The sequence below is a fragment of the Afipia massiliensis genome, from assembly GCF_014203115.1.
Classification (GTDB): domain Bacteria; phylum Pseudomonadota; class Alphaproteobacteria; order Rhizobiales; family Xanthobacteraceae; genus Afipia; species Afipia massiliensis.
The window spans coordinates 501,446-558,232 of record NZ_JACHIJ010000003.1; the positions used below are offsets into that span (position 1 = coordinate 501,446).

51 protein-coding genes (2 of these 51 only partly in view) are annotated in these 56,787 nt (G+C 62.6%); 28 read left to right on the forward strand and 23 right to left on the reverse strand.

The window, feature by feature from the left end:
• The 3 genes in view from HNQ36_RS11990 to HNQ36_RS12000 are tightly spaced (at most 22 nt apart) and all read left to right on the forward strand, a layout consistent with a single transcriptional unit that may run on beyond the window.
• On the forward strand, positions 1–450 hold the 3' portion of the coding sequence (locus tag HNQ36_RS11990) for a LemA family protein (RefSeq protein WP_184085281.1). 186 nt of this gene lie to the left of the window's left edge; 450 of the gene's 636 nt are visible here — the last part of the coding sequence; its start codon lies off the left edge, out of view; its stop codon occupies positions 448–450.
• A gap of 22 nt (positions 451–472) precedes the next feature.
• A complete protein-coding gene (locus HNQ36_RS11995; protein ID WP_184085284.1) occupies positions 473–1,348 on the forward strand; it encodes a TPM domain-containing protein in 876 nt (291 codons plus the stop codon).
• A gap of 14 nt (positions 1,349–1,362) precedes the next feature.
• Positions 1,363–1,860 (forward strand): TPM domain-containing protein, encoded by a 498-nt coding sequence (locus HNQ36_RS12000; RefSeq protein WP_184085287.1) that lies wholly within the window; start codon positions 1,363–1,365, stop codon positions 1,858–1,860.
• A 9-nt stretch (positions 1,861–1,869) separates the two neighbouring features.
• Here HNQ36_RS12000 and putA read toward each other — a convergent pair whose 3' ends face one another.
• Positions 1,870–4,881, reverse strand: a complete 3,012-nt coding sequence (gene putA, locus HNQ36_RS12005; RefSeq protein ID WP_184085290.1) for a bifunctional proline dehydrogenase/L-glutamate gamma-semialdehyde dehydrogenase PutA — start codon at positions 4,879–4,881, stop codon at positions 1,870–1,872.
• A gap of 111 nt (positions 4,882–4,992) precedes the next feature.
• Here putA and HNQ36_RS12010 point away from each other — a divergent pair, with 111 nt between their 5' ends.
• Both HNQ36_RS12010 and HNQ36_RS12015 read left to right on the forward strand, forming a co-directional pair.
• Entirely contained in the window at positions 4,993–5,454 is a 462-nt protein-coding gene (locus HNQ36_RS12010) for an Lrp/AsnC ligand binding domain-containing protein (RefSeq protein ID WP_046828597.1), read from the forward strand.
• A 187-nt stretch (positions 5,455–5,641) separates the two neighbouring features.
• Positions 5,642–6,193 (forward strand): hypothetical protein, encoded by a 552-nt coding sequence (locus HNQ36_RS12015; RefSeq protein WP_246395377.1) that lies wholly within the window; start codon positions 5,642–5,644, stop codon positions 6,191–6,193.
• Positions 6,194–6,342: 149 nt separating this feature from the next.
• On the opposite strand, the gene HNQ36_RS12020 is transcribed toward HNQ36_RS12015, so the two are convergent.
• Positions 6,343–7,896 (reverse strand): acyl-CoA synthetase, encoded by a 1,554-nt coding sequence (locus HNQ36_RS12020; protein ID WP_184085296.1) that lies wholly within the window; start codon positions 7,894–7,896, stop codon positions 6,343–6,345.
• 148 nt (positions 7,897–8,044) lie between these two features.
• Entirely contained in the window at positions 8,045–9,217 is a 1,173-nt protein-coding gene (locus tag HNQ36_RS12025) for an acetyl-CoA C-acetyltransferase (RefSeq protein ID WP_184085298.1), read from the reverse strand.
• A gap of 139 nt (positions 9,218–9,356) precedes the next feature.
• Between HNQ36_RS12025 and HNQ36_RS12030 the strand changes: the two genes are divergently transcribed.
• The 11 genes from HNQ36_RS12030 to HNQ36_RS12080 all read left to right on the forward strand — a co-directional run bounded on the left by HNQ36_RS12030 (position 9,357) and on the right by HNQ36_RS12080 (position 19,925).
• The gene (locus tag HNQ36_RS12030) at positions 9,357–10,079 is read left to right on the forward strand and encodes a TetR family transcriptional regulator (RefSeq protein WP_184085301.1); all 723 of its coding nucleotides are present in this window, start codon (positions 9,357–9,359) and stop codon (positions 10,077–10,079) included.
• 96 nt (positions 10,080–10,175) lie between these two features.
• A complete protein-coding gene (locus HNQ36_RS12035) occupies positions 10,176–11,300 on the forward strand; it encodes a CaiB/BaiF CoA transferase family protein (protein ID WP_184085304.1) in 1,125 nt (374 codons plus the stop codon).
• Between the two features lie 43 nt (positions 11,301–11,343).
• Positions 11,344–12,102: an SDR family NAD(P)-dependent oxidoreductase gene (locus HNQ36_RS12040; RefSeq protein WP_137325113.1), complete on the forward strand. Its 759-nt coding sequence runs from the start codon at positions 11,344–11,346 to the stop codon at positions 12,100–12,102.
• A 4-nt stretch (positions 12,103–12,106) separates the two neighbouring features.
• Positions 12,107–12,916, forward strand: coding sequence for an enoyl-CoA hydratase/isomerase family protein (locus HNQ36_RS12045; RefSeq protein WP_184085307.1), 810 nt, complete (start codon positions 12,107–12,109; stop codon positions 12,914–12,916).
• A 56-nt stretch (positions 12,917–12,972) separates the two neighbouring features.
• A complete protein-coding gene (locus HNQ36_RS12050; RefSeq protein ID WP_184085310.1) occupies positions 12,973–14,847 on the forward strand; it encodes an AMP-binding protein in 1,875 nt (624 codons plus the stop codon).
• A gap of 31 nt (positions 14,848–14,878) precedes the next feature.
• A complete protein-coding gene (locus HNQ36_RS12055; RefSeq protein WP_184085313.1) occupies positions 14,879–16,006 on the forward strand; it encodes an acyl-CoA dehydrogenase family protein in 1,128 nt (375 codons plus the stop codon).
• Between the two features lie 14 nt (positions 16,007–16,020).
• The gene (locus tag HNQ36_RS12060) at positions 16,021–17,265 is read left to right on the forward strand and encodes an acyl-CoA dehydrogenase (RefSeq protein WP_184085316.1); all 1,245 of its coding nucleotides are present in this window, start codon (positions 16,021–16,023) and stop codon (positions 17,263–17,265) included.
• Between the two features lie 5 nt (positions 17,266–17,270).
• Positions 17,271–17,966 carry a nitroreductase gene (locus HNQ36_RS12065; RefSeq protein WP_184085319.1) on the forward strand — a complete coding sequence of 232 codons (696 nt, stop codon included), beginning with the start codon at positions 17,271–17,273 and terminating at the stop codon, positions 17,964–17,966.
• Between the two features lie 21 nt (positions 17,967–17,987).
• Positions 17,988–18,419 (forward strand): nuclear transport factor 2 family protein, encoded by a 432-nt coding sequence (locus tag HNQ36_RS12070; protein WP_184085322.1) that lies wholly within the window; start codon positions 17,988–17,990, stop codon positions 18,417–18,419.
• A complete protein-coding gene (locus HNQ36_RS12075; RefSeq protein WP_184085325.1) occupies positions 18,416–19,297 on the forward strand; it encodes a haloalkane dehalogenase in 882 nt (293 codons plus the stop codon). The genes HNQ36_RS12070 and HNQ36_RS12075 overlap by 4 nt, the downstream gene beginning before the upstream one ends.
• A 223-nt stretch (positions 19,298–19,520) precedes the next feature.
• On the forward strand, positions 19,521–19,925 hold the full coding sequence (locus HNQ36_RS12080; RefSeq protein ID WP_184085328.1) for a hypothetical protein: 405 nt from the start codon (positions 19,521–19,523) through the stop codon (positions 19,923–19,925).
• A 64-nt stretch (positions 19,926–19,989) separates the two neighbouring features.
• Here HNQ36_RS12080 and HNQ36_RS12085 read toward each other — a convergent pair whose 3' ends face one another.
• The 3 genes from HNQ36_RS12085 to HNQ36_RS12095 all read right to left on the reverse strand — a co-directional run bounded on the left by HNQ36_RS12085 (position 19,990) and on the right by HNQ36_RS12095 (position 21,280).
• Positions 19,990–20,172 carry a hypothetical protein gene (locus HNQ36_RS12085; protein ID WP_184085331.1) on the reverse strand — a complete coding sequence of 61 codons (183 nt, stop codon included), beginning with the start codon at positions 20,170–20,172 and terminating at the stop codon, positions 19,990–19,992.
• A 66-nt stretch (positions 20,173–20,238) separates the two neighbouring features.
• A complete protein-coding gene (locus HNQ36_RS12090; RefSeq protein ID WP_184085334.1) occupies positions 20,239–20,577 on the reverse strand; it encodes a YkgJ family cysteine cluster protein in 339 nt (112 codons plus the stop codon).
• Positions 20,578–20,581: 4 nt separating this feature from the next.
• Entirely contained in the window at positions 20,582–21,280 is a 699-nt protein-coding gene (locus HNQ36_RS12095; protein ID WP_184085337.1) for a helix-turn-helix transcriptional regulator, read from the reverse strand.
• Between the two features lie 103 nt (positions 21,281–21,383).
• On the opposite strand from HNQ36_RS12095, the gene HNQ36_RS12100 reads away from it, so the two are divergent.
• Entirely contained in the window at positions 21,384–22,115 is a 732-nt protein-coding gene (locus tag HNQ36_RS12100; RefSeq protein WP_184085339.1) for a glutathione S-transferase family protein, read from the forward strand.
• Between the two features lie 109 nt (positions 22,116–22,224).
• Here the strand turns inward: HNQ36_RS12100 and HNQ36_RS12105 are convergent, their stop codons facing one another.
• Complete coding sequence (locus HNQ36_RS12105; RefSeq protein ID WP_184085342.1) at positions 22,225–22,848, reverse strand: pyridoxamine 5'-phosphate oxidase family protein; 624 nt, start codon at positions 22,846–22,848, stop codon at positions 22,225–22,227.
• A gap of 103 nt (positions 22,849–22,951) precedes the next feature.
• Between HNQ36_RS12105 and HNQ36_RS12110 the strand changes: the two genes are divergently transcribed.
• Complete coding sequence (locus tag HNQ36_RS12110; protein WP_184085345.1) at positions 22,952–23,851, forward strand: LysR family transcriptional regulator; 900 nt, start codon at positions 22,952–22,954, stop codon at positions 23,849–23,851.
• A gap of 12 nt (positions 23,852–23,863) precedes the next feature.
• On the opposite strand, the gene HNQ36_RS12115 is transcribed toward HNQ36_RS12110, so the two are convergent.
• A complete protein-coding gene (locus HNQ36_RS12115; RefSeq protein WP_184085348.1) occupies positions 23,864–24,292 on the reverse strand; it encodes a PaaI family thioesterase in 429 nt (142 codons plus the stop codon).
• Positions 24,293–24,418: 126 nt separating this feature from the next.
• Complete coding sequence (gene pobA / locus HNQ36_RS12120; RefSeq protein WP_184085351.1) at positions 24,419–25,588, reverse strand: 4-hydroxybenzoate 3-monooxygenase; 1,170 nt, start codon at positions 25,586–25,588, stop codon at positions 24,419–24,421.
• 314 nt (positions 25,589–25,902) lie between these two features.
• Between pobA and HNQ36_RS12125 the strand changes: the two genes are divergently transcribed.
• Positions 25,903–27,057 carry an ABC transporter substrate-binding protein gene (locus HNQ36_RS12125; RefSeq protein WP_184085353.1) on the forward strand — a complete coding sequence of 385 codons (1,155 nt, stop codon included), beginning with the start codon at positions 25,903–25,905 and terminating at the stop codon, positions 27,055–27,057.
• Positions 27,058–27,287: 230 nt separating this feature from the next.
• On the opposite strand, the gene HNQ36_RS12130 is transcribed toward HNQ36_RS12125, so the two are convergent.
• The 3 genes from HNQ36_RS12130 to HNQ36_RS12140 are packed head-to-tail and all read right to left on the reverse strand — an operon-like array spanning position 27,288 to position 30,832.
• Positions 27,288–28,019 (reverse strand): ABC transporter ATP-binding protein, encoded by a 732-nt coding sequence (locus HNQ36_RS12130; protein ID WP_184085355.1) that lies wholly within the window; start codon positions 28,017–28,019, stop codon positions 27,288–27,290.
• Positions 28,016–29,788 (reverse strand): branched-chain amino acid ABC transporter ATP-binding protein/permease, encoded by a 1,773-nt coding sequence (locus HNQ36_RS12135; protein WP_184085955.1) that lies wholly within the window; start codon positions 29,786–29,788, stop codon positions 28,016–28,018. Before HNQ36_RS12135 ends, HNQ36_RS12130 begins: the two co-directional genes overlap by 4 nt.
• 3 nt (positions 29,789–29,791) lie before the next feature.
• On the reverse strand, positions 29,792–30,832 hold the full coding sequence (locus tag HNQ36_RS12140; RefSeq protein WP_184085357.1) for a branched-chain amino acid ABC transporter permease: 1,041 nt from the start codon (positions 30,830–30,832) through the stop codon (positions 29,792–29,794).
• A gap of 181 nt (positions 30,833–31,013) precedes the next feature.
• Between HNQ36_RS12140 and HNQ36_RS12145 the strand changes: the two genes are divergently transcribed.
• Positions 31,014–31,535 carry a MarR family winged helix-turn-helix transcriptional regulator gene (locus HNQ36_RS12145; RefSeq protein ID WP_184085359.1) on the forward strand — a complete coding sequence of 174 codons (522 nt, stop codon included), beginning with the start codon at positions 31,014–31,016 and terminating at the stop codon, positions 31,533–31,535.
• Positions 31,536–31,722: 187 nt separating this feature from the next.
• Here the strand turns inward: HNQ36_RS12145 and HNQ36_RS12150 are convergent, their stop codons facing one another.
• The 9 genes from HNQ36_RS12150 to HNQ36_RS12190 all read right to left on the reverse strand — a co-directional run bounded on the left by HNQ36_RS12150 (position 31,723) and on the right by HNQ36_RS12190 (position 42,240).
• Entirely contained in the window at positions 31,723–33,006 is a 1,284-nt protein-coding gene (locus HNQ36_RS12150) for a glycerate kinase type-2 family protein (protein WP_184085361.1), read from the reverse strand.
• A 171-nt stretch (positions 33,007–33,177) separates the two neighbouring features.
• Positions 33,178–34,407: an ABC transporter substrate-binding protein gene (locus HNQ36_RS12155; RefSeq protein WP_430641368.1), complete on the reverse strand. Its 1,230-nt coding sequence runs from the start codon at positions 34,405–34,407 to the stop codon at positions 33,178–33,180.
• 170 nt (positions 34,408–34,577) lie between these two features.
• Positions 34,578–35,807 carry an ABC transporter substrate-binding protein gene (locus HNQ36_RS12160; protein ID WP_184085363.1) on the reverse strand — a complete coding sequence of 410 codons (1,230 nt, stop codon included), beginning with the start codon at positions 35,805–35,807 and terminating at the stop codon, positions 34,578–34,580.
• Between the two features lie 395 nt (positions 35,808–36,202).
• Positions 36,203–37,432 carry an ABC transporter substrate-binding protein gene (locus HNQ36_RS12165; protein WP_184085365.1) on the reverse strand — a complete coding sequence of 410 codons (1,230 nt, stop codon included), beginning with the start codon at positions 37,430–37,432 and terminating at the stop codon, positions 36,203–36,205.
• Between the two features lie 217 nt (positions 37,433–37,649).
• Complete coding sequence (locus tag HNQ36_RS12170) at positions 37,650–38,666, reverse strand: branched-chain amino acid ABC transporter permease (protein WP_184085367.1); 1,017 nt, start codon at positions 38,664–38,666, stop codon at positions 37,650–37,652.
• Positions 38,667–38,668: 2 nt separating this feature from the next.
• Positions 38,669–39,547 (reverse strand): branched-chain amino acid ABC transporter permease, encoded by an 879-nt coding sequence (locus tag HNQ36_RS12175; RefSeq protein WP_184085369.1) that lies wholly within the window; start codon positions 39,545–39,547, stop codon positions 38,669–38,671.
• Between the two features lie 10 nt (positions 39,548–39,557).
• Positions 39,558–40,268, reverse strand: coding sequence for an ABC transporter ATP-binding protein (locus HNQ36_RS12180; RefSeq protein ID WP_184085371.1), 711 nt, complete (start codon positions 40,266–40,268; stop codon positions 39,558–39,560).
• The gene (locus tag HNQ36_RS12185) at positions 40,265–41,059 is read right to left on the reverse strand and encodes an ABC transporter ATP-binding protein (RefSeq protein ID WP_184085373.1); all 795 of its coding nucleotides are present in this window, start codon (positions 41,057–41,059) and stop codon (positions 40,265–40,267) included. Before HNQ36_RS12185 ends, HNQ36_RS12180 begins: the two co-directional genes overlap by 4 nt.
• 302 nt (positions 41,060–41,361) lie before the next feature.
• Entirely contained in the window at positions 41,362–42,240 is an 879-nt protein-coding gene (locus HNQ36_RS12190) for an IclR family transcriptional regulator (protein WP_184085375.1), read from the reverse strand.
• Between the two features lie 130 nt (positions 42,241–42,370).
• Here HNQ36_RS12190 and HNQ36_RS12195 point away from each other — a divergent pair, with 130 nt between their 5' ends.
• The 8 genes from HNQ36_RS12195 (at position 42,371) to HNQ36_RS12230 (ending at position 53,288) form a co-directional block, all read left to right on the forward strand.
• Complete coding sequence (locus HNQ36_RS12195) at positions 42,371–44,458, forward strand: 3-hydroxyacyl-CoA dehydrogenase NAD-binding domain-containing protein (RefSeq protein ID WP_184085377.1); 2,088 nt, start codon at positions 42,371–42,373, stop codon at positions 44,456–44,458.
• A gap of 4 nt (positions 44,459–44,462) precedes the next feature.
• Entirely contained in the window at positions 44,463–46,145 is a 1,683-nt protein-coding gene (gene pimA / locus HNQ36_RS12200; RefSeq protein WP_184085379.1) for a dicarboxylate--CoA ligase PimA, read from the forward strand.
• Positions 46,142–47,326: an acetyl-CoA C-acyltransferase gene (locus HNQ36_RS12205; RefSeq protein ID WP_184085382.1), complete on the forward strand. Its 1,185-nt coding sequence runs from the start codon at positions 46,142–46,144 to the stop codon at positions 47,324–47,326. Before pimA ends, HNQ36_RS12205 begins: the two co-directional genes overlap by 4 nt.
• A gap of 179 nt (positions 47,327–47,505) precedes the next feature.
• A complete protein-coding gene (pimC, locus tag HNQ36_RS12210; protein WP_184085384.1) occupies positions 47,506–48,693 on the forward strand; it encodes a pimeloyl-CoA dehydrogenase large subunit in 1,188 nt (395 codons plus the stop codon).
• Positions 48,694–48,842: 149 nt separating this feature from the next.
• Complete coding sequence (gene pimD / locus HNQ36_RS12215; RefSeq protein WP_184085386.1) at positions 48,843–49,985, forward strand: pimeloyl-CoA dehydrogenase small subunit; 1,143 nt, start codon at positions 48,843–48,845, stop codon at positions 49,983–49,985.
• A gap of 121 nt (positions 49,986–50,106) precedes the next feature.
• The gene (locus HNQ36_RS12220) at positions 50,107–50,880 is read left to right on the forward strand and encodes an SDR family NAD(P)-dependent oxidoreductase (RefSeq protein WP_184085388.1); all 774 of its coding nucleotides are present in this window, start codon (positions 50,107–50,109) and stop codon (positions 50,878–50,880) included.
• Positions 50,881–51,081: 201 nt separating this feature from the next.
• Entirely contained in the window at positions 51,082–52,590 is a 1,509-nt protein-coding gene (glpK, locus tag HNQ36_RS12225) for a glycerol kinase GlpK (RefSeq protein WP_184085390.1), read from the forward strand.
• Between the two features lie 71 nt (positions 52,591–52,661).
• A complete protein-coding gene (locus HNQ36_RS12230; RefSeq protein ID WP_184085392.1) occupies positions 52,662–53,288 on the forward strand; it encodes a glutathione S-transferase family protein in 627 nt (208 codons plus the stop codon).
• A 67-nt stretch (positions 53,289–53,355) separates the two neighbouring features.
• Here the strand turns inward: HNQ36_RS12230 and HNQ36_RS12235 are convergent, their stop codons facing one another.
• Together HNQ36_RS12235 and metH are read right to left on the reverse strand one after the other, a co-directional pair.
• Positions 53,356–53,895, reverse strand: coding sequence for a hypothetical protein (locus HNQ36_RS12235; protein WP_184085394.1), 540 nt, complete (start codon positions 53,893–53,895; stop codon positions 53,356–53,358).
• A 305-nt stretch (positions 53,896–54,200) separates the two neighbouring features.
• Positions 54,201–56,787: the 3' portion of a methionine synthase gene (gene metH / locus HNQ36_RS12240; RefSeq protein WP_184085397.1), read on the reverse strand. 1,265 nt of this gene lie beyond the right edge of the window; 2,587 of the gene's 3,852 nt are visible here — the last part of the coding sequence; its start codon lies off the right edge, out of view; its stop codon occupies positions 54,201–54,203.

Here is a 56,787-nt window from a genome sequence, read left to right on the forward strand (position 1 = left end):
GAAAAGGACGTGCTGCTCGGCGTGACCAATGCACGCGCCAAGGTCGGCAGCGTGCAGGTGACGCCCGAAGTGCTGAACGATCCGGCGGCGCTGCAGAAATTCCAGGCGGCGCAAAGCGAACTGACCAGCGCGCTGTCGCGCTTGCTGGTGGTGACGGAAAATTATCCGACGCTGAAATCCGATCAGCTGTTCCGTGATCTGGTGGCGCAGCTTGAGGGCACCGAAAACCGCATCGCGGTGGCGCGCAACCGCTACATCAAGGCGGTGCAGGACTATAACGTCGGCATCCGGACGTTCCCGAACAATCTGACCGCGATGGTGTTCGGCTACAAGGAAAAGGCCAACTTCACCGTGGAAAATGAAAAGTCGATTTCCACGGCGCCAAAGGTCGATTTCAACGCGCCGCCGCCGGCCGCGCCAGCGCCAACAACGCCTGCGCCTGCGAAGTAGAGGCGCGCAACGGGCGCGCGCGATGAAATCGGCAAAGGCGGTCATTCTCGCGTTCATGCTGTGCTGGACATTTGCCGGCACGACGATGATCGCCCTGGCCGATGTCGCGGTGCCGCCCCTGACTGGACGCGTCGTCGATCTGACAGCGACGCTGTCGGCGGATCAGGTAGCTGCACTCGAGCAGAAGTTGAAGGCGTTTGAGGATCGCAAGGGCAGCCAGCTTGCGGTGCTGATCGTGCCGACCACGCAGCCTGAAACCATCGAGCAGTACGCGCTGCGCGTGGTCGAGCAATGGAAGCTCGGACGCAGGAAGGTGGACGACGGCGCGTTGCTGCTGATCGCCAAGAACGACCGCAAGCTGCGGATCGAGGTCGGCTACGGCCTCGAGGGCGCACTGAACGACGCCACCTCGAAGCGGATCATTGACGAGATCATCACGCCGAAATTCAGGAGCGGCGATTTCGCTGGCGGCATTTCCGACGGCGCAGATCGCATCCTGAAGGTGATCGACGGCGAGCCGTTGCCCGCGCCAAAGCCCGAGGGCGAGCTGCCCGATCTCGGCTTCATCGGCGAGTACTTTCCATTTCTCCTGATCGTCGTGCTGGTCGGCGGCGGCATTTTCAGGGCGATCTTTGGGCGGTTGCTCGGTTCGCTTGTCGCCGGCGGCGGGGTCGCGTTCTTTATCTGGTTCTTCCTGGGTGCTTTGTCGATCGCCGCTATCGGCGGATTGATCGCCTTCGTCGTTACGATGATTGGTGACAGTATCGTATCATCCGGCGGCGGTGGCCGCGGCGGTTATGGCGGCGGATTCAGTTCCGGCGGGTCGAGCAGTTCGGGCGGCGGGTTCAGCGGAGGCGGCGGCAGCTTCGGCGGCGGCGGCGCATCGGGCAGTTGGTAGCCGAGAGCACAGCAATGGGTATCAAGCGCATCGGCAGACATCTTCTTCTTAACCGCTGGCGGGTCCGGCGCGCATTTCCGCGCCAGGCGCTCACCAACATCGAGAAGGCCATCAAGACCAGCGAGGCGCTTCATACCGGCCAGATCCGCTTCGCAGTGGAAGGCGCGCTTGATGGCGTTCCGCTGTTCAAGGACCAGTCGGCGCGTGCGCGCTCCATCGATGTGTTCGCGAATCTGCGGGTGTGGGACACCGAGAACAGCAACGGCGTTCTGATCTATCTGCTGCTCGCCGACCGCGATGTTGAAATCGTCGCCGACCGTGGCATCAACGAGAAAGTTCAGCAGGCGGAGTGGGAGGCGATCTGCCGCCTGATGGAAACGGAATTCCGTGCCGGAAATTTTGAGGGCGGAGTGCTGACGGGTGTTGCTGCCGTCACCAAACTGCTCGCGAAACATTTTCCGGCCAGCGGCGCGCCGCGCAACGAACTGCCGGACAAGCCGGTGGTGATGTAGTCCGCGCCGTTATTCTTCCGTCATCAGCCCGACATTGCCGCCTGCGGCGGCGGTGTTGATGGTCACCGTCTGTTCGGTGGCGAGGCGCGGCAGATAATGCGGGCCACCAGCCTTCGGTCCCGTTCCTGACAGTCCGTGCCCGCCGAACGGCTGCACGCCAACCACCGCGCCGATCATGTTGCGGTTGACGTAGATGTTGCCCACCGCCAGTCGCTCCACCACGGTCTCCACGGTGTCGTCAATGCGTGAATGAACGCCGAGCGTCAGACCGTAGCCGCTGGACGCGATGGCTTGCAGCACGCGCTCGAAATCCGCAGCCTTGTAGCGCACCACATGCAGGATCGGGCCGAACACTTCCTCGGCCAGTTGGTCTGCGCTCTTTAGTTCGAAGATATGCGGCGCGACGAAATGGCCGGATGCGGGTGCTTCTCCTGCAAAGTGAATGCGGGCGGTCTTCTTCATGCGGGCGATATGCGCGTCGAGGCGTTCCTTGGCCTCGGCGTCGATCACGGGGCCGACCTGCGTGGCCGGATCGCGCGGATCGCCGACGGTCAGTTCACGCGCCGCGCCTGCGATCATTTCGATCATGCGATCCGCGACATCGTCCTGCACGAACAGCAGCCGCAGCGCCGAACAGCGTTGACCGGCCGACCGAAAGGCCGACATCACCACATCGTCGGCGACCTGCTCGGGCAGCGCTGTCGCATCGACAATCATGGCATTGATGCCGCCGGTCTCGGCGATCAGCGGCACGATTAGGCCGTCTTTCGCGGCGAGGGTACGGTTGATAGATCGTGCGACGTCGGTGGAGCCGGTAAACACCACCCCGGCGATATGTGCGTCTGCGACCAAAGCTGCGCCGATCTTGCCGTCGCCCTGTACGAGATGGAGCACCGAGTCCGGAATGCCTGCTTCGTGCAACAGCGCCACGGCCTCTGCTGCGATGCGCGGGGTCTGTTCGGCCGGCTTGGCCACAACAGCGTTGCCCGCCATCAAGCAGGCCGCCACTTGCCCTATGAAAATCGCCAGCGGAAAGTTCCACGGCGAGATCGCCACCATGACGCCGCGCCCGCGTAATCGCAGCGTGTTGCTCTCGCCAGTCGGGCCGGGGAGAGAGAGGCCATCGCCGAACTGTTTGCGGCCTTCCATGGCGTAGTAGCGGCAGAAATCCACCGCCTCGCGGACTTCCGACACAGCATCGTCGATGGTCTTGCCGCCTTCGGTTTGTAGCAACGCGATGAAGCGCGGCATCCGGTGCTCCAGCAGTTCCGCTGCGCGTTCCAGCGCCGTGGCGCGAGTCTCTGCGGATGTTCGGCTCCAGAACGTAAAACCGGCGCGGACCAAGGCGACGGCAATCGCAGCGTCGTTTTCGGTCGCGTTGGTCACTGCGGCAGCTGGCAAGACTTCGCTGTCAACGGCTTGGAGCAGACTGTCCAGCGCCATGCGATCTCCGAATTCGATGCCGCGTGAATTGATGCGGGGCAGGTACAGCTCGCGGGGCAGCGGCAGGCGGGAATTGCGGGCCTGATCCGGTGCCCGGATCATTTGCTCCGGTCGTTCCAGCAACGCGGCGACTGGAATGCTGTCGTCCGCGGCCAAAGCAACAAAGGACGAGTTGGCACCGTTCTCCAGAAGCCGCCGGACCAGATAGGCCAGCAGATCGCGGTGGCTGCCGACCGGTGCGTAGGTGCGGCAGGCGAGTCCCGGTCTGTCCGTATGAAGCTGCGCGTAAAGCGCGTCGCCCATGCCGTGCAGGCGCTGAAATTCGAAGCCGTCATCGCCGCCTGCCAGTTCGGCAATCGTCGCCACCGACAGCGCATTGTGGGTGGCGAATTGCGGGAAAATGCGCGGGCGCAATGTGAGCAGCTTTCGCGCGCAGGCGATGTAGTTCAAGTCGGTCATCGCCTTGCGGGTGAAGACCGGATAGCCGTCGAGGCCGCGCTCCTGCGCGCGCTTGATCTCGGTGTCCCAATACGCGCCCTTCACAAGGCGCACGGTGATGCGGCGGTTGGTGTGCTCTGCGAGAGCATGAACGTGATCGATCATGGCTTCGGCTCGCTTCTGATAGGCCTGCACGGCGAGACCGAATCCGTCCCAGCCGTCGAGCGATGGGTCGGCAAACACCGCATCGATGACATCGAGCGACAGTTCGAGACGATCCGCTTCCTCGGCGTCGATGGTGAAGTTCATGTCATGTGCTTTGGCGCGACGGGCCAGATCGAGCGTCAGCGGCACCAGCTCAGTCATCACCCGCGAGCGGCTCAGTGCCTCATAGCGCGGATGCAGCGCGGAGAGTTTGACGGAAATTCCCGGGCGGTCCGGCAGCGCCTTGTCGCCCGCCGCAGCACCAATGGCCTCGATCGCGGAGGCATAGGACTCGAAGTAGCGCGCGGCATCGGCGGCGGTGCGTGCGCCTTCGCCGAGCATGTCGAACGAATAGCGATGGTGATGATGCGGGCTGTCGTCATTTGCCGCGCGCGCGAGTGCGGCTGCGATGGTTTCGCCGAGCACGAAATGATTGCCCATCAGGCGCATCGCCTGCCGGGTCGCGGCGCGCACGGCAGGAAGTCCGATCCGCTTGGCGATCAGGCCGATGGTGCCCTGCGGCGTTTCACCCGGCTGGATCACGCGCGCGGAAAGACCGAGCGCCCACGCCGATGCATTGACCAGCAGCGCATGGGATCGCGTCTTGTGATGCGCGAAATCGCCCTGGCCGAGTTTGTCTTCGATGAAGCGGTCGGCGGTGGCTGAGTCCGGCACGCGGAGCAGCGCTTCGGCCATCACCATCAGGGCGAGGCCTTCCTTGGTCGAAAGCGCGAACTCCCGCAGCATGTCCTCGACACCGCCGAAGCCGCCGTCATGTCCGCGCACCGCCCCGATCAGCCGCGTCGCCGTCGTGTCGATGCGGGCATTCTGTTCGGCGGACAGCAAAGGCATTGCCAGCAGGCGCGCGGCGATCTCGCTGTCGTCGGCTGCAAAGGGCGCTGAGAAGGGTTGGCCGGGGGCGGAGCGGTCGAGCATGGCGTCCTCTTGGGGTTTCCAAATTCTACATCCGATGCCTGCCGTGGATCGATAGACAAATTCGCCATTTTGCCTTACATAATTCGGTCTAAAGCGATGATTAATGGAAAAATGAGCGAGATTGACAAAATAGACCGGAAAATCCTCGATATCCTGCAGGCCGACGGGCGGATCGCCAATGTCGAACTGGCGGAGCGCATCGGGCTGTCGCCGACATCCATCGGCGAGCGCCTGAAACGGCTGCAGCGTGACGGGTTCATCGAGGGGTACGGCGCGCGGCTCAATCCGCACCGGCTGGGACTGGGCCTGCTAGTGTTCGTGGAGGTGCTGCTCGACAAGACCACGGCGGATGTCTTCGAGCGTTTCGCCGAAGCGGTGAGGCTCGCGCCGGAAGTGCTGGAGTGTCACATGGTGGCCGGCGGTTTCGACTATCTCGTCAAGGCGCGCGTCGCGGACATGACGGCGTATCGCCGGTTCCTCGGCGAGACGTTGCTGGCGCTGCCCGGTGTGCGCGAAACCCGGACCTATGCCGTCATGGAGGAAGTGAAACGCGACGCGCCGCTGCCGGTGTGATCGGCTGTTCACATGAATGTTGAACGGCCAGCTTAGCGGGCTGTTGATCGTGCGCGAAATCCGCCATAGTTCTGCGAAGCTGGCTTTTCAGGATCGCGCGTTGTTCCATCTCCCTTTCAGGTTCCGCAGCGTTGCAACAGCGGCGGTTGCGTTCGGAGTTGCGCTTGCGGCGCAGCCCGTGTCCGCCATGCAACTCACGCCGCAGCAAAGCGAACTCTACACATCGGTATCGACCAGTCCGCCGACGGCGGAGACCATGACAGTCTGCTACGGATTCGTGTGCCGCCGCCGCATCGAGCTTGATTTCACCGCTGCGGACCGCAAGGCGCTCGCCCAGATCATTGCGGCGGGCAAGGCCTCCGCGATCGCCGAGCGCGCCGCGATCCAGAAGGCGGTGATGTGGTTCGACCGCAAGGTAGGCCCGACGCTGGGCACCACCACGCGCATCGCCCGCGCCGATATCCGCAGCGGGGCGGATGCGAAGAATTTCGATTGCTGGGATTCGACCCGCAATGTGTCGAGCCTGCTGCTGGTGCTGCAGGAGTGGGGCCTGCTGAAGCACCACACCGTCGGCAATCCGCGCTATCGCGGCAACATCCTCGCGATGCAGTTGCCGCACAACACCGCGGTGATTGTTGAAAAGCAAAGCCGGATGGAATGGGCCGTCGATATGTGGACGACGCGCTACCTCCAGCCCCCCGACGTCATGCTCGTGGAGCAGTGGCTGAGGGAGGAGTGAGCCAACCGCAACCGCCTTTCAAAGCGATGTTTCCCGTCATGGCCGGGCTCGTCCCGGCCATCCACGTCTTCTGTGATGAAGAAGTAAGACGTGGATGCCCGGCACAAGGCCGGGGCATGATGGTGGAGACACGTGCAAATGGTTGCCACTCACGCCTGCGCGGGCGTCTTCTTCACCTTTGCCCAGTACCTGTCACGCAGATGACGCTTCACCAGCTTGCCGGTGGGCGTGCGCGGCAGTTCGGCTTCGAAATCCACGCTCTTCGGGCATTTGATCGGCGACAGGTGCTTGCGGCAGAACAAAATCAGTTCGGCCTCGAGTTCCTTGCCGGCGCGTGACATGTCGTGTGGCTGGACCACAGCCTTGACCTCTTCGCCCATTTCCTCGTTCGGAACGCCGAACACCGCGACATCCGCCACTGCCGGGTGCGAGATCAGCACGTCCTCTGTTTCCTGCGGGTAGATATTTACCCCGCCGGAAATGATCATGTAGGCCTTGCGGTCGGTGAGATAGAGGAAACCGTCGTTGTCCAGGTACCCGACATCGCCGAGCGTCGACCAGCCGCGGTCGTTGTAGGCGCTCCGCGTCTTGCTGGCGTCGTTGTGATAGGCGAATTGAGGGCCCCCGGCGAAATACACCGTGCCGGTTTCGCCGACTGGCAGTTCGTGTCCATCGTCGTCGAGAATCTTGAGTTCGCCGACGACGGCGCGGCCGACGGTGCCGCGATGTGCCAGCCAGTCTTTCGAGGTGGAGACGGTGACGCCGTTGCCCTCAGAACCTGCGTAATACTCGATCAGCACTGGCCCCCACCAGTCGATCATCTTCGCCTTGACGTCGGCGGGGCAGGGCGCGGCGGCGTGAACGGCGCCCTTGAGCGATGAGACGTCGTATTTCGCGCGTACGTCGTCCGGCAGCTTGAGCATGCGCACGAACATCGTCGGCACGAGTTGCGACTGCGTTGCCTGGTGTTTTTCAACCAGCGCTAAGAATTCCTCGGCGTCGAACGATTCCATGACGATCGAGGTGCCGCCGAGCGCGCCGCACATCATGTTGAAGCGCAGCGGAGCCGCGTGATAGAGGGGCGCGGGCGACAGATACACGCTGGTCTCGTTCATGCCGCACATGGTCGAGCAGAGCAGCTTGAGCAGCGGATTGGGCACCAGGATGGACGGCTCGGTGAGCGGGCGCTTGATGCCCTTGGGTCGCCCGGTGGTGCCGGATGAATACAGCATGTCGTAGCCGGCGGATTCGTCGGCGATCGGCGTCGCGGGCTGGGCCGCAAGCGCATCATCCCATGACTTGAACCCGCCCTGCGCCGCGCCGGTGATGAAGAAATGCGGCGTGCCCGGCGCGTTGCTGAGCAGCGGCGCGATCGAGCCAATGCATTTCGGCGAGGTGATGACGACCTTGGCGCCGCAATCCTTGACGATGTAGGCGATCTCGTCGGCGGTGAGATAGCGGCTGATGGCCGTGTAATAGAGTCCGCTGCGCTGCGCCGCCCAGCAGATCTCCATAAAGGCGATGGTGTTCTCCATCAGCAGCGCGATGTGATCGCCCTGCTTCAGGCCGAGCGAACGAAACAGATGCGCGCCCTGATTGGAGCGGCGGTCGAGATCGCGGTAGGTGATGGCGTCGCCGCTGCCGGCCATCTGATAGGCGATCTTGTCGGGTGTCGACTGGGCGTGAATCGATGGATGAGACATAGAGCTCCCTGGGCGTTTCCTCGGTGTTACGATGCTCCGGCGGCTTGTGCCGCTCGTTGGCTGAGCTTTGAAAAGTCCGGCGCGGCGGTTGATGAGTCGCCGGCACAAAAAAAGGCGGGTGATGAACCCGCCCTTTCAAAAGCCGTTGTTACAGCCTTTCGATGATGGTGACGTTGGCCATGCCGCCGCCTTCGCACATGGTCTGGAGACCGTAGCGCTTGTTGCGCTGCCTCAGTGCGTTGACCAGCGTCGTCATCAGCTTGGTGCCGGAGCCGCCGAGCGGATGGCCGAGCGCGATGGCGCCGCCATTGACGTTGAGCCGCGACGGGTCGGCGCCGGTGTCCTTGAGCCATGCGGTCGGGACCGAGGCGAAGGCTTCGTTGACCTCGAACAGATCGATGTCGTCGATCTTCATTCCGGCCTTCTTCAGCGCGCGGTGGGTCGCGGGCAGTGGCGCTTCCAGCATGATGATCGGATCGCCGCCGATCATGGTCATGTGATGAATGCGCGCCAGCGGCGCGATGCCGAGCGCCTTCAGGCCCTTCTCGTTGACGATCATGACGCCGGACGCGCCGTCGCAGATCTGGCTGGCGCTGGCGGCGGTGAGCTTGCCGTTCTCGGCAATCGTCTTGACGCCGCGGATACCGTCGATGGTCGCATCGAAGCGAATGCCTTCGTCGATGTTGTGGGTGTCGGTCGAGCCATCAGCGCGGGTGATCTCGAGCGGAACGATCTCGTCCTTGAACGCGCCGGCCTGCGTTGCGGCAATGGCCTTCTGATGGCTCTGGTAGGAATACTGATCGAGGTCTTCCTTCGCGAGGCCGTACTTCTCCGCCATCATTTCAGCGCCGGTGAACTGGCTGAACTGGATGTTCGGATATTTCGCCTGGATGTTTGGGCTGTAGTAGTTGCCGAAGCCGTTCTTCGCAGCCAGCGTGGCTGGAAGTCCCATCGGCACGCGGGTCATGCCTTCGACGCCGGCGGCGATCACGATGTGCATCGAACCGGCCATCACAGCCTGCGCCGCGAAGTGCAGCGCCTGCTGCGACGAGCCGCACTGGCGATCGACCGAGGTGCCGGGCACGCTTTCCGGAAGCTTCGAGGCCATCACGGCATTGCGGGCGACGTTGTTCGACTGTTCACCGGCCTGCATGACGCAACCCATAATAACGTCTTCGACCTGGGCGGGATCGACGCCGGTGCGATCGACCAGCGAATCCAGCACCGAGGCAGCGAGATCGACCGGATGCCAGCCGGCGAGGCGGCCTCCCTTGCGTCCCCCTGCGGTCCGGGCGGCGGCGACGATATAGGCTTCAGCCATGGCGGTGCTCCCTGTTGGCTTGTTTTCGGTTGGGCGCGATAAAAGCACGGCGCGAGATTTAGTCAATCGGTCAATTAACTCTTGAGCGCGACCCGATCATCAGGTTAGCTGGCGGCTCACAATGTCCTCGAGACCGCGCATGTCACCGACCTTGACCGCCAAAGCGCCGCGCCGGCCGCCATCGAAGCAGGTTCCTGACAAGGACACCGCGCCGATGAATGCGACCGCGGCGAAATTGCTGGTGGCCGCGGGCGATCTCATGATCGAGCGGAACTCGACCGAGGTGTCGCTGAGCGAAATCGCGCAGAAGTCAGGCGTGAACGCCGCGCTGGTGAAGTATCACTTTGGCAACAAGGATGGTCTGTTGCTGGCGTTGCTGGCGCGCGATGCCGCTTCGGAAATGGCCAATCTGGCCTTCGTGCTCGATCAGCCTATTTCGCCGACGGAAAAGATGCGGCGGCATATCGCCGGCATTATTAATGCCTATTACCGCGTGCCGTATCTGAGCCGGCTGATTCATCTGCTGTTGCATCAGGGCAGCGAGGAGACGTCGAAGGAAGTCCATCGCTTTTTCATCAACCCGCTGTTCGATTTCGTGCGCGGGCTGCTCGAACAGGGCGTTGAGGCGGGTGAATTCCGCAAGGTCGATCCGGCGCTGTTCTACATCAGCCTCAACGGCGCGTGCGACAACCTGTTCTACGGCCGCCAGATGAATGCGCGGTTCCTCGGATCGAAAGGCATTACCGACGAGGTGCGGCGTCAGTATATCGGCCACATGACGACGCTGTTTCTCGGCGGATTGCTGACCGACAAGGCTGGCATGCCGTCGGACATGGAGAGACCGTCCACCGCCAAGACATGATAAGACAAGGCCACATCAAATAAGCAGCGCGCCTGAATTTCTGCCAAGCCGGATCCGGCGCGCAACAAGAAGACTTGAGTTCGGGAGAGAAACACAATGAAGGATCGTTCGGCGGCAACAGGTCCGCTGCGTGGCGTGCGCGTGGTTGAATTCGCCGGCATCGGACCGGGGCCGTTCGCCTCGATGCTGCTATCCGACATGGGTGCGGACGTGGTGTCGATCGCGCGACCCGGACAAGGCAAACGCGATGTGCGGGATTTCGTCAATCGCGGCCGCCGCGTCATCGAGCTCGATCTGAAGAATCCGGCTCACATTGCTCAAGCGCTCGATCTGATTGCAGCAGCGGATGTGCTGATCGAAGGCTTCCGGCCGCAGGTGATGGAGCGGCTCGGCCTCGGGCCGGACGTTGTACTCAAGCGCAATCCAAAGCTGGTCTATGGCCGCATGACCGGCTGGGGCCAGGAAGGTCCGCTGGCGCAGGCGGCGGGTCACGACATCAATTACATCGCCATCACCGGCGCGCTCGATTCATTCCGCGCCGCCAACGGTGAAACCGTCTCCCCGCTCAATCTTGTCGGCGATTACGGCGGCGGCGCGCTGTATCTCGTCGTTGGCGTCCTCGCGGGCGTCATCGAGGCGCGCGCCTCCGGCAAGGGCCAGGTTGTGGATGCCGCGATGTGCGACGGCGTCTCGAGCATGCTGACCATGTTCCACAGCATGAAGGCGACCGGGCGCTGGACCGATGAGCCGCGCACCAATCTGCTCGACGGCGGCGCGCCGTTCTATCGCACCTACGAGTGCAAGGACGGCGGCTTCATGGCCATCGGCGCGTTGGAGCCGCAGTTCTATGCGGAGTTGCGCAAGCTCGCGGGGCTCGACGAGGAATGTTACGACGCGCAGATGGACCGCAAGGGCTGGCCAAATCTGCATGAGAAAATGACTGCGCTGTTCAAGAGCAAGACGCGCGATGAATGGGCGGCGATTCTGGAAGGATCGGATGCCTGCGCCGCCGCCGTGCGCGGCCTGTTCGATGCGCCGTCACATCCGCATCTCGCCGCGCGCCAGACCTTCCTCAATGTCGATGGTCATGTGCAGCCGGCGCCCGCGCCGCGCTTCTCGCGCACGCCATCAAACATTCAGGGATCGCCGGCCGTGCCGCCGGTCGATGCCGCCGAAATCCTTTCGCAGTGGTCGCAGGCGGCCACCGCGAAAGCGTCCTGAAGTCTTTACGACTTAACAATCCGTCATCTAAGGAAAACGACTTATGCAGCTCAAGGATGTTTCAGTACTCATCACCGGCGGCGGCTCAGGCTTGGGCGCGGCAACCGCACGCGCGATGGCCGCAAAGGGCGCGAAGGTTGCCGTCATCGACATGAACAAGGAAGGCGCCGAGAAGGTCGCCGCCGAGATCAAGGGGCTCGCGCTGGTCGGCGACGTGTCGGAAGAAGCGCCGGTCAAGGAAGCCATCGCGAAGGCAGAAGCCGCGCACGGCACCATCCGCGTGCTGGTGAACTGCGCCGGCATCGGCGGCGCGGTGAAGACCGTCGGCAAGAACGGCGCCTATCCGCTCGATCATTTCTCGCGCATCATCAAGGTCAACCTGATCGGTTCGTTCAATTGCATCCGGCTCGTCGCCGAGCGCATGCAGACCGCACCGCCTATCGGTGAAGAGCGCGGCGTGTGCATCAACACCGCCAGCGTTGCCGCTTTTGACGGCCAGATCGGCCAGGCGGCCTATTCGGCGTCGAAGGGCGGCATCGTCGGCCTGACGCTGCCGGTGGCGCGCGATCTCGCCTCGCTCAACATCCGTGTCATGACCATCGCGCCGGGCCTGTTCCTGACTCCGTTGCTGATGGGCCTGTCGGAAGAAGCGCAGAAGAGCCTCGGCGCGCAGGTGCCGCATCCGGCGCGTCTCGGCGATCCGAGCGAATACGCCCAACTCGCGGTCGCGATTGTCGAGAACCCGATGCTCAACGGCGAAACGATCCGCCTCGACGGCGCAATCCGCATGGCGCCCCGGTAGCGCCATGACTGCAGCGCCTCTGCTTGTCGAGCATGCCGACGGTGTGGACTGGGTGACCCTCAATCGCCCGGACAGCCTGAACGCGCTCGACGATCAGTTGGTTGATGCATTGAGTCAGTACTTCGGCGATCTGGCGCGCAACAAGCGTACCCGGATCGTCGTGCTGAAAGGCGCGGGCCGGGCGTTTTGCGCCGGCCTCGATCTCAAGGAGGCGATGAGCCGGCGTCCGCCTGGTGCGCCGCCGGCCAGCGTCGCCGATGCGCTCGATCACCAGCGCTCGATCGCGGACATCGTGATGCTGATGCGGCGCTGTCCGCAGCCGATCATCGCGCTGGTGCAGGGTGCGGCCTCCGGCGGCGGTTTCGCGCTGGCGCTCGCGGCCGACATCCGCATCGCCGCAAAGTCGGCGCGGATGAACTGCGCCTTCATTCGTCTGGGTCTCGGCGGCTGCGACATCGGCACCAGCTATTTCCTGCCGCGCCTCGTTGGCGTGTCGGTGGCGTCGGAATTGATTTTGACCGGACGCTTCATCCATGCGGATCGTGCGCATGCCGTTGGCCTTGTGTCCGAAGTCGTCGACGACAGCGAGCTTGATGCTGCGGCTGCGCCGTATATCGAATCCATGCTGGCGGCATCCCCGCTCGGCCTGCGGCTCTCCAAGGAGTGCCTCAACATGAGCGTGGATGCGTCGTCCATCGAGGCCGTGATCGCGATGGAAGACCGCAATCAGGTGCTGACGTCCCGATCCGAGGATTTTAAGGAAGGCGTGCGCGCCTTTCTGGAGAACAGGAAGCCGATCTACCGCAATATGTAATTGCGAACGAACAAACAGAAGGCCTCACAAGAGGCCACGTTCAAGGGAGAAGCGAAGTGAACGCGGAGACGGCAGCAGTGCTAACGAAGCCCGCATTCCGGAAGATCAACTGGTTGCCGCGTGACATCGCGGTGGACCGTCGGTCCGATGGCGTGATCGTTCTGAAGTCCCGTATTCCGCTCGATCCGTATGAGCTTCACATTCCGGCCTCGCTGGCGAAATGGGCGGCCGAGCGCCCCGATCATATCTGGCTGGCGCAGCGCCGTGGTCCCGAGCGGCAATGGCACAAGGTGTCTTACGGCGCGGCGAAGCGCACCGTCGATGCGCTGACGCAGGCGCTGCTCGATATGAAAATTCCGGATGGGCGTCCGGTGGCGATCCTGAGCGGCAATTCCATCGAGCACGCGCTGATGACGCAGGCGGCGATGCAGGCGCGGGTTCCGGTAGCGCCGGTGTCGCCTGCGTATTCGCTGATGAGCCAGGATCACGCCAAGCTGAAATTCCTGTTCGGCCTCGTGAAGCCCGCCGTGGTGATGGTGCAGGATGGCGCGGTCTTCGAAAAGGCGCTCGCCGCACTCGATCTTACCGGCATCACGGTGATCCACGTCGATCGCGCGGCCGCCAGCATCAAGAGCGCGGCCTATGCCGATCTCGCGGCGACGCCGGTGACGCCAGCGGTCGCGGCATCGATTGCGCAGATCACGCCGGACAGTGTCGGCAAGCTGCTGTTCACGTCGGGCTCCACGGGAATGCCAAAGGCCGTTATCAACACCCAGAAGATGATGTGCGCCAACGCCCGCATGATGATGCAGGTGCGGCCGCGCCCTGATGACGCGCCGGACGGAATCTATCTCGACTGGATGCCGTGGAATCACACCATGGGCGGCAATGCGCTGTTCAATGTGGCGCTGACCGAGGGCGGTACGCTTTATATCGACGACGGCCGTCCGGTGCCGGGTCAGTTCGAGGAAACACTGCGCAACCTGCGCGAGATTTCGCCGACCTATTACGCCAACGTTCCGGCGGGCTACGCGGCGCTGGCGGCGGTGATGGAAAAGGACGACGCGCTGTGCCGCTCGTTCTTCAAGAATCTCGGGCTGGTTGCTTACGGCGGCGCGCGTCTGCCGGACGATCTCTATGACCGGATTCAGGCGCTGGCGATCCGCACCACCGGCGAGCGCTTTGTGTTCTATACGGGCTGGGGTTCGACCGAGACCGCGCCGACCTCCACCGGCACTTATTGGGACACCGAGCGCGTCGGCCTGATCGGCCTGCCATTTCCCGGCGTCGAGCTGAAGCTGGTTCCGACAGGGCCGAAATACGAACTGCGCCTGCGCGGCGTCAATGTCACGCCCGGCTACTATGGGCGCCCCGATCTCACCGAAGCCGCATTCGATGACGAAGGTTTCTATTGCATCGGCGATGCCGGTGTATTCGTCGATCCGGAAGATCCGACGCAGGGCCTGATTTTCTCCGGCCGTGTGGTCGAAGACTTCAAGCTGACGACCGGCACCTTTGTACAGGTCGGCTCGCTACGCACCGATGCGATCGCTGCGGCGTCGCCGGTGGTGCAGGATGCACTGGTCGCAGGACAAGACCGTCCGTTTATCGGTCTCTTGGTGTGGCCCAATCTCGACGCCTGCCGCCGCTTGATCGGCGATATGGACGCCTCGATGGACACGGTGGTGAATCATCCCAAGGTGCGTGCGCATCTGCGCGACGGCCTGCTGGCGCACAACAAGGCCAGCGGCGGATCGAGCAGCATGAGAATCGCGCGCGCGATGCTGATGGCCGAGCCGCCCTCCATCGACGGTAATGAACTCACCGACAAGGGCTACATCAACCAGCGGGCGGGGCTTGAGCGCCGCGCCGCGCTTGTCGAACAGCTTTATGCAGACCAGCCGGGACCGGACGTCATCGTTCTCGGATAACTTTCACGTTCACAACACGAGTCAAAACCAGATGAACTTTGAATTCTCGGAAGACCAGAAGCAATTGCGCGATCAGGCGCGGCGCTACCTCACTGAGCAATCGCCGCCGAAAGCGGTGCGCGCCGTGCTGGAAGGCAACGCGCTCTACGACAAGGCGCTGTGGAAGGGCCTCGCCGAGATGGGTTTCCTCGGCGTCGCGATCCCGGAGGAATTCGGCGGCGCGGGCGCGGGGTATCTTGAGCTTTGCGTGATCGCCGAGGAAATCGGCCGCGCGCTGGCTCCGGTGCCGTTCTCGTCGACGATCTATCTCGCCGCGGAAGCGATCATGCTCGCCGGCAGCGATGCGCAGAAAGCGAAGTGGCTGCCGAAGATCGCGTCGGGCGAAGCCATCGGTACGCTGGCGCTGTTCGAGGGCGTCGGCAATCCGTCGCACAAGGCAATCAAGGTCAGCGCGTCGCAGGGCGCGGTGTCCGGCACCAAGACGCCGGTGGCGGACGGCGCGATTGCGGATTTCGCCATCGTCGCAGCGCGCACCGGCTCGACCGGACGCGAAGCCGACATCGGGTTGTTCATCGTCGAACTCAATGGCGACGGCGTGACACGCAAGCCTCTCGCCAATCTCGATCAGGCGCACGGCCAGGCCGAGATCACGTTCGATCGCGCCAAGGCGGAGCCGCTTGGCGCCGCCAGCGAAGGCTGGAGCATCCTGACGCGTGTGCTCGACCGCGCGGCGGTGCTGATGGCGTTCGAGCAGGTCGGCGGCGCAGACCGCGCGCTGGAGATGGGCCGGGACTACGCGCTCGACCGCGTCGCGTTCGGCCGCCCGATCGGATCGTTCCAGGCGGTGAAGCATATTCTCGCCGACATGTATGTCTCGGCGACGCTGGCGCGTTCCAATTGCTACTACGGCGCGTGGGCGCTTTCGACCGACGCCGGTGAACTGCCGGAAGCGGCGGCGACCGCCCGCATCAGCGCGACGCAGGCGTTCCAGCACTGCTCCAAGAACAACATCCAGGTGCATGGCGGCATGGGCTTCACCTGGGAGTTCGACTGCCATCTGTATTACCGGCGCGCCAATGTGCTCGCGCTGACGCTCGGAAGCCTGACCTACTGGGAAAACCAGTTGATCGACCGCATGCGCTTCCGCAACGCTTCTTAAGAAGGATCATTCACATGAATTTCGATGACACCCCGCAGGAAGCCGCGTTCCGCGCTGAAGCCCGTGCCTGGATTCAGGCCAACGCGCCGAAAGAATTCGAAGCCGAACTGTCGCAGCCGACCGTCGGCCGCATCAAGCTGAAAAACCGCGACATCCTGGAGGAATCCAAGAAGTGGCAGAAGAAGAAGGCCGCCGCCGGCTGGGCCTGCCTGCACTGGCCGAAGGAATTCGGCGGCCGTGGCGCGACGCCGATCGAACGCGTGATCTGGCAACAGGAAGAAGGTTTCTACGGCAAGCTGGAGGGCGTGTTCCTGATTGGGCAGGGCATGTGCGGGCCGACCATGATGGCGTTCGGCAGCGATGCCGACAAAAAGAAGTATCTGCCGCCGCTCGCTTCCGGCGAACACGTCTGGTGCCAGCTGTTCTCCGAGCCGTCCGCGGGCTCCGACGTCGCCGGCCTGCGCACCCGCGCGGAAAAGAAGGGCGACGACTGGATCATCAACGGCCAGAAGGTCTGGACCACCGGCGCGCATTTCTCCGATTACGGCATCGTCATCACGCGTACCGATCCGACCCAGCCCAAGCACAAGGGCCTGACGATGTTCTGGCTCGACATGAAATCGCCGGGCGTCGTGGTCAAGCCGATCAAGCAGGCCAACGGCCAGTCGGAGTTCAACGAGGTCTATTTCACCGATGTGAAGATTCCGGACTCGCAGCGCCTCGGCAAGGTCGGCGACGGCTGGAACGTGTCGCTGACTACGCTGATGAACGAGCGCATGTCGATCGGCGCGCGGCAGTCGACCGGCTTCCCGGAGTTGTTCGCCTTCTGCAACGACCTGATGCTGGAAGATGGTCCCGCCATCGACGACAAGAACGTGCGCTCGAAGCTCGCAGGCTGGGCGGTTAAGGCCAGCGGTCTCAAGTACACCAGCTATCGTTCGATCTCGGCGCTGTCGCGCGGCGAGCGGCCGGGTCCGGAAAATTCCATCGGCAAGCTCGTGGCCGGCACGATGCTGCAGGACATCGCGATGTTCGCGATGGATCTTCAGGGCGCGTCCGGCGCGCTGACCGATGCGGACAGTCCGTCCGTCGCCGGCCAGTTCCAGTCGATCCTGCTGCGCTCGCCGTCGGATCGCATAGCAGGTGGTACCGACGAAATCCTCCGCAACATCATCGCGGAGCGCGTGCTAGGCTTGCCGGGTGACATCCGCGTCGACAAGGATGTCCCCTTCAACGCGATTCCGACCAAAGGGCGCTGAGAGCCATGCTTGCCCAACCCGACAGCCGCGACATCGACGTCGTGGAGAAGCTCCTGGCCGCGCGGTATTCCTGCCGCGCGTTCAAACCGGAGGCTGTGCCGCGCGCGACCATCGAACGCGTGCTGAGCGCTGCGCAGAAAACCGCGTCGTGGTGCAACAGCCAGCCGTGGCAAGTTACGATCTTCTCCGGCGATGCGGTGAAGACATTCGGCGAGGCGATGTACAGGGCGGCGAGCGAACGCGCGCCGCCTGTCACCGATTTCGAGTTCCCGCGCGAGTACAAAGGCGTCTATCTCGATCGCCGCCGCGAAAGCGGCTTCCAGCTCTACAATGCGCTCGGCATCCAGCGCGGCGACAAGGCGGCGTACAACAAGCAGATGCTGGAGAACTTCCGCTTCTTCGGCGCGCCGCATGTGGCGATCATCACCAGTGATGAGGCGCTTGGCATCTACGGCGCGATCGATTGCGGCGGCTATGTCGGCAACTTCATGCTCGCGGCGCAGGCTGCGGGTCTTGCGACCATTCCGCAGGCGGCGCTGGCCGGACACGCCGACGTGGTGCGCAAGCATCTCGGCGTCGGCGAGGACCGCCGCGTGGTTTGTGGCATTTCGTTCGGCTATGCCGATGCAGCACATCTCGCCAACAGCTATCGCACCAACCGCGCGAGCATTCCGGAGGCGGTGACCTTTATCGGCGAATAAGTTCGCTAGAAGGAAGTTGCGATGGCCGACATGAAGGCGACCGATGACGCGGCGGCGACCGAGCAGATTCGCCGCGTCATCACGCGTTACGCCACGGCCTGGGCCGCCGGCGACTTTCCGACGATCCGCGACTGCTATCACGAGCAGTTCACGCTCTACTATGTCGGCAACAATCCGCTGTCCGGCGTGCACAAGGGCAAAGCCGCGGCCCTGACGGTGCTGGAAGAATTCCGCAAGCGCACGCGCCGCAAGCTGCTCAGTGTCGATCACATTATGGCCGGTCCGGAGCGCGGCGCGGTTTTGGCTAGCGAGCAATTCAGCCATGACGGCAAGACCACGGACGTGCAGCGGCTGCTTGTGTATACGATCCGCGAGAACCGGCTCCATGAGTGCTGGGTCTACGATCAGGATCAGGCCCTGATCGATCAATTGCTGTCGCAAGGAGCGCCATGACCGAACAGCCGCTCGCAAAGAAGTTCGTCGATGTGCTCGGCCACCGCATGGCCTATCACGAGCGCGGCGAGGGCGCGCCGATCCTGTTCCTGCACGGCAATCCGACCTCGTCCTATCTCTGGCGCGATGTCATTCCCGAACTTGAAGGTCAGGGCCGCCTGATCGCGCCTGACCTGATCGGCATGGGCGATTCCGGCAAGCTGCCGGATGTGAAGCCTGACACCTATCGCTTCATCACTCACCGCGATCATCTGTGGGCTTTCATTGATGCCGTGATCGGCCCGAGTGAGAAAGTCCTGCTGGTGATTCACGACTGGGGCTCGGCGCTCGGTTTCGACTGGGCCAACCAGCACCGCGACCGCGTGCGCGGCATCGTCTACATGGAAGGCATCGTACGGCCGGTCGCTGGGTGGGACGAGTGGAGCGAGGCTGCGACGCCGGTGTTCCAGGGCTTCCGCTCCGACAAGGGCGAGCAGATGATCCTCGACCGCAACCTGTTCATCGAGCGGGTGCTGCCGGGGTCGGTGCTGCGCAAGCTGTCGGACGCCGAGATGACGGAATACCGCAAGCCGTTTCTCAACCGCGAAGATCGCTGGCCGACGCTGACATGGCCGCGCCAGATTCCCATTGGCGGTGAACCCGCCAACGTGGTTGCGATCGTCGACGCCTACGCCAAGTGGATGGCGGAGAACGATGTCCCGAAGTTATTCGTCAATGCCGAGCCCGGCGCGATCCTGATCGGCAAGGTGCGTGAGTTCTGCCGCGGCTGGAAAAACCAGACCGAAGTGACCGTTCCCGGTAGCCATTTCATCCAGGAAGATTCCGGGCCGGCCATCGGCCGCGCCATCGCGGGCTGGATCGAGGACAAGCGGGTTTAGGCTTCGAACGCTGCCTCCCTGTCTGCCTTTGCCGAATCATCGGTTGATTCGCGCGTCGTCTGCCCGGTTCCATCTCTCTAACATTCAATGAACGCGCGGACGAACCGGGGCGCGTGGTTAACCCTGCGTTAGGAATTTGCATTGCATCTTCCAAAACGTAGTGGCGCATGATTTTTCCGCCAAGCCGCCCATACCGGCGGATCATGTGCTGGGGAGATTTCCAATGTTATCCAGCCGCGAAGCCTTTGAGAACGATGTCTGCCCGGTGGGCGACGAAATGCTCGGAAGCCTGTACCGAGCGAGCGAACATGGCCTTCCTCAGCTTGTGGAATCGGTATCGTCGGACGTCAGGGCCATGCTGGCGCTGTTCTGCTACAAGCGCGCGCATCTGCATGGCATGAGCCTTGCGATCGCCGCGACCTGCACGGAGCGTGATCTGGTGGAGCAGGGCGGCATCGTCGGGTCGACGCTGTTCGCGATGTCGCGGGAAGCGCCCTCGGCGACACCATCTGCATCCTCTTATGGCAGCCGCCGCAACATCACGCTGTCGACCAAGCCGCTCAGCACGTTCGCCCCGATCGCCGATGACCTCGACGACGACAGCGAACTCGCGGCGATGCCGGCATAAGCCATCCCTTGCCGCCGCTTCCTCACGCGGCGGAACTTGTCGTCCGGCCAGATGGAATTTCGCGTTAGCCCTGACGCGGCCCGCGCATCATTTTCAGCGCGTCCTCGACATGTCGCCAGTCCTTGGCCAGCTCAAGCTTGCCTTCCGCCTCGCACTCGGTTGCCCTCTGCGCGGCCTCCGCAATCGCCCGAGGACCATGCGCCTCCATCAGTTGCCGCGCATAGTCATGAATTTCCATTTCCCGCATGGCGTGGTGCTCCCTCGCTCAAGGCTGTTGAAGCATTGACGCCTGACGCGGCTGGTTGGTTCCAGATTATTGGTCGCTGACGATGGAACCGGGCGGAAGTTCCCCAACAAGTTCAGGAAGTCCGAACCGCCGCCGCGCCATCCCGCATTCCGGATCGCCCGGCATGCAGGTGCGGCAGACCTCGGGCCGCACGTCATAAATTCCACATGCGGTCGCGACGCCGACCTTGCCGGTGAGCGCGGTACAGCGGTCGCCGTCGCAGCGCATGCCGGACAGCCGGTCGTTGACAAATTTTTCGGGAATGAGATCGAGCGCGTCGTCGTCTTCCACCGTGAAGCGCGGCCAGTTGCTCGAATAAGAGCAGCAAGCGCCGCAGCTTTGGCAGGGATTGTCGGTTGCGGTCATGACATCAGCGCTCGCGCACGTTGTTGAGCGAAAAGCTCTGCATCCACTTCGCCCGTAACGCGGCCCGCCGCTCGGGATATTTTTCGTCGAGAAACTCGGCGTCGGTCATGCGATCGATCCGGAAGCTGCGAAAATCCTGTCGCAGCTCGCACCAGGCCGCCAGCAACCGGACGGTTTCGAGATAGCCGACCGCGATCGGCCAGACCGTGCGCTTGCTGTCGCGGCCCTGCTCGTCGCGGTAGTGCAGCAGGATTTTCTTGCTGGCATAGATATGCGCGCGCAATTGCGTCATATCGATGCTCTCCGGCGGCAGGTCCCATTTCGGCGGCGTCCCACTGGCGGGTTCGAGCGCCAGCGGCTGCAACCGTTCCGGGACGGTGTCGACGATCTTGGCGATCAGGTCCTGCGCCGCCTTCGCCAGCACCGGATCGGCCCGGCCTGCGACCCACTGCGCGCCCAGAACCGCCGCCTCGATCTCGTCCGGCGTCAGCATCAGCGGCGGCATGTCGAAGCCTTTTTCCAGCACATAGCCGGTGCCGGCCTCGCCCCGGATCGGGACGCGCTGGCCGATCAGGGTAGCGATGTCGCGGTAAATCGTGCGCTTGGAGGTTTCCAGTTCCCTGGCGATGGCCTCGGCGGTCAGCGGCTTGCGGGTGCGCCGGAGCACCTGGATGATCTGGAACAGCCGGTCGGCGCGCCTCATTCGCGGTCTCTTAGCCTTGGCCAGGGGCCGGTTTGCTGACAGTATGGTGGCAGCAGGGGGTATCTACAAACACGCATCTTTTCAACGCGCAAAGGATGCCCCCATGATCACCCTGTACGGCTTTGGCCCCGGCTTCGGCCTCCCTGAAATCAGCGCCTACGTCACCAAGACCGAGGTCCAGCTCAAGATGGCGGGCCTCGCTTATGTCAAGCAGCAGGCGATGCCGGACCATTCGCCGAAGGGGCAGTTGCCTTATATCGACGACGGCGACGCGCAGGTGGCCGATTCCACCTTCATCCGCCTGCATCTCGAAAAGACTTATGGCTTCGATTTCGACGCGGTGCTCGACGAGCGCCAGCGGGCGGAAGCCTGGGCGATCGAGCGGATGATCGAAAATCATTTCAACTGGGCGTCAGGTTATGCGCGCTGGTTGATCCCTGAGAATTTCGCGAAGGGACCGGCGCATTTCTTCGACGGAGCGCCCGAGAACATTCGCGATGCACTGCGCGAAGATGTGCGCGGCCGGGTCGCGGACACCATGCGGATCGCGGGGCTGGCTCGCCATACGCCGGAGGAAATCACCGAGCTTGGCGTGCGCTCGCTGTCCGCGTTGTCGATGCTGCTCGGCTGGAAGCCTTACCTGATGGGCGAACGTCCCAGCGGCGTGGACGCGACCGCTTTCGCCGCGCTGGCCGGCCTGCTGACACCGTTCTTCGATTCCCCGCTGCGTCAGCACGCGCTGGAGTTCTCCAATCTCGTCGCTTACGTCGATCGCATGATGGCGCGGTACTATCCGGAGCATGCGTGGCAGCGCGTGGAAGCAGTGGCGGCCTGACGGAGCACTCGCCGTCAGTGCGAGGAGCGGAGCGACGAAGTAATCCAGTTCTCTTTGACATCGCCGCTTAAAGGTCTGGATTGCGTCGCTTCGCTCGCAATGACGAGTTTCAGGTCGTCGTCCGCAATTTCAACAGCGCCACCTCCGCCTCAAGCTCGGCGATGCGCTCATCCCGGGCAGCGATGGCCGTCGCGACATCGGCGGCATCGAACTTCATAGGAATGTGCTGCGGGCAGTTGCTGTCCCATGCTGTGATCTTGAACAGGATCGCCTGTTCAGGCTTGGCCTTGTAATCCTTCGGCATCAGCGAGGTCGTCAACGCCGCATCGTCCTCGACCACGCGCGCCTCGCCCCAGATCTTGATCCGGCGGCGATTGACATAGTCGATCAGGAAAATATACGCCTTCGGGTTCTCGCTGAGATTGCCCTGCGTGATATATTGCCGGTTGCCGCGATAATCCGCGAAGGCCAGCGTGGTCTTGTCGAGAATTTTGATGAAGCCCGGCGGGCCGCCGCGATGCTGGATGTAGGGCTGACCGTCGGCGTTCGCCGTCGCCAGGAAGAAGCTGGTCTGCTCGCCGATAAAGGCGGCGAGGGACGGGTCGATCTCGGTGCGAAAACCGCCGCCGTCTTCCATATGCGCGTAGCCACCGCGCGAGCCCTTGCGGGCCTGAATGGCCTTCACGGCCGGTGTAAAAGCGACGTCGCTGGAAAAAGTGGCGGCGTTTGTCATGGCGGACCTCCGGGTCGGCAGGATAGTCCAAATCTAGTCAGTAGCGGTGCTTGTATAATCACCGGCGTTGACAGTTGATCATTGCAGGATATGAAATAATGCTATGGACCGTATCGACGCCATGCGCGCCTTTGTTTCCGTGGCTGATCTCGAGGGATTCGCGCCAGCCGCCCGCAAACTCGGCCTGTCGGCCTCGGCCGTCACGCGGCTGATCGCCAGTCTTGAAAATCATCTCGGCGCGCGGCTGCTTCAGCGCACCACGCGATCGGTGACACTGACCGATGTCGGTGCGCGCTATCTCGAACGGGCGCGGCGGATTCTCGGCGACGTCGAGGAAGCCGAAGCATCGGCACAGGCCGAACGCACCCAGCCATCGGGCAGGCTCATAGTCTCCGCACCGCTGATGTTCGGGCGGCTGCATGTCGGCCCGATCATGTCGGCCTATCTGAAGAAATATCCGGACGTCAGCGCCGAACTCCGCCTGTCGGACCGGATGGTCAATCTGGTGGACGAAGGCGTCGATCTTGCGGTGCGCATCGGGCATCTGGCGGATTCCAGCGTGGTCGCGCGCGCCGTGGGCGATATGCGGCGGATCGTGGTAGCTTCGCCGCGTTATCTTAAAGTTCACGGTGTGCCGTCAAAGCCGTCCGAACTGGCCCAACACGAGGTCATTCAATTCTCCGGCGCGACGTCCCTGTCCGAGTGGCGCTTCACCGAGAATGGCCGCGAGTTTCGCGTGCCGAACACGTCGCGCTTCGCCACCAACAGCACCGATGCGGCGGTGCTTCACGCCGAGCAGGGCGGTGGGTTGATCAGCGTGCTTGCCTATCAGGTGGCGGAGTCGCTCAAGGCCGGACGGCTGAAGATCGTGCTGGCGAAGTATGAACTGCCGCCGATGCCGATCCATCTGGTGTATCCGACCTCGCGCTTGTTATCGGCGAAGGTCAGGGCCTTCGCCGATCTCGTGATTGCGCAGGCGAACTGGCGGTTCGGGACGGCGTAGCCGCGACCGGCATCAGGATTTCCGGCTTGGGATCTTGAACGTCGCATTGGCCCGCGCGCAGGGTTCCCCATCGGCCGTGACGAAGCACTGCGCGAAGCAGATCGAGCCGCCGATTTTCACGAAGTCGGTTTCGAACGCGAGCCACTGGCCGATATTCGCGGAGCCGAGATAATCGACTGAAAGATTGATGGTGACAATGCCCGAGAGGCCGCCCTTGACGCCGCAACTCAATCCCATGGCGTTGTCGGCCAGCGCAGCGATCAGCCCGCCATGAATCAACCCGCGCGAATTGGTGTGTGCCTCGGCGAGCCGCAGTCCGAGAATGTAGGCATCCGGCGTCGCTTTGAAATAGATCGGCTCCCAGGGCTCGGTGAGCGGGCTGCGCCGCGGGTGGCGCGCGAAGCCTTCGGGGACGTCGGCGAAAGAATCGGTCATCGTCATTGTTGTCTTTCAAATGATACGTCGCGTGTTGTGTGCTCATAATAGAGCACGCAGTAACAGCGATCATTCGAAATCAAGTTTGAAACGTGATGTCGACGGACGTTTGAAACAACGGCCGTGCGTGGTTCAGTACGGCAAACCGACGTAATTTTCCGACAGCGAGGTTTTCGCGGCGTCGGACTCGACCAGATAGTTCAGCTCCGCGCGCTGGATGCGCGCGCTGAATTCGTCGGTGCCGGGAAAACGATGCAGCATCGAAGTCATCCACCACGAGAAGCGTTCGGCCTTCCAGACCCGGCTGAGTGCGCGGCGCGAATAGTCATCGATGCCGGCGGCGGATTTGTCCGCGTAGAATTCGCGCAATGCCGTGGAGAGATAATGCACATCGCTGGCGGCGAGGTTGAGACCCTTGGCGCCAGTCGGCGGGACGATATGCGCGGCGTCGCCGGCCAGAAACAGCCGGCCAAACCGCATCGGTTCGGCGACGAAGCTTCGCAACGGCGCGATGCTCTTTTCGATCGACGGTCCGGTGACGAGTTGATCGACGGCTTCCGGGTCCAGCCGCCGCTTCAACTCGTCCCAGAACTTGTCGTCGGGCCAGTTGTCGATGTGATCGTCGAGCGCGCATTGCAGGTAGTAGCGGCTACGGTGAGACGAGCGCATCGAGCAGAGCGCGAAGCCGCGCTCGTGATTGTTGTAGATCAGTTCCGGCGACACCGGTGGCGTCTCTGACAGCAGGCCGAGCCAGCCGAACGGATAGACCCGCTCGAATGTCTTGAGTGCGTTCTGGCTGACGCTCTGCCGGCTGACGCCGTGGAAGCCGTCGCAGCCGGCGATGAAATCGCAGGTGACGTCGTGGCTGACGCCGTCCTTGACGTAACGCACGCGCGGCTGGTCGCCGTCAAAGTCATGCAGGCTGACATTGTCGGCGTCGTAGACGGTGCTGAGCCCTGCCGCGAGCCGCGCGTCCATCAGGTCGCGGGTCACTTCGGTCTGCCCGTAGACAGTTACCGTTTTGCCGGTTGCCTGCGTCATGTCGATCCGGTGACGCGCCCCGCCGAACGCCAGTTCGATGCCGTGATGGATCAGGCCGTCCTGGTGCAGCCGCGCCGAGACGCCGACCTCGTCCAGCAGACCGACGGTGCCCTGTTCGAGCACGCCCGCCCGGATCCGCGCCAGGATGTAGTCGCGGTCCTTGCGCTCGAAAATGACATTGTCGATGCCGTAGCGGTGCAGCAATTGTCCGAGCAGCAATCCCGCCGGGCCTCCGCCGATGATGGCAACCTGTGTCCGCAACCTGTGTCACTCCCGGCCTTGCGAATAGGGTTTTGCCCGTCGCTGAAAATTGATTATACCAGATAACAATATACGAAAAGGCTGTCGATCATGGGCCGAAAGCTGCCCGCAACCGCGGTTCGCTGATGGTCCGGTTCAATGCCTGCGTGTCTTAACTGTCATACCAATGGCAGGGGCGGCAGGCATTGCAAATGGCCGGCAACTTCTATCTGAATGACGGCAATTCCGGCCGCGATGTTGCACCGCAAAGAATGCTGTGCCGCGTTTGCCGGTCACTGAATGAAACTTGAAAAGAGTATTTGAGGGAGGACTTGATGACAAAGCTAACCTGGACCGCCGTGGTATTGGCGGCTTCCGTGTCGCTGCCGGGTGCCGTGACCTTTGCCGCTGCGCAGGACATCACCATCGGCGTCAGCATCAGCACCACCGGCCCCGCGGCTGCGCTCGGCATTCCTGAGAAGAATGCGCTCGAGTTCGTGCCGACTGAGATCGGCGGCGCCAAGATCAAGACCATTGTTCTGGATGACGCCGGCGATCCGACCGCCGCCACCACCAATGCGCGCCGGTTCGTGACCGAATCCAACGCCGACATCATCATCGGCTCGTCGACCACACCGCCATCGATTGCGATCTCGACCGTCGCCAACGAAGTCGGCGTGGTGCAGTTCAGCCTCGCGCCGATTCCGATCACCCCGGCCCGCGAGAAGTGGACCGCGGTGTTGCCGCAGCCGGTTCCGATCATGGGCAAGGTGCTCTACGAGCACATGAAGAAGAACAACATCAAGACCGTCGGCTATATCGGCTTCTCAGATTCCTACGGCGATCTGTGGCTGAACGATCTGAAGACGCAGACCGGCGCCATGGGCGGCATCACGGTCGTGGCCGAAGAACGTTACGCGCGACCCGACACCTCGGTGGCGGGTCAGGTGCTGAAGCTGGTCGCGGCCAATCCCGACGCCATCCTGATCGGCGCATCGGGCACCGGCGCGGCGCTGCCGCAGTCGGCGCTGCGCGAGCGCGGCTACAAGGGCCTGATCTACCAGACCCACGGTGCGGCGGCGATGGACTTCATCCGCATCGCCGGTCCGTCGGCGGAAGGCGTCATCATGGCCGCTGGTCCGGTGATGGCTCCAGAAGGCCAGGACGACAGCGCGCTGACCAAGAAGCCGGGCATGGCGCTGAACACCGCCTATGAGAAGAAGTACGGCGCCAACACCCGCAGCCAGTTTGCGGGCCACATGTTCGATGCCTTCGAAGTCATGAAGCGCGTCGTGCCGGTCGCCCTCAAGAAAGCGAAACCCGGCACGCCGGAATTCCGCGAGGCGCTCCGTGAGGCCTTGCTGTCCGAGAAGGAAATCGCGGCCAGCCAGGGCGTCTATAACTTCACCGACAAGAACCGTTTCGGCACCGATGATCGCTCGCGCATTATCCTGACCGTGAAGAACGGCAAGTATGAAGTCGTGAAGTAACGGGACGAACGTTCGTTCTGACGAATGCCCGGCCTCGTGCCGGGCATTTTCGTGTGTGCATCAGTCTGTAACACATACGATGTCGTCCCCGCGAAAGCGGGGACCCATACTCCCTATCGTCAAATTTCATGCGTAACGTCTGACATCTGCTTTCAGACAGCGCGGTAGGTCTGGGTCCCCGCTTTCGCGGGGACGACGCACGTTGATAAGAGCAAACTTGGCGCTACTACTCAGTGCCTGCTCTGTTCGTCGTGCTGGAATCCGAGATAGCTTGCAACCACGCGCTGGTCGCCGCTGATCTCCTTCGCCGAGCCGCTCATGATGAACTCGCCAAGCTCCATGACATAGGCGCGGTCGGCGATTTCAAGCGCAGCGCGGGCGTTCTGCTCCACCAGCAGCACCGAGACACCGGCCTGACGCAACTCGCCGATGGTGCGGAAAATATCCGCCACGATCAGCGGCGCGAGGCCGAGCGACGGCTCGTCCAGCATCAACAGCCGCGGCTGGCTCATCAGGGCGCGGCCCATCGCCAGCATCTGCTGTTCGCCGCCGGAGAGCGTGCCGGCAAGCTGGGTACGACGCTCTTTCAGCCGAGGGAACAGCGTGTAGACGCGCTCCTGCTCACGGGCGGCAGTGGCGCGGGGCACGCGAAAACCGCCGAGCTGCAGGTTTTCCTCCACCGTCATGGTCCCGAACAGTTCGCGATGTTCGGGCACGATGCAGAGTCCGGCCGCGACGCGGTCCTCGATCTCGAAACGGGAAATCTGCTGGCCCGAGAAAACGACGCTGCCCCTGAGCGGCAGGATGCCCATGATGGCGTTGAGCAGGGTGGTCTTCCCCGCGCCGTTGGCGCCGACAATGGTGACGATCTCGTTGGCGTTGACGTCGAGGGTGGCGCCGCGCACAGCTTCGACCTTGCCGTAGGCGATGTGCGCGTTTTCGATCGCCAGCAGTTTCGTCATGACGCGGTCCCCAGATAGGCCTTGATCACGTCGGGGTTGGCGCGGATAGCTGCGGGCTTGCCTTCGGCGATCTTGGTGCCGAATTCCAGCACGACGATGCGGTCTGCGATGTCCATCACGAAGCCCATGTCGTGTTCGACCAGCAGGACCGACATGCCCTCAGCGCGCAACTGGCGCAGCAATGACGCCAATTTCTGCTTTTCCAAGTGGCGCAGTCCGGCTGCCGGCTCATCGAGCAGCAGCAGGATCGGATCGACGCAGAGCGCGCGGGCGATTTCCACGATGCGCTGCTGACCGAGCGACAAGCTTCCGGCGAGTTGATGCATCTGGTCGCCGAGACCGACGCGCTCGATCTGCTTTGCGGCCTCAGCGAGCAGGGCGGCTTCGTCCTTCCGGTCCAGCCGCAGCATGCTGGCTATCGCGCCGGCGTGGCCGCGCAGATGCGTGCCGATGGCGACATTCTCCAGCACACTCATGTCGGGCACGAGCTTGACGTGCTGGAAGGTGCGGGCGACGCCGAGTTTGGCGATGTCCTGCGGTGGAGCATTGTCGACGTTGTGGCCGAGGATGGAAATCGTTCCGCCGGATGAGCGCAGCACGCCGGTGATCAGATTGAACGTGGTGCTCTTGCCCGCGCCGTTCGGCCCGATCAGGGCGACGATCTCGCCCGCGTTGACATTGAAGGAGACATCGTTGACGGCGATGACACCGCCGAACTGTTTGCGCGCGGCCTGAACGTCGAGCAGTGTTTCCGATGTGGCGATGGCCTTGCTGCGCGGCGGCAGGGGCTCCGCCGTCTGCGGACGGGGCAGCTTTCCGGAATTGAACTTCAGCAGGGCGGCGAGGCGCGGCCACATGCCGCCGGGCGCGACTTGAAGCAGCACCACCAGCAGGATGCCGAAAATCACGGTCTCGAGTTGCGCCGATCCGTGAAACACCACCGGCAGGAAGCTCTGCAGGAATTCCTTGAGCACGACGACCACGCCGGCGCCGAGCACCGCACCCCAGACGTAACCCGCGCCGCCGACCACGGCGATGAACAGATATTCGATGCCGGCGTTCAGACCGAACGGTGTCGGGTTCACCGCGCGCTGGAAATGCGCGTAGAGCCAGCCGGACAGGCCGGCGAGCACGGCGGCATAGATGAAGACCAGCAGCTTGGCGCGCGCGGTCTGCACCCCGAACGCTTCTGCTGCGATATGACCACGGCGCAGCGCGCGGATCGCGCGCCCGGTGCGGGAATCAAGCAGGTTCATCGTCAGCAGGGCGCAGAGAATGACTGCGAACCAGATCGCGAAATAGATCTTGCCGGGATCGGTGAACTGCAGCGCGCCGATCGACAGCGGCGGAATGCCCGAAATACCGTCGTTGCGTCCGACCAGTTCAAGCTTGCTGAACAGGTAGAACAGGCTGATGCCCCAGGCGATGGTGCCGAGCGGCAAGTAGTGGCCGGACAGACGCACCGTGATCAGGCCGAGGATGACGGCCGCGGCGCCGCTGACGATCAGCGACAGCGGCAATGTCAGCCACGGCGACACGCCGTAGGAGGTGGTGAGGATCGCGGTGGTGTAGGCGCCGAAGCCGCAGAACGCGGCCTGGCCGAACGAGGTGAGGCCGCCGACGCCGGTCAGCAGCACGAGGCCCATCGCCACCAGAGCGGCCAGCCCGATATTGTCGAGCAGCACGATCCAGAACGGCGGCATGCCGGGAATGAACGGAAGACCCGCCATCACCAGCGCAAATACGATCATGCCCCATCGCTGTGCCATCACTTAGTCCTCTTCCTCTTCGACCTCTGGCGACGCCAGCGAGCGCAGGATCAGGACCGGCAGCAGCAGCGTGAAGACGATGACCTCCTTGAAATTGCTGGCATAGAACGATGAGAACGCCTCGACGATGCCGACCACCAGAGCGGCGGCGGCAGTGAGGGGATAGCTCACGAGGCCGCCGATGATGGCGGCGACGAAGCCTTTCAGGCCGATCAGGAACCCGGTGTCGTAGTAGATCGTGGTGATCGGGACGATCAGGATTCCGGAAATCGTGCCGATCACGGCGGCGAGCAGGAACGCGACCTGTCCGGACAGCGTGGTGCGAATGCCGACGATGCGCGCGCCGAGGCGGTTGACCGCGGTGGCGCGCAACGCCTTGCCGTACAGCGTATAGCCGAACAGCAGCCACAGCCCGACGATCAGCAGGATGGTAATGGCGTAAATGCCGATGCTCTGGCCGGTGAACCGCAGCGGGCCGATCGTGAAAGCCGCCGCCGAAATCGCCGGCGCGCGTAATCCTTCCGGGCCGAAAAACACCAGCCCCAGCCCCTGCAGGGCGAGATGCATGCCGACCGACGCGATCAGCAGCACCAGCACCGAGGCATGCGCGATCGGCTGATAGGCGATGCGATAGAGATAAAGGCCGATCGGCGCGACGATCACGATCGACAGCAGAAAATTGACGGCCACGCTGTTCTGTCGCCCCGCCATCGCCATGGCGATGCCCCAGATCGCCAGCGGCAGCAGGATGTTCAGCGCCAGCGACCGCAGCAATCGCTGTGCGCTCATGACGTTGCGGCCGGACACCATATCGAAGCAGAAGGCGACGACGCCCATGCCGAGCGCCAGCAGTGCTGTGCCCGGCACCTTGCCGGTGGCCAGCGTGGCGTAGGTCAGCGCGCCGAAGGTGATGAATTCGCCCTGCGGGATCAGAATGACGCGGGTCACCGCGAACACCAGCACGAGCGCAAGCCCGAGCAGCGCGTAGATCGCGCCGCTGGTTATTCCGTCCTGCAGCAGGAACAGAAGGATCGTGCTATCCAAGGCGTCCCCTCACGCAACGCGCACAAGCGGATGGAAAGGTCCGCCGGCACCAAAAGCGGCGGTTGAATTCCGCCATCGCTATTTGGTATGTTTCATAACAATTATCGAGTATAATCACAAGCCCGATCGGCCCCAAGCCGTTCGAGGCGCCCTTATAACAACCGACGACGGGAAGCGCACGATGGCTGTTTCCAGGACCGCGAGCGCCGGCGCGGCGAAGGCCAGGAAGCGGCCGGCGCGTCCGGCATCACGTCCCGCGCCGCCCGCGGACGCGGTCCAGGTCGGCGACCTGTCCGAGTTCCTGGGCTATTCGCTCAAGCGCGCGCAACTGCGGATTTTCGAGGATTTCATCCGCTGCGTCGCGCCGCTGCAACTGACCCCGGCGCAGTTTTCCGTCCTGATGCTGGTGGAGACCAATCCGGGGCGCAACCAGACCGAGATTGCCTCGACGCTCGGTATCCTGCGGCCGAATTTCGTGGCTTTGCTGGATGAACTGGAGAGCCGCGATCTGTGCGCGCGGAGCCGGTCCAGCAACGACCGCCGCTCGCATATCCTGCGCTTGACCGACAAGGGCCGCGCGGTTCTGTCGCGGGCGCGAAAGCTGATCGAGGCACGGCACGAAGCCCGGCTCAGGGAATTGCTCGGCGATCACAACCGCGACCTGCTGCTGACCATGCTGGGCAAGATCGCGCGGGAGTTTTAGGGGCTCCTTGTGTCCCACGTGATTTTCTTTTCGTCGTCCCCGCGAAAGCGGGGACCCTTACTCCCTGTCGTAAATTTATGCACCATCTTCAACGTCCGCTTTCGGTCGAGGATGCGGTGGTCATGGGTCCCCGCTTTCGCGGGGACGACATCGTAATTGAAGCGATATCGCGGACTCAAATGCAGAATTACGGGTCCACCAGAATGATACGGATGTCGTTGACGTTGGTCAGCGTCGGGCCGGTGTTGAGCAGATCGCCCGTCGCTATGAAGAACGCCGTGGCGTCGTTGTTGTCGAGATAAGCCTTCGGGTCGAGCTTGAACTCGCTGATCTTTGCGAAGGTGCGCTGATCGAGGATCGCGCCGGCCGGGTCGGTCGGATGACCTGCACCGCCGTCAGCACCGTCGGTGTCGCCCGCGAGCACGGAAATGCCTGATGTATCCGCAAACAGGCTCGCGAGCGCGAGCACGTATTCCTGATTGGGGCCGCCGCGTCCGTTGCCGCGCACAGTGACGGTGAGTTCACCGCCGGAGAGAATCGCCAGTCTTTTTCCCTCGGCATGCGCCTTCAGTGCGATCTGCGCATGGGCGGCGGCGACGTCGCGCGCTTCGCCCTCGAGGTCGGCACCGAGTGCGACGATCTCGTAACCGGCGTTGCGCGCAACGGCCACCGCAGCATCGAGGGATTCCTGCGGCCGCGCGATGATCCGAAAGTCCGAACGCCCGAAGGCTGCGTCGCCGGGCTTGCAACTCTCGTTGCGCGGATCGCTCAATGCTTCGATCACGGCATCGTCCGCCTTGATTCCATAACGGGCGACGATCTCGCGGGCGTCCGCCAGCGTCGTGGTGTCCGGCACGGTCGGCCCGGACGCGATGGTCGCCGGATCGTCGAATGGCACATCCGAAATCGCCAGTGTCAGAATCTGCGCGGGGGCGGCCGCGCGAGCCAGTCTGCCGCCCTTGATGCGGGACAGATGCTTGCGCACGGTGTTCATCTCGCCGATCGGCGCGCCGGATCGCAACAGGCTCTTGTTCATCGCCTGCTTTTGCGCGAACGAAATGCCGTCCGCCGGCGCGACCCAATTTGCCGAACCGCCGCCGGACAACAGCACCAGAACGAGATCGTCGGCATTCGCGCTCTGCGCCACTTCAAGCGTCCGGCTCGCAGCCTTCAGGCCGGCTTCATCGGGCACCGGATGACCCGCCTCGATGATTTCGATGCGCCGGGTCGGCATGCCGTAGCCATGACGCGTGGTGGCGAGTCCCGACAACCGCTCCGGATCGATGCGGCCTTCGTCGAGGTAATAGCGCTCCGCTGCATGGGCCAGCGCGCCCGCGGCCTTGCCCGCGGCGAGACAGATGATGCGACCGCCCGGCGGAGGGGGCAGATGGTCGGCAAGAATGCGATCCGGATGGGCCGCGGCGACGGCGGCGTCGAAGATCGCGCGCAGCAGAGGGCGTCTGTCGGTCATCATGTCATCGGGTGGCTCTGGACGGGCTCCAGACATGACATGATCGGCCGTTCAATAAAAGGCCCTCCGCAGGTTATTGCGGAGGGCGGAAATATTTTCAGATCTGCCCGTGCAGAGCGGGGAAACCGGATTTCAGATCTGGAAATCCGGCTCCCGTCTGCGAACAGGTCGTCAGCCGCCGATTTCGCCGCTGATGATCGGGCCGAACAGCTGCCAGCGCTCGCCCGTGAACTTCATCATCTGCAACTGCTCGATCGGAGCGAAGTCGGTCGCGCTGGTGTTCAGCGTGATGCCGGGCAAGCCCATCTCCTGCTGAACGCCCTTGATGCTGGCGGCCTGCTTCATGACGTTCTCGCGGGTGAGATTGTCACCGCATGCCTTCAGCACGTGCACCATCGTCTGCGCGGAGCTGTAACCGTACGCAACTGAACTGTCGGCACGGTTGGCTTCCGGGAAGTACTTCGCGAGGAACGCATCGAAGTTCTTCACGCCCGGATCGTCCTTCCACTGCGGATCGGTCGGGTCCTTGCCGTAGGTCGCGGAAATCACGCCCTGCGCATTGTCGAAACCGGCCGGCTTGATGACCGATCCAGTGGACGAGGCGACGTTGTTCAGGATGAACAGCGGCTTCCATCCGAGCTCGGCGACTTTCTTGATCGACTGCGCGCCGAACTTCGGCGTGGTGATGCTGACGAAGACATCAGCGCCCTTCGATTTCAGCGCCACGACCTGCGAGTCGATCGTCGGGACCGACGTCTCGTAAGGTTCTTCAGCGATGATCATCGAAGCGCCCTTGGCTCCGAGACCGTCCTTCAGACCCTTGAGCACGTCCTTACCGAAGTCGTCGTTCTGATAAAGAATGCCGATCTTGCCGTTCGGCTTTTCCTTCATCAGGTACTTCGCGTAGATGACGCCTTCGCTCTGGTAGTTGGGCTGCCAGCCCATGGTCCAGGGAAAGTTCTTCGGGTCGTTCCATTTGGTTGCGCCGGTGGCGACGAACAGCTGCGGCACCTTCTTGGCGTTCATGTATTTCTGGATCGCCGTGTTGGACGGCGTGCCGAGCGAGTTGAAGATCAGCAAAACTTCATCGCTCTCGACCAGCTTGCGCGCCTGCTCCACGGCCTTGGGCGGTGAATAGCCGTCGTCATAGGAAATGAAATTGATCTTGCGGCCGTTGATGCCGCCTTCGGCGTTGATCTTGTTGAAATAGGCAGCCTGCGTCTTGCCGATGATGCCGTAAGCGGAAGCGGGTCCGCTGTAGGGCATAATGCTGCCGATCTTGATCTCGGTGTCGTTCGCGCCGGTGTCGTATTTCTTCTGCGCCAGCGCGCTGCCGCTCGTCGCCGCGAAGGCCGCGACGGTGGCGAGCAGGAGCATGGGGTTAAATTTTTTGACGGACATTTTTTATGTTTCCTGACCTAGTTTTTTTGATGCTTGAGGGTAGTCCCCGGAGGCCTTTTAGCCTCGCAGGTATTCAATACCGTTTGCCGGAGTGGTTCAAACAAAATGGCATTGAATTGATCAACCCCCTGCGAATGTCTCGCAGGGGGTAATTGTTGTCCGGGGGCGAACTAGCCGCCGACGTCGCCGCTCAGGATCTCGCCGAACCGCTCCCAGGTTTCGCCCTTGAACTTCATCATCTGCATCTGGCTGATCGGGGCGAAATCGGTTGCGCTGGTGTTGATCTTGACGCCCGGCAGCAAGCCGCCGAGTTCCAGGTTCTTGATGCTGGCCGCCTGCTTCATGACATTCTCGCGGGTGAGATTGTCACCGCAGGCCTTGAGGACATGAACAAGGGTCTGGGCCGAGTTGTAGCCGTAGATCACCGAGCCATCGGTCCGGTTCGCTTCGGGGAAGTACTTCAGGAGGAAGGCGTCGAAATCCTTCATTCCCTTGTCGTCCTTCCACTGCGGATCGGTCGGGTCCTTGGCGTAGGCCGCCGAGATGATGTCCTGCGAATTCTCGAAACCGGCGGGCTTGATGACCGAGCCGACCGACGCCGAGACGTTGTTGAGGATGAACAGCGGTTTCCACTGAAGTTCCGCGACCTTCTTGATCGACTGGGCCGCGAACTTCGGTGTCGTGATGCTGATGAACACATCGACACCCTTCGACTTCAGCGCGACGACCTGCGAGTCGATCGTGGGCACGCTGGTTTCATAGGGTTCTTCCGCGACGATCATGGAAGCACCCTTGGTGCCGAGGCCGTCCTTGATGCCCTTGAGATAGTCTTTGCCGTAGTCGTCGTTCTGATAAAGGATGCCGATCTTGCCCTTCGGCTTCTCCTTCATGAGATAGGTCGCGTAGATCCGGCCCTCGCTCTGGTAGTTGGGCTGCCAGCCCATGGTCCAGGGGAAATCCTTCGGGTCGTTCCACTTGGTTGCGCCAGTGGCGACAAACAGTTGCGGGACTTTCTTGGCGTTCAGGTATTTCTGGATCGCCGAGTTCGATGGTGTGCCGAGCGGGCCGTAGACGATCAAGACCTCATCGCTTTCGACCAGCTTGCGGGCCTGTTCGACAGCTTTCGGCGGCGAGTAGCCGTCGTCATACGAGATGAAGGTGATCTTGCGGCCGTTGATGCCGCCTTCGGCATTGATCTTGTTGAAGTAGGCCTGTTCGGATTTTCCGATGACGCCGTATGCGGAGGCCGGTCCGCTGTAGGGCATGATGTTGCCGATCTTGATCTCGGTATCGGATGCGCCGGTGTCGTACTTTTTCTGGGCCAGTGCGTTGCTGCTTGTCGCAGCGACGATCGCGATCGCGGCCGAAAAAGTCGCAAGTCGAGATGTAGAAATAACCATACGTTCCTCCTTGGATCGTGTTTGTGTCCTCGTTCGATTTTTTTGATTTGAAGCTCTTTGCGGCTCGACGATATTCAATACCCTTTGCGGGGCTCATTCAATGAAAAGCCCTCTGCCGCAGGCTTTAAAGGTCTTCATGTTTCATTAGGCGAAATACAGGGCCGGGTGATTAACCAATAAGGCCTGCTTTCGCAGTGCGAAGAGAGGCCGCGCGAAGGTCATGATACGCGCGGCGTCATCCAGCGCCGACTCGTCGAGCAGGAACTTCGGCGTCGTGCCGAAAATATCAGCAACCCTGGAGCAGCTTCACAGACGCGCTCAACGAAAAACCCTCCGCGACGGGCGTCGCGGAGGGGGCTTGTTGCCGATTTGTAATCTTCAGCAGCGCGGGAGGTTTAGCTGCCGCCCATTCCGCCGGTGATGACCGGGCCGATCTGCTCATACTTCTCGCCCTTGAAACGGGCGATCTGCAGTTGATCGATCGGATAGAAGTCGGTCGCGCTGGTGTTGATCTTCACGCCCGGCAGCAGGGTGTCGGGGGTGAAGTCCTTCAGGCTCGCGGCCTGTTTCATGATGTTCTCGCGGGTCAGGTTGTCGCCTGCCTGCTTCAGAACCTGAACCAGGGTCTGCGCCTGACCGTAGCCATAGACGACCGAACCATCGGTCTTGTTTGCGTCAGGAGCATACTTGGCGAGGAAGGCGTAGAATTTCTTCATGCCCTCGTCGTTGTCCCACTGGGAATCCGCACCGTCCTTGGCGTAGAGCGCCGTCAGGATACCTTGCGCGTTCTCGAAGCCGGCCGGCTTGAGCACGCTGCCGACCGATGCGCCGACGTTGCTCTGGATGTACATCGGCTTCCAGCCGAGTTCAGCGACCTTCTTGATCGCCTGCGCGGCGAACTTCGGTGTGGTGAAGCTCACGAACACATCCGCGCCGGTGGCCTTCAGTTTAATGATGTGCGAGTCGATGGTCGGCTCGGACACTTCATAGCTGTCCTCGGCAATGATCTGCGACGCTTTGGCGCCGAGACCGTCCTTGAGGCCCTTCAGCATGTCCTTGCCGAAGTCGTCGTTCTGATACATCACCGCGATCTTGGCGTCGGGCTTGGTTGCCAGCAGGTGCTTGGCATAGACGCGGCTTTCGCTCTGGTAGGCCGGCTGCCAGCCCATGGTCCAGGGGAATTCCTTCGGCTCACCGAACTTGGTGGCGCCGGTGGCCACAAACAGTTGCGGCACCTTCTTGGCGTTCAGATACTTCTGGATCGCGGAATTCGACGGGGTGCCGAGCGGTCCGAACACCAGCAGGACTTCGTCGCTCTCGACCAGCTTGCGGGCTTGCTCCACCGCCTTCGGAGGGCTGTAGCCGTCGTCATAGGTGATGAAGGTGATCTTGCGGCCGTTGATGCCGCCCTGCTCGTTGATCATCTTGAAGTAGGCTTCTTCCATCTTCCCGATGACGCCGTACGCGGATGCAGGACCGCTGTAGGGCATGATATTGCCGATCTTGATTTCGGTATCGGTTGCGCCGGTGTCGTATTTTTTTTGCGCGAGCGCGTGGCCGCTCGTCATCGCGAGCGCGGCGATTGCCGACACTGCTGCTACGTTGAGCTTGAGCTTGGATAACATTCTGGTCTCTCCCTAAGATGCGGGCATTCCGCTTGGCGGAAACCGGTCCCGGAAGAGAGATCATGCCCAAGAGCAACAACAGGCGAAAAATGAGGGGCCTGATCCAGCAAAGCTGAATCAGGCCCTGTCACCCGATCCGGAAACCGATTTTCCGGAGACACCCTTCTCAAACAACGCAGATTGAGACAAGCCTGATTTAACGTCGGCTAATCAGACTTTAGGACTTACTCTTTCTGCGGAACAAAGCCTCGATCATGTAAGCCACCTGCCTTGCGCCGTGCGGCACGAGGAAGATGACGACGAACAGCAGCACGCCGAACACCGCGCCCGACAGGCCCTTCGAGATGTGTTCCGCCACGTTCGGCACGAACACGATGAAGGCCGAGCCGACCAGCGAGCCCGGCAGCCAGCCGACGCCGCCGACCACCATGCCGAGGAAGATCGCGATCGCCAGCTGAATGGTGAAGCTGTCGGGGGCCACGAACTGCACGACGATGGCGCCGAGCGCACCGGCGATGCCGGTGAACGCCGCCGAGATGCCGAACGCCAGCGTCTTGTACATCGGCAGATCGACACCCATCGCCGAGGCGGCAATCGGGTTGTCGCGGATCGCCATCAGGGCGCGGCCGGACCGGCTTCGCAGCAGGTTGACGGCCAGGATGTAGATCACCGCCGAGACGAACAGCGTGAAGTAATACAGCCACATATCCTGCGACATCTTCAGGCCGAACGGAGCGTCCGGCTTGGTGATGACGAGGCCCTGCACGCCGCCGGTCCAGTGTTCGAACGCACCGAGCTTGAGCAACTGGGGCATCGCCACCGCGAGCGCGAAGGTCGCGAGCGCGAGGTAGACACCCGAGAGCCGCAGCGCCGGGAAGCCGAACAGGAAGCCGAAGATGAAGCAGATGATGCCGGCGGCCGGCAGCGTCAGCGCGTAGTTGACGCCCATATGCTCCATCATGATGCCGGCGGTATAGGCGCCGACCGCGTAGAAGGCGCTTTGGCCCAGCGAGAACTGCCCGCTGCCGCCGGTCAGAATGTTGAGGGCCAGGATGGCGATGGCGTAGATCAGCACCATCGTCATCTGGAAGATGATGAAGTTCTTCACGAACAGCGGCGTGAGAACCAGCAGTGCCAATAACACCAGTGTTGCGGTGGTGCCGACCGTCATCGACTTCTTCGACGGCGCGGCGACCGCTGCGGGCTGGGAGACTGAGTCCTGAACTGTGCTCATGATTAAACTCGCTGTACGATGGCGCGGCCAAGCAAGCCGGACGGTTTGATGACAAGCACGATGATGATCAGTGCCAACGCGATCGGCAATTTCAGTTCATTGCCGACACCCGGAATGTAGGTGCCGACGAGGTTCTCGAAGACTCCGACCAGGAAGCCGCCGATCACCGCGCCGAGCGGGCTGGAGAGGCCGCCGAGCACCGCGGCCGCGAAGCCGTAGAGCAGGATGCCGCCCATCATGTTGGGCTCGAGGAACACCACCGGAGCAATCAGCATACCGGCGATGGCGCCGATGGCGCTCGCCATGCCCCAGCCGAGCGCGATCATCCAGCTGGTGTTGATGCCGACGAGGCGCGCGGATTCCGGCAGCGAGGCCGCCGCCCGCATCGCAAGACCGATGCGCGTGTAGCGGAAGAACACGAACAGCAGGATCAGCAGCACCAGCGTGACGCCGATCATGCCGGCCTGATGGGTCGAGATCAGCTGGCTGCCCAGGAAGCCGGATGAACCGAACGGCGAGGGGAACTGCTTGATCGTGAAGTCCCAGGTCAGGCCCGCGACGCTGTTGAGGATGGCGAACAGCGCGATGAAGCCCGCCACCTGCGCCAGGATAGGTGCGTTGGTGAGCGGCTTGAACAGCGCGCGTTCGATGATGATGCCGCCGGCGAACGAGATGGCGAGCGTCAGCACGAAGGCTGGCCAGAAGCCCAGTCCCCACTGCATCAGCTGCCAGGCGATGAAGGTCGAGAACATCGCCATTTCGCCCTGGGCGAAGTTGAGGTGGTCGATCGCCTGATAGATCATGACGATGGCCAGCGCCATACAGGCGTAGATCGCGCCTGTGGCAATGCCAGCCAGGACTTGGTTGGTAAACAGTTCCATGGCTGTGTCCTCAGTATCCGAGATACGATTTGCGGATGTCTTCGTTGTTCGCGATTTCCTTCGCGCTTCCCGACATCACGATGCGTCCGGTTTCGATCACATAGGCCTTTTCCGCGAGTTCAAGCGCGAGCTGGGCGTTCTGTTCGACCACCAGGATCGTCACCTTGTCCTCGCGGTTGATCTTGCTGAGAATGCCGAACAGGTCGCGCACCACCAGCGGAGCGAGGCCGAACGACGGCTCGTCGAGCAGCATCAGCCGGGGACGCAGCATCAGCGCACGGGCGACCGCGAGCATCTGCTGTTCACCGCCCGACAATGTGCCGGCCTGCTGGGTGTGGCGCTGCTTGAGCACCGGGAAGTGCGCATACATGCGCTCGATGTCGTCCGGAATGTTCTTGGTGTCGCTGCGCGAGATCGCGCCGAGCTGCAGGTTTTCCTCCACCGTCATGTTGGTGAAGGTGCCGCGGCCCTGCGGAACATGCGCAATGCCGAGACGGACGACGTGTTCGGTGGACAAACCGGTCAGCGGCTTGCCTTCGAACTCGATATTGCCCGTCGAGCGGATCATGTTGCAGATCGCGCGCAACGTCGTGGTCTTGCCAGCGCCGTTGGCGCCGAGCAGCGTGGTCACGCTGCCTTCGTTGAGCGAGAACTCAAGGCCGTGAAGGGCCTGGATCTGGCCGTAATAGGCGCGCAGATCCTTGATTGCCAGCATGCTCATTGGTCCTTGCTCCCCAGATAGGCCTTGATGACGTCGGGGTCGGACTGCACCTGGGCTGGCGTGCCTTCAGCGAGCTTCTTGCCGAAATTCAGCGCGACGACGTGGTCGGCGATCTTCATCACGAGGCCCATGTGGTGTTCGACCAGAAGGACCGTGATGTGGCGTTGATCGCGGATGCGACAGATCAGGTCGCCGAGGACATAGACTTCCTCGTGGTTGAGGCCGCCCGCGGGCTCGTCCAGCAGCAGGATCTTCGGCTCGGCGGCGAGTGCGCGGCCAAGCTCGACGCGCTTCTGCGTGCCGAAGGGAAGGCCCGCGACTTCGCGGTCGGCGACATCGTGCAACTCGAGATAGTCGAGGATTTCATGAACCTTCGCGTTGAGCTTGCGCTCTTCCTCGCGAACCCATGGCAGTTTCAGCGCGTCGCTGACGAAATCGCTCTTGGTGCGGCAATGACCGCCGATGCGGATGTTGTCGCGCACCGTCAGCCGCGGAAACAGCGCCACGTTCTGGAACGTGCGCCCGATGCCGGCGGAGGCAATCTTCTGCGGCTGATGATGAAGGATGCTTTCACCCTCCAGCAGAATCTCGCCCTGGCTCGGCTGATACAGCCGGCTGAGACAATTGAAGAGCGTCGTCTTGCCGGCGCCGTTCGGTCCGATCAGGCCGAGAATCTGGCCCTTCTTCATATCGAACGAGACGCCGTTCAACGCGATGATGCCACCGAATACGACGCTGACGTCGCGAACGGTGAGCAAGGGGGCATGCCCCTGCGCTTGTGCCTGCATCATACGTTGATGTCCCGGCAAGACCGGGACGCGCCCGAACCCTGCGTGAAACCGCAACGACGGCGGTTATTTGTTCCCCTCGGCGATACGTGCAACTCTTCCTCCTGGTGGTTTCATTTTTGATGCAATCAGTTTCTTGTTTTTGTGATCCGCGCGCGACGTGATCGGCTGCGGTCTCAATGCTCCTTACCATCGTAACGCGACGAGGTCCAACATAGTTCTTTTATAGAACCTTAAGTGGATTTTGTGCAGGTACATCCGCGGCTTGCATGCAGAGCGTGCCTCCGTATGCAAAATCCGCAGGACTACCTGATCCCCTCGGCGATACGTGTGACTTTTCCCCCGGTTGTTTTGACTTTTTTGACGACTGGTTCTTTGCCTAGCGTGCCGCGCCCGATCGATCCGGTCATCGCGATTTCGATATTTCTCACCATCGCCACCAGGCGAGGCCCGATATCGTTCTTTAAAAGAACTTCGCTGAATTTGAAGGCCGGCGCGCCGCAGTTGAAGGCATACGGCCCGGTTCCATCATTCAGTTTCAGCGCAACGCCGACGGCGTGAATGTCGCTGTGCCATTCGCCCGCGGACATTGCGAAGCCGTGCTTCGCAACGCATTCGCCGGCGCGTTCGATGCCGTCGCGGATCTTCGGCCAGTTGGGGCCGGTGTGTTCCTTGATCTCGCGCATCAATGTTGCGCGCTCTTCGTCCGGCAATGCCCACAGATAGGCGCGGCCCATGGCCGATGTCGCGATCGGCACCCGCGATCCGACGTCGAGCAGCACGCCGACGGTTAGTTCGCTGCGGCTCTGTCCGAAATAGATCATGCTCAGCCGGTCGCGCGCGCCGATGGCGACCGCGCCGCCGGTTTCGCGCATCAGTTGATCGCGGTAGGGGTCCGACAGGTGGCGCACGCCCATGTTCGCGAGCGCCGAGTAGCCGAGCGCCATCGCGGCAGGCGCGAGTTGATATTTCTCAAATCGCGGAACCGGGGTCAGATAACCGAGCTTTGTCAGTGTGTATGTCAGCCGCGAGATCGTCGGCTTCGGTAAATTCGTGCGCGCTGCGATTTCCTGGTTTCCCAGCAGTCCATCGCTGGGACGAAACGCGCGCAATACATCAAGCCCTCGCGAAAGCGCGATAACAAAGCTGCGATCAGTCGCAGGTTTCTTCGGAGGCCGCTTCATTCGTAAAAAACCGCATATGTGGTCTTCGTTGACAAAGGACGTGCTTCAAAATATCCCTCCGTGTCAAGATGTGGAATTTAATTCCGCAGTGCGAAATGCTTGAAAAACAAGCGCTACCAAGGAGAGTTGTGTGAGCGAAGTGGTCAAGGTGGAACGTCGCGACGCGGTTGCAATCGTCATTGTCAACAGCCCTCCGGTGAATGCGCTCAGCGCTGCGGTGCGCAAGGGTATTGCGGACGGTGTGAAGAGTGCTCAGGCAGATGACTCGGTGAAAGCCATCGTCATTGCGTGCGCCGGACGTACATTCATCGCGGGCGCGGACATCACCGAATTCGGCAAGCCGCCACAGTCGCCCAGCCTTCATGAAGTGATCGAGGTTATCGAGAATTCCTCCAAGCCGGTGGTCGCCGCCATTCACGGCACCGCGCTCGGCGGTGGTCTTGAACTCGCGCTGGGCTGCCACTTCCGCGTTGCCACCAAGGACGCCAAGCTCGGCCTTCCCGAAGTGAAGCTCGGCCTGCTGCCGGGCGCAGGCGGCACGCAGCGCTTGCCACGCGCGGTCGGTCCTGAAATGGCCGTGGCGATGATCGTCGGCGGCAATCCGATCAGCGCCGCTGAAGCGCTCAAGAACGGATTGATCGAAGAAATCATCGACGGCGAACCCGCCGTCGGCGGCGAGGCCTTCGCGCGCAAGGCGCTGGCCGAGAAGCGTCCGCTGCGCAAGCTGCGTGACGACGATTCCAAGCTCGCCGCGGCCAAGGCCGACAAGTCGATCTTCACCAACGCAGCCGCTGCGGCAAATAAGCGCAACAGGGGTCTGGAAGCGCCGCTCGCCGCCGCAGAGGCCGTGAGCCACTCGCTCGACCAGTCGTTCGATCAGGCGCTCAAGTCCGAGCGCGAACTGTTCCTGAAGCTCATGAACGGCGATCAGTCGAAGGCGCAGCGCTATGCGTTCTTCTCGGAGCGTGAAGCCGCCAAGGTATCTGGTGTGCCAGATGGCACCAAGCCGCGCGACGTGAAGCAGGTCGCCATCATCGGCGCCGGCACCATGGGCGGCGGCATCGCGATGTCATTCGCCAATGCCGGCATTCCGGTCACCCTGATCGAGACCGGCGACGAGCAGCTCAAGCGCGGCCTCGGCATCATGCAGAAGAATTACGAAGCCACCGCGGCGCGCGGCGGCATTCCGGCGGACGCGCCCGCCAAGCGCATGGGTCTGATCAAGGGCGTGGTCGGCCTCGAAAACGTCAAGGATGCTGACCTCATTATCGAGGCCGTGTTCGAAACCATGGCGATCAAGAAGGAAGTGTTCGGCAAGCTCGATCAGTTCGCCAAGCCCGGCGCTGTTCTTGCCACCAACACCTCGTACCTGAACATCAATGAAATCGCCGCCATGACCAAGCGTCCGCAGGACGTGCTGGGCATGCACTTCTTCTCCCCGGCGAACGTGATGAAGCTGTGCGAAATCGTCCGCGGCGAAAAGACTGCGCCGGACGCGCTGATGACCGCGGTGGCGATTGCCAAGCGCATCGCCAAGGTTCCGGTGGTGGTCGGCGTTTGCGACGGCTTCGTCGGCAACCGCATGCTCGCCGCCCGCGGCAAGCAGGCCGAGAAGTTCCTGTTCGAAGGCGCGCTGCCGCAGCAGGTCGACGCGGTGGTCACCAAGTTCGGCATCCCGATGGGCCCGTTCGCGATGGGCGATCTCGCCGGTCTCGACATCGGCTGGCGCTCGCGTCAGGACCGCGGCATCAAGTCGGAAATCGCCGACGCGATCTGCGAGGCCGGACGCTTCGGCCAGAAGACCGGCAAGGGCTATTACAAGTACGAGGGCGGTTCGCGCTCGCCGTTGCCGGATCCGGAAATCGATAAGCTGATCGAGGAAACCACCGCCAAGCTCGGCCTCAAGCGCCGTCAGATCAGCGACGATGAAATCCTCGAGCGCATGATGTATCCGATGATCAACGAGGGTGCGCGCATTCTCGAAGAAAAGATCGCGGCCCGCCCGAGCGACATCGATGTGGTCTGGCTGTACGGCTACGGCTGGCCGATCTACCGCGGCGGTCCGATGTTCTACGCCGACAGCGTCGGCCTCAAGCACATCGCGGACCGGCTGTCGTTCTACGCCAAGCAGACCAACGATCCGTCGCTCGAGCCGACGCCGCTGCTCAAGCGTCTGGCCGACGAAGGCAAGACATTCGCGTCCCTCGCCAAGGGGTAATCCCATGACGCGGCCGGGCGAACAGTATTATCCGGAGGGTGTGCGCTGGGATTCCCCAATCCCGCGCGGCACCTTGCCGGATTTGCTGGCGAAGGCGGCTGCGGATTTCGGCTCGCGCGTTGCGATCGAATTCCGCGACCGGCCCATCTCCTTTGATGGGCTGCAGGATATGGTCGATGTCGCTGCGTCGGCGTTTCTCCGCGCCGGTTACGGCAAGGGAGCGTCGATCGCATTGTTCCTCGGCAATTCACCGGATCATCCGGTGAATTTCTTCGGCGCGCTGAAAGCCGGCGCGCGCGTCGTGCATCTCAGCCCGCTCGACGGCGAGATCGCGCTCACCCATAAACTCAAAGACTCCGGCGCGCGCATTCTCGTCACCAGCAATCTGGCGACGCTGCTGCCGACCGCGCTGAAGTTCTTCGAGAAGGGCCTGCTGGACAAACTGATCGTCTGCGAGGACGAGACCTGGGGCGATGTCGGCAATCCGCAGGCTGCAATCCCGGCGAACTCCGCCATCGTCACCTTCAGGGACTTCGTCAAGGACGCGCAGCCGCCTGCGACATGGCCGCAGATCGATGCCGACGACATTGCGCTGCTGCAATATACCGGCGGCACCACCGGATTGCCCAAGGGGGCGATGCTCACCCACAGCAATCTGACATCGGCCGTCTCGATTTATGACGTCTGGGGCGCGAAGCAGAAGGCGGAGCGCAACGCCATCGAGCGCGTCATTCTCGTCCTGCCGCTGTTTCATATCTATGCGCTCACCGTCGTCCTGCTGCGCACGCTGAAGAACGGCGACACCATCTCGCTGCATCAGCGTTTCGATCTTGAAGCCGTGATGCGCGATATTGAAGTGAAGCGCGCCACCGCGTTCCCTGGCGTGCCGACCATGTGGATCGCCATCGCCAGCCTGCCTGATTTGGACAAGCGCGATCTGTCGTCGCTGGTCTATGCAGGCTCGGGCGGTGCGCCGCTGCCGGTGGAAGTCGCCAAGGTGTTCGAACGCAAGACCAAGCTCGCATTGAAAAGCGGGTGGGGCATGACCGAGACCTGCTCGCCCGGCACCGGCCATCCGCCGGAAGGCCCGGAGAAGCCGGGCTCGATCGGCCTGATGCTGCCCGGCATCGAGATGGATGTGGTGTCGCTGGACGATCCGAAAAAGGTGATGCCTGTCGGCGAAACCGGCGAAATTCGCATCCGCGGCCCGAATGTCACCAAAGGTTACTGGAATCGCGAGGCGGAAACCGCCGAAGCCTTCGTCGGCGACCGCTTCCTGACCGGCGACATTGGTTATATGGATAGCGACGGCTATTTCTATCTGGTCGACCGCAAGAAGGACATGATCATCTCCGGCGGCTTCAACGTCTATCCGCAGATGATCGAGCAGGCGATCTACACCCACCCGTCGGTTCAGGAAGTCATCGTGATCGGCATTCCCGACGACTATCGCGGCGAAGCGTCCAAGGCGTTCGTGACGCTGCGCGCGGGCGCGGAGCCGTTCACCATCGAGGACCTGCGCGCATTCCTCACCGGAAAACTCGGCAAGCACGAATTGCCGGTGGCGGTCGAATTCCTTAAGGAGTTGCCGCGCACCAGCGTCGGAAAACTCTCTCGCCACGAATTACGCAACCAGCAACGCCATCAACCGCAACAACCCAAACTTGCAACAGGAGGTCGTTCATGACCCAGGCCGTTATCGTTTCCACCGCCCGCACCCCGATCGGCAAGGCCTATCGCGGCGCTTTCAACAACACCGAAGGCGCGACGCTGCTCGGTCATGCCATTGAGCACGCCGTCAAGCGTGCCGGCGTCGATGGCGCGGAAATCGAGGACGTGGTGATGGGCGCCGCCATGCAGCAGGGTGCGACCGGCGGCAACATCGCCCGCAAGGCAGCACTTCGCGCCGGTCTTCCGGTGTCGGTCGCCGGCACCACCATCGACCGCCAGTGCGCATCGGGCCTTCAGGCCATCGCGCTTGCCGCGCGTTCGGTGATCTACGACGGCGTCGAGATAGCCGTTGCCGGCGGCGGTGAATCGATCAGCCTCGTGCAGAATGAACACGCCAACAAGTTTCACGCCGTCGATCCTGAACTGATGAAGATCAAGGGCGACGTCTACATGGCGATGCTCGACACCGCCGAAGTGGTGTCGAAGCGCTACGGCATTTCGCGTGAGCGCCAGGACGAGTACTCGCTGGAGAGCCAGCGCCGCACCGCAGCTGCGCAGCAGGGTGGCCGCTTCAAGGACGAAATCGCGCCGATGACCACCAAGATGGCGGTCGCCGACAAGGTCACCAAGGAAATTTCGTTCAAGGACATCACCCTGTCACAGGACGAAGGTCCGCGTCCGGAAACCACTGCTGAAGGTCTCGCAAGCCTGAAGCCGGTGCGTGAAGGCGGCACCATCACCGCCGGCAACGCCAGCCAGCTCTCCGACGGCGCCAGCGCCGCGGTGATCATGAGCGATACCATGGCTGCCAAGAAGGGCCTCAAGCCGCTCGGCATTTTCCGCGGCTTCGTTTCCGCCGGCTGCGAGCCGGACGAAATGGGCATCGGTCCGGTGTTTGCGATTCCGCGCCTGCTCAAGCGTCACGGTCTCAAGGTCGAGGACATCGACATGTGGGAACTGAACGAAGCCTTCGCGGTGCAGGTGATCTATTGCCGCGACAAGCTCGGCATCGATCCGGAGAAGCTCAACGTCAACGGCGGTTCGGTCGCGGTCGGCCATCCGTACGGCATGACCGGTTCGCGCCTCGCGGGCCACGTGCTGGTCGAAGGCCGTCGCCGCAAGGCGAAGTACGGCGTGGTGACGATGTGCGTCGGCGGCGGCATGGGTGCTGCCGGCCTGTTTGAAATTTTGCAGTAAAAACGATCGTCGTCCCGGCGAAGGCCGGGACCCATACGGCGCGGACTGACTGTTTGGCATGGTGGTGGACATCTCTTTCGTCCACTCTTGCCAGGGGTTATGGATCCCGGCTTTCGCCGGGACGACGCGCTGAAAGATGGTGCCAATAATTACGAGTTTGATCGCCCAAGGAGGGTCCAATGGATCTCAGTTTCAGCAAGGAAGAACTCGCGTTTCGCGACGAGGTGCGGACCTTCTTCAAGGAAAATCTTCCCGCCGACATCCGCCAGAAGCTGGTGGAAGGCCGCCACACGAGCAAGGAAGACATGGTCAACTGGCAGCGCATCCTGAACAAGAAGGGATGGGCGGTGCCGCATTGGCCGGTGGAATACGGCGGCACCGGCTGGTCGTCGGTGCAGCAGTACATCTTCCTCGAAGAGCTGCAGGCCACGCCCGCGCCATCGCCGCTGCCGTTCGGCGTCAACATGGTCGGGCCGGTGATCTACACCTTCGGCAACGAAGAGCAGAAGAAGCATTACCTGCCGCGCATCGCCAATCTCGACGACTGGTGGTGCCAGGGCTTCTCCGAGCCGGGCGCTGGCTCCGATCTCGCCTCGCTGAAGACGACCGCCAAGCGCAAGGGCGACGTCTACGTCATCAACGGCCAGAAGACCTGGACCACGCTGGCGCAGCACGCCGACTGGATTTTCTGTCTTTGCCGCACCGACCCCGATGCGAAGAAGCAGTCGGGCATCTCGTTCATCCTGTTCGACATGAAGTCGCGCGGCGTCACCGTGCGGCCGATCCAGACCATCGACGGCGGCGTTGAGGTCAACGAAGTGTTCTTCGATGACGTCGAGGTGCCGGTGGAGAATCTCGTCGGCGAGGAGAACAAGGGCTGGGATTACGCCAAGTTCCTGCTCGGCAACGAGCGCACCAATATCGCGCGCGTCGGTATGTCGAAGGAGCGTCTGCGCCGCATCCGCGATCTCGCCTCCAAGGTCGAGTCGGAAGGCAAGCCGCTGATTCAGGATTCCCGCTTCCGCGACAAGCTCGCTGCGACCGAGATCGAGCTGAAAGCGCTCGAACTGACGCAGATGCGCGTCGTCGCCAACGAGCGCAAGAACGGCAAGGGCAAGCCCGATCCGGCATCCTCGATTCTCAAGATCAAGGGCTCCGAAATTCAGCAGACCATCACCGAGCTTCTGCTGGAGATCACCGGACCGTTCGCGCTGCCTTATGCGGACGAACACGACAAGAGCAACGAGGAAGCAAGCTGGGCGACGACAGTTGCGCCGGGCTACTTCAATTATCGCAAGGTCTCCATCTACGGAGGCTCGAACGAGATCCAGCGCAACATCATCACCAAGGCCGTGCTGGGTCTGTAAAATTTCATACGCCGTCATGGCCGGGCTTGACCCGGCCATCCACGTCTTGCTTCGGGAAACGAAGACGTGGATGCCCGCGACAAGCGCGGGCATGACGATTTGTTTCGTTGATGCATCGGCACAAGGCCGGATGCAATTGGAGGCAGGTAATGGATTTTGATTTGTCCGAGGAGCAGCGGCTCCTGAAAGATAGCGTCGACGGCCTGCTGGCTGGTTCCTACGATTTCGATCAGCGCAAGAAGTACGCCAAGGAAAATGGCGGCTGGAGCAAGACGGTTTGGAACAAGCTGGCCGAGCAGGGCCTGCTGGGTCTGCCGTTCTCCGAAGCAGACGGCGGCTTCGGCGCGGGCGCGGTGGAAACCGCCCTCGTCATGGAATCGCTCGGCAAGGCGCTGGTGCTCGAGCCTTATCTGGCGACTGTCGTTCTCGGCGGCGGCTTCCTTCGTCACGGCGGCTCGGCCGAACAGAAGGCCGCGCATATTCCCTCGATCATCGACGGCAGCAAGACGCTGGCGTTCGCCCAGCTTGAGAAGAACTCGCGTTACGATCTCGCGGACGTCACCACCACCGCCAAGAAAAAGGGCGCGGGCTGGGTGATCGACGGCGAGAAGTTCGTCGTGCTGCACGGCGAGACGGCGGACACGCTGATCGTCAGCGCGCGCACCAAGGGCAGCCAGCGTGATCGCAGCGGCATCGGCGCGTTCCTGGTGCCGGCGAAAGCCAAGGGCGTCACCGTCAAGGGTTATCCGACCCAGGACGGCATGCGCGCGGCGGATATCCGTTTTGAGGGTGTCGAGGTCGGCGCGGACGCTGCAATCGGTGATCCCGAGAACGGCCTGCCGCTGATCGAGCGCGTGGTCGATGAAGCGCGCATCGCAATGTGCGCCGAAGCTGTCGGCGCGATGGACGAGTCGCTCAAGTCGACGGTGGAGTATCTCAAGACCCGCAAGCAGTTCGGCGTCGCGATCGGCCAGTTCCAGACCCTGCAGCATCGCGCGGCGGACATGTTCGTCGCGCTGGAGCAGGCGCGCAGCATGTCGATCTTCGCCACCATGGCCTCCGATTTCGAGGACGCCAAGGAGCGTTCCAAGGCGGTTGCGGCAGCGAAGGTGCAGATCGGCAAGTCGCTGAAGTTCGTCGGCCAGCAGGCGATCCAGCTTCACGGCGGCGTCGGCATGACCATGGAGCTCAAGATCGGTCACTACTTCAAGCGGCTGACCATGATCGAGAGCACCTTCGGCGACACCGACTATCACCTGCGCCGCGTCAGCGAAGCGGGCAATCTGGTCTGAGGCCGCTTTCCGTCATTGCGAGGAGCATAGCGACGAAGCAATCCAGCCTTGTCACTCTGGATTGCTTCGCTTCGCTCGCAATGACGAACAAAACAAAGAACAATAAAGGGGAGACGCGGCCATGACCAAATCGCCATTCGATCTGGCGGGGAAAGTGGCCGTCGTCACCGGTTCGAGCCGCGGCATCGGCCGCGCCTCGGCGGAACTGCTGGCGCGAATGGGGGCGAAGGTCATCGTCTCCAGCCGCAAGGCCGATGCCTGCGAGGCGGTTGCCGACGGCATCCGCAAGGAGGGCGGCGATGCCCACGTCATCGCCTGCAACATCAGCCGCCACGAGGAAGTCGACGCGCTGATCAACGGCACCGTGAAGCACTACGGCCAGATCGACATCCTCGTCTGCAACGCGGCCGTGAATCCGTACTACGGGCCGCTGCTCGACATCACTGACGAAGCCTTCGACAAGATCATGGGCGCCAACATCAAGAGCAACATTTGGCTCTGCAAGCTGGCGATGCCGAAAATGGCCGAGCGCGGCGGCGGCTCGGTGGTCATTATCTCCAGCATCGGCGGCTTGCGCGGATCGACCGTGATCGGCGCCTACGGCATCTCGAAGGCGGCGGATTTCTCGCTGGCGCGCAGCCTGGCCGGCGAGTGGGGCCCGAAGAACGTGCGGGTCAACTGCATCGCGCCGGGTCTGGTCAAAACCGATTTCGCCCGCGCGCTGTGGGAGGATCAGGACAATCTCAAGCGCCGCACCACGACCACGCCGCTGCGGCGGATCGGCGAGCCGCACGAGATCGCGGGCGCGGTGGTCTATCTTGCCTCCGACGCCTCGACCTTCATGACCGGCCAGACCATCGTGATCGATGGCGGCGTCACCACGGCGGCGGTGTAGATCCGACATCAGTTTTTGAGTTCGTCATGCCCGGCCTTGTGCCGGGCATCCACGTCTTTTATGCGCTCACAACAATAAGACGTAGATGGCCGGGACAAGCCCGGCCATGACGATGCAATGCGCCGCTGCGCCTTGACGCGCGCATCGACAATCGCTTTGTTGCGTTTCGAAACCGAAATGAAAAGCATTCGAGGAAACCGCATGGCGTCCCACATTCTTGCCATCGATCAAGGCACGACATCGTCGCGCGCCATCGTCTTCCGCTCCGACATTTCCATCGCAGCCCAGGCCCAGCAGGAATTCCAGCAGCATTTCCCGGCGTCCGGCTGGGTTGAGCACGAGCCGGAGGACATCTGGACCTCGACCCTGGCGACCTGCCGGGAGGCCATGAGCAAGGCCAATGTCGCGGCCTCTGACATCGCCGCCATCGGCATCACCAACCAGCGCGAAACCACCGTGGTCTGGGACCGCGCCACCGGCAGCGCGGTGCATCGCGCCATCGTCTGGCAGGACCGGCGCACCGCGGAGATCTGCGCCAGACTGAAAGCCGAGGGCCACGAGCCGCTGATCAGCGCGCGCACCGGCCTGATCATCGATCCGTATTTCTCTGGCACCAAGGTGGCATGGATTCTCGATCACGTGCCAGGCGCGCGCGAACGGGCCGAGCGCGGCGAACTGATGTTCGGCACCGTCGACTCGTATCTGTTGTGGCGGCTGACCGGCGGCAAGGTGCACGCCACCGACGCCACCAATGCCTCGCGCACGCTGCTGTTCAACATCCACACGGGTGCGTGGGACGACGATCTGTTGAAGCTGCTGCGGGTGCCGCGCTCGATGCTGCCGGATGTGCGCGATTCATCGGCGGATTTCGGCGAGACCGAGCCGCATCTGCTCGGCGGCGCGATTGCGGTGCGCGGCATCGCCGGCGACCAGCAGGCCGCCACCATCGGCCAGGCCTGCTTCTCGCCGGGCATGATGAAGTCCACCTACGGCACCGGTTGTTTTGCGCTGCTCAACACCGGCACCACGGCGGTGGCCTCGAAGAACAAGCTGCTCACCACCATCGCCTATCAGTTGAACGGCCAGCGCACCTACGCGCTCGAAGGTTCGATCTTCGTCGCGGGATCTGCGGTGCAGTGGCTGCGCGACGGATTGGGCCTGATCAAACACGCCAGCGAGACGGGATCGCTCGCGGACGCCAACGACACCATGCAGTCGGTCTATCTGGTGCCGGCCTTCGTCGGCCTCGGCGCGCCATACTGGAATCCGCGCGTGCGTGGCGCGTTGTTCGGGCTGACGCGCAACACCGGCCCCGCCGAGCTGGCGCATGCCGTGCTGGAGAGCGTGTGTTATCAAACTTTCGATCTGTGGGCGGCGATGCGGGCCGACTGGCCCGAGGCGAAGGAAACCAACACCGTGCTGCGCGTCGACGGCGGCATGACCGCGTCGGACTGGACCATGCAGCGGCTGTCGGATCTGCTCGACGCGCCGGTCGATCGCCCGATGATTCAGGAAACCACCGCAGTGGGCGCCGCCTATCTCGCAGGGCTCGGCGCGGGCGTCTATCCGGAGCCCGCGCGGTTCGCGGATTCGTGGCGGCTGGAGCGGCGCTTCAGACCGAACATGAGCGAGGCGACGCGCGTGCGCAAACTCAAGGGCTGGTCGCAGGCGGTGAAGGGCGTGCTCGCCTCCGATCCTGACGGAGACTGAAACATCGCGCCGAAGCCCTTGCCAATCGGGTGCCTTGCCGGGTGTAATCGTCGCCTATCGGAGACCACCTGATGAACCTGATCGGCCAGTATGATTCTCCCTTCGTGCGGCGTGTCGCGCTTGCGCTGCGGTTCTACGGCATTCCCTTCGAACATACGCCGTGGTCGACCTTCGGCGACGCGGAAAAGATCGCGCTCTACAATCCGCTAATACGCGTGCCGACGCTGGTGCTCGATGATGGCGAAGTGCTGATCGAGAGCACAGCCATTCTGGATTATCTCGACGAACTGGCCGGGCCGTCGCGGGCGCTGATCCCCGATTGCGGCCACATCCGGCGTGAGGTGTTGCACATCTGCGCGCTCGCCACCGGCCTCGGCGACAAGGCGGTGAGCCTGCTCTATGAACGGGTGCTACGAACGGAGCAGTCGCAACGCTGGGTCGAGCGTTGCCGGTCGCAGATCGCTGGCGTGTTTGCTGGCCTTGAAGAAGATCGCACGCGGCACAAGACGCGGTTCTGGTTCGGTGACCAGATCACCCACGCCGACATTGCGGTGGCCTGCGTCATTCGTATCGCGCACGAGATCGATCCTAGCTTGTTCGAGGAGAAGCGTTATCCCGCACTCGCTCGTCACGCCGAGACCTGCGAGGCGTTACAACCGTTTCAAGATATCGTGCAGCCGCTCGCTCCGCCGAACTGACATAAGCCGAACTGACATAATGAAGGGTGGCCGGAAAGATCCGGCCACCCTGTATGTCGATCAGTCGTTACTGGCAAATGTTCCGCGTGCCTTTGATGAACGTGCCCGGCTCACACATGAAGCCGTTGCGCGCTGCATAGTTTGACGAATACGGCATCGCGACACCGTTGTAGCTGTAGGTGTCCACATAGCCCGGGCCGTAGGCATAGCTGTCACGGTAAGGCCCGCCGAACGGGGCGGTTGCGATGGCGCCAGCGGTGCCGACCGCCGTCGTGGCGACCGCGCCCGCGGTACCGATCGCGCCGCCGACGACGTCAGCCGGCCAGAAGCCGGTGCTGCGGTTGTCCCAGCCGCGGTCGTTGCGGGCGTCTCTGCGAACTTCCATGCGATCCGGTCCGGCCGCTCGCATATAGGCCCCATCGCGGCCCGGCATACGGGCACTCTGCTTCATCGGCTTGGAACTGTGCTTCACAGGCTTGATCTGTTTGGATTTGTCGGTCTTGCCTTGCATCGCGGAGCGCGGCTTTGCCGTGTCCTGCGCGAGCGCCGGTGTGGCGACCAGAGCGGTTACAGCCGCAGCAGCGGCGAAAAAGCTCACCTTTTTCATGATCTCTCCTTTTTATGAGGTTGATGTTGGCGGCGCACCAACGCCCCATGCAGAAGGGTGTTCCGGGTTCCATCGTGATTGATGTCACACGCGCGTGAGGAAAGTTCCATCGCGCCATGTTGTGATGTGTGAGTCAATCGTGCCATACCCACAGCGTCGTCCCCGCGAAAGCGGGGACCCATCACCATATTCAGTTTTGATAAAATTGGACGCGTCTGGGCGACCCGACGTATGGGTCCCCGCTTTCGCGGGGACGACTCCTGACAATTTGAGATTGTCGTGTGATTTGTACGAATGTCGCGGCTTTAGTTCGCGATCGCCTGCGCGACCGGCTTGCCGTTCATCCGCAGATGCATCGCGCAGCCGCAGCCCGGCGGATGCTTTGCGAGCGGCAGCGTTGCGACATCGTCTTCGGTCTCGGCCGGCATCTCGCGCGACGGAATGTAGTTGAGGATCGGCGCCAGCCAGCGCTCCATCTCCCCGACCGACATGCCTTTGCGTTCGGCATATTCCTCGACCTGATCCTGTTCGATCTTGCCGACGCCGAAGTAATAACTCTCCGGATGGCTGAAATAGAGCCCGGACACGGACGAGCCCGGCCACATCGCAAAGCTCTCGGTCAGCGTCACGCCCGCGGTGCGTTCCGCATCGAGCAGCTTGAACAGCGTCGCCTTCTCGGTGTGGTCCGGCTGCGCGGGATAACCCGGCGCTGGGCGGATGCCGGCATACTGTTCGAGAATCAGTTCGTCGGTCTTCAGTGCCTCGTCCGGCGCATAGCCCCAGAACTCCTTGCGCACGCGCTGATGCATCCGCTCGGCAAAGGCTTCCGCCAGACGATCCGCCAGCGCCTTCACCAGAATAGACGAGTAGTCGTCATTGGCGTTCTTGAAGCGATCCGCGACGACATCCTCGCCGATGCCTGCCGTGACCACGAACATGCCGATGTAATCCGGCACGCCGCTCGATATCGGTGCGATGAAATCCGACAGCGCGACATTCTTGCGGCCCTCGCGCTTCTCAAGCTGCTGGCGCAGCGTGTGCAGCGTGGTCAGCGGCTTGGTGCGGGCGTCGTCGCTGTAGAGAACGATGTCGTCGCCCTCGGCGTTCGCCGGCCAGAAGCCGATGGTGGCGCGGGCCTTGAACCAGTTTTCCTTAACGATCAGATCGAGCATCTTGCGCGCGTCGTTGTACAGCGAGCGCGCGGCCTCGCCGACCTTCGGATCGTCGAGAATCGCAGGGTATCGCCCGCTCAGTTCCCAGGTCTGGAAGAACGGCGTCCAGTCGATGTATTCGGCCAGCTCCGCCAGCGAATAGTCGCTGAAGCTCTTGATGCCGATGAACGCCGGCTTCTTCGGCTGGGTCTTGGACCAGTCGATGCTGTGTGCGTTGGCGCGCGCGGCGGCGAGCTTGAGCCGCTTCTTGTCCTGCTGCGCCTTGAAGTGTGCAGCTGAAATCTTGGCGTAGTCGGCGCGGACCTCGCGGGTGTATTCCTCGCGCTTCTCGGGTGACATCAGCGACGAGGCGACGCCGACCGCGCGGCTGGCGTCGTTGACGTGGATCACCGGGCCGCGCTTGTAGGCCGGATCGATCTTCACCGCGGTATGGACGCGGCTGGTGGTCGCGCCGCCGATCATCAGCGGAAGATCGAGGCCGAGGCGCTCAAGCTCGGCGGCCATGAACGCCATTTCATCGAGCGAGGGCGTGATCAGTCCGGACAGGCCGATGATGTCGACCCCTTCGGCCTTCGCGGTTTCGATGATCTTGGTGGCCGGCACCATGACGCCGAGATCGATCACCTCGAAGTTGTTGCACTGGAGCACGATGCCCACAATGTTCTTTCCGATGTCGTGAACGTCGCCTTTCACGGTGGCGAGCAGAATCTTGCCGGCGGAGCTGCGCCCGTCGCCGACCACGCCGTTGGCCTTGTTGCGTGCTTTCTCTTCTTCCATGAACGGCATCAGGTAGGCGACCGCCTGCTTCATGACGCGCGCGGACTTCACCACCTGCGGCAGGAACATCTTGCCCGCGCCGAACAGATCGCCGACGACGTTCATGCCGTCCATCAGCGGGCCTTCGATCACGTGCAGCGGCCGCTCGACCGTGAGGCGCGCAGCCTCGGTGTCGGCATCGATATATTCGGTGATGCCGTTGACCAGCGCGTGGCTGAGGCGCTTCGCCACTGGCCACTCGCGCCAGGCGAGATCCTGTTCCTTGACCTGCTTGCCCTTGCCGCGGAATTTTTCCGCCAGTTCCAGCAGCCGTTCCGGCGCGCCGGGATCGCGATTGAGGATGACGTCTTCGCAGACCTGACGCAGTTCGGGATCGATGTCGTCATAGATCACCATCTGCCCGGCATTGACGATGCCCATGTCCATGCCGGCCTTGATGGCGTGATACAGGAACACCGAATGCATCGCCTCGCGCACCGGCTCGTTGCCGCGGAACGAGAACGACAGGTTCGAGACGCCGCCGGAAATATGCGCATGCGGTAGATTCTGCCGGATCCAGCGCGTGGCCTCGATGAAATCGACGCCGTAATTGTTGTGCTCTTCCAGTCCCGTGGCGATGGCGAAGATATTCGGATCGAAGATGATGTCCTGCGGCGGGAAATCGAGCTTCTCCACCAGCAGGCCGTAGGCGCGCTTGCAGATCTCGATCTTGCGCTCGAACGTGTCGGCCTGTCCGACCTCGTCGAACGCCATCACCACCACAGCCGCGCCGTGACGGCGCGCGATGGTGGCTTCGTGCAGGAATTTATCCTCGCCTTCCTTCATGGAAATCGAGTTGACGATGGGCTTGCCCTGAACGCATTTCAGGCCAGCCTCGATTACGTCGAATTTTGAGGAGTCGACCATCACCGGCACGCGGGCGATGTCCGGCTCGGAGGCAACC

Excerpts from the sequence above, each read along its gene's own strand:
- HNQ36_RS11995 (WP_184085284.1), top strand. The coding sequence starts at position 473 with ATGAAATCGGCAAAGGCGGTCATTCTCGCGTTCATGCTGTGCTGGACA.
- HNQ36_RS12000 (WP_184085287.1), top strand. The coding sequence starts at position 1,363 with ATGGGTATCAAGCGCATCGGCAGACATCTTCTTCTTAACCGCTGGCGG.
- putA (WP_184085290.1), bottom strand. The coding sequence starts at position 4,881 with ATGCTCGACCGCTCCGCCCCCGGCCAACCCTTCTCAGCGCCCTTTGCA.
- HNQ36_RS12010 (WP_046828597.1), top strand. The coding sequence starts at position 4,993 with ATGAGCGAGATTGACAAAATAGACCGGAAAATCCTCGATATCCTGCAG.
- HNQ36_RS12015 (WP_246395377.1), top strand. The coding sequence starts at position 5,642 with ATGCAACTCACGCCGCAGCAAAGCGAACTCTACACATCGGTATCGACC.
- HNQ36_RS12020 (WP_184085296.1), bottom strand. The coding sequence starts at position 7,896 with ATGTCTCATCCATCGATTCACGCCCAGTCGACACCCGACAAGATCGCC.
- HNQ36_RS12025 (WP_184085298.1), bottom strand. The coding sequence starts at position 9,217 with ATGGCTGAAGCCTATATCGTCGCCGCCGCCCGGACCGCAGGGGGACGC.
- HNQ36_RS12030 (WP_184085301.1), top strand. The coding sequence starts at position 9,357 with ATGTCACCGACCTTGACCGCCAAAGCGCCGCGCCGGCCGCCATCGAAG.
- HNQ36_RS12035 (WP_184085304.1), top strand. The coding sequence starts at position 10,176 with ATGAAGGATCGTTCGGCGGCAACAGGTCCGCTGCGTGGCGTGCGCGTG.
- HNQ36_RS12040 (WP_137325113.1), top strand. The coding sequence starts at position 11,344 with ATGCAGCTCAAGGATGTTTCAGTACTCATCACCGGCGGCGGCTCAGGC.
- HNQ36_RS12045 (WP_184085307.1), top strand. The coding sequence starts at position 12,107 with ATGACTGCAGCGCCTCTGCTTGTCGAGCATGCCGACGGTGTGGACTGG.
- HNQ36_RS12055 (WP_184085313.1), top strand. The coding sequence starts at position 14,879 with ATGAACTTTGAATTCTCGGAAGACCAGAAGCAATTGCGCGATCAGGCG.
- HNQ36_RS12060 (WP_184085316.1), top strand. The coding sequence starts at position 16,021 with ATGAATTTCGATGACACCCCGCAGGAAGCCGCGTTCCGCGCTGAAGCC.
- HNQ36_RS12065 (WP_184085319.1), top strand. The coding sequence starts at position 17,271 with ATGCTTGCCCAACCCGACAGCCGCGACATCGACGTCGTGGAGAAGCTC.
- HNQ36_RS12070 (WP_184085322.1), top strand. The coding sequence starts at position 17,988 with ATGGCCGACATGAAGGCGACCGATGACGCGGCGGCGACCGAGCAGATT.
- HNQ36_RS12075 (WP_184085325.1), top strand. The coding sequence starts at position 18,416 with ATGACCGAACAGCCGCTCGCAAAGAAGTTCGTCGATGTGCTCGGCCAC.
- HNQ36_RS12080 (WP_184085328.1), top strand. The coding sequence starts at position 19,521 with ATGTTATCCAGCCGCGAAGCCTTTGAGAACGATGTCTGCCCGGTGGGC.
- HNQ36_RS12085 (WP_184085331.1), bottom strand. The coding sequence starts at position 20,172 with ATGCGGGAAATGGAAATTCATGACTATGCGCGGCAACTGATGGAGGCG.
- HNQ36_RS12090 (WP_184085334.1), bottom strand. The coding sequence starts at position 20,577 with ATGACCGCAACCGACAATCCCTGCCAAAGCTGCGGCGCTTGCTGCTCT.
- HNQ36_RS12095 (WP_184085337.1), bottom strand. The coding sequence starts at position 21,280 with ATGAGGCGCGCCGACCGGCTGTTCCAGATCATCCAGGTGCTCCGGCGC.
- HNQ36_RS12100 (WP_184085339.1), top strand. The coding sequence starts at position 21,384 with ATGATCACCCTGTACGGCTTTGGCCCCGGCTTCGGCCTCCCTGAAATC.
- HNQ36_RS12105 (WP_184085342.1), bottom strand. The coding sequence starts at position 22,848 with ATGACAAACGCCGCCACTTTTTCCAGCGACGTCGCTTTTACACCGGCC.
- HNQ36_RS12110 (WP_184085345.1), top strand. The coding sequence starts at position 22,952 with ATGGACCGTATCGACGCCATGCGCGCCTTTGTTTCCGTGGCTGATCTC.
- HNQ36_RS12115 (WP_184085348.1), bottom strand. The coding sequence starts at position 24,292 with ATGACGATGACCGATTCTTTCGCCGACGTCCCCGAAGGCTTCGCGCGC.
- HNQ36_RS12125 (WP_184085353.1), top strand. The coding sequence starts at position 25,903 with ATGACAAAGCTAACCTGGACCGCCGTGGTATTGGCGGCTTCCGTGTCG.
- HNQ36_RS12130 (WP_184085355.1), bottom strand. The coding sequence starts at position 28,019 with ATGACGAAACTGCTGGCGATCGAAAACGCGCACATCGCCTACGGCAAG.
- HNQ36_RS12135 (WP_184085955.1), bottom strand. The coding sequence starts at position 29,788 with ATGGCACAGCGATGGGGCATGATCGTATTTGCGCTGGTGATGGCGGGT.
- HNQ36_RS12145 (WP_184085359.1), top strand. The coding sequence starts at position 31,014 with ATGGCTGTTTCCAGGACCGCGAGCGCCGGCGCGGCGAAGGCCAGGAAG.
- HNQ36_RS12150 (WP_184085361.1), bottom strand. The coding sequence starts at position 33,006 with ATGACCGACAGACGCCCTCTGCTGCGCGCGATCTTCGACGCCGCCGTC.
- HNQ36_RS12155 (WP_430641368.1), bottom strand. The coding sequence starts at position 34,407 with ATGTCCGTCAAAAAATTTAACCCCATGCTCCTGCTCGCCACCGTCGCG.
- HNQ36_RS12160 (WP_184085363.1), bottom strand. The coding sequence starts at position 35,807 with ATGGTTATTTCTACATCTCGACTTGCGACTTTTTCGGCCGCGATCGCG.
- HNQ36_RS12165 (WP_184085365.1), bottom strand. The coding sequence starts at position 37,432 with ATGTTATCCAAGCTCAAGCTCAACGTAGCAGCAGTGTCGGCAATCGCC.
- HNQ36_RS12170 (WP_184085367.1), bottom strand. The coding sequence starts at position 38,666 with ATGAGCACAGTTCAGGACTCAGTCTCCCAGCCCGCAGCGGTCGCCGCG.
- HNQ36_RS12175 (WP_184085369.1), bottom strand. The coding sequence starts at position 39,547 with ATGGAACTGTTTACCAACCAAGTCCTGGCTGGCATTGCCACAGGCGCG.
- HNQ36_RS12180 (WP_184085371.1), bottom strand. The coding sequence starts at position 40,268 with ATGAGCATGCTGGCAATCAAGGATCTGCGCGCCTATTACGGCCAGATC.
- HNQ36_RS12185 (WP_184085373.1), bottom strand. The coding sequence starts at position 41,059 with ATGATGCAGGCACAAGCGCAGGGGCATGCCCCCTTGCTCACCGTTCGC.
- HNQ36_RS12190 (WP_184085375.1), bottom strand. The coding sequence starts at position 42,240 with ATGAAGCGGCCTCCGAAGAAACCTGCGACTGATCGCAGCTTTGTTATC.
- pimA (WP_184085379.1), top strand. The coding sequence starts at position 44,463 with ATGACGCGGCCGGGCGAACAGTATTATCCGGAGGGTGTGCGCTGGGAT.
- HNQ36_RS12205 (WP_184085382.1), top strand. The coding sequence starts at position 46,142 with ATGACCCAGGCCGTTATCGTTTCCACCGCCCGCACCCCGATCGGCAAG.
- pimC (WP_184085384.1), top strand. The coding sequence starts at position 47,506 with ATGGATCTCAGTTTCAGCAAGGAAGAACTCGCGTTTCGCGACGAGGTG.
- pimD (WP_184085386.1), top strand. The coding sequence starts at position 48,843 with ATGGATTTTGATTTGTCCGAGGAGCAGCGGCTCCTGAAAGATAGCGTC.
- HNQ36_RS12220 (WP_184085388.1), top strand. The coding sequence starts at position 50,107 with ATGACCAAATCGCCATTCGATCTGGCGGGGAAAGTGGCCGTCGTCACC.
- glpK (WP_184085390.1), top strand. The coding sequence starts at position 51,082 with ATGGCGTCCCACATTCTTGCCATCGATCAAGGCACGACATCGTCGCGC.
- HNQ36_RS12230 (WP_184085392.1), top strand. The coding sequence starts at position 52,662 with ATGAACCTGATCGGCCAGTATGATTCTCCCTTCGTGCGGCGTGTCGCG.
- HNQ36_RS12235 (WP_184085394.1), bottom strand. The coding sequence starts at position 53,895 with ATGAAAAAGGTGAGCTTTTTCGCCGCTGCTGCGGCTGTAACCGCTCTG.